A 57,671-nucleotide genomic window follows, 5' to 3' on the forward strand; every position below is an offset into this window, starting at 1 on the left:
TATAATAACGACGATCCTACTGGCGGAAGGGATAAAGGACGTTTTTACTCTTTGTTAAAAGCCATTCCATATTATGATCTTATTGCGGTAATGCGTGAAATTAACATTGCTGAATACAAAGCGTTAGGGGCAAAAAAGGTAATGCAGGTAATGATGTCTTATGACGAAGTTTTGCATAAACCATTTTCAAATATTGATGATATACCGCCTCAATTCAAATCAGACGTGGCTTTTATTGGTACATGGATGAGATTTGAGAAACGTGATGAATTTATTTTAACGCTGATAAACAAAGGTATAAACGTAAGCATCTGGGGAGGCAGATGGCCAAAATCTAAATATTGGAATCAATTAAAACCTCATTACAAAGGCGGTGCATTAGGCGGAAAAGATTACATAGCAGCAATACAGGGAGCAAAAATATGTTTGGGTCTGCTTTCAAAAGGCAATCGTGATCTTTATACAAGGCGGTCACTTGAAATCCCTTTTATCGGCGGTTTGTTTTGCGCCGAGCGAACAAGTACACATATGGATATGTATGCCGAAGGTGAAGAAGCGGTATTTTGGAGCAGTGCAGAAGAATGTGCCGAAGTTTGTCTCAATTTATTAAATAATGATAATCTAAGAGAGCAAATAAGGAAGGGTGGCCGGGAAAAAGTTTTGAAGCTTAAGGGTGGGAATGAAGATATATGCAAAAAAATCATTGATAATATATGAGGCACCATAGATTTATACTGACCATTAATTAAACAATATATGATAACTAAACCCATATTTAATCAGGAAGGCCGGATATTTGGACTTGATATAATACGTTTTTTGGCAATTGTTTTTGTTTTAATTGATCATGGCCAGCAACTGTTACCCACTTATTCTTCTACCTCTACCCTTCGAAATTATAGTGGTGTTATTGGAGTAGAGCTGTTTTTTACTTTAAGTGGGTTTTTAATTGGTAGTATTTTGTTGAAGATTGTTTTAAACTCTTCTTTATATAATAAAGCAACAATAATAAATTTCTGGAAAAGAAGATGGCTTAGAACGTTACCTGCATATTGGTTTTACTTTTTTGTATATACCCTGGTAGCATTTGCATCCGGCTTTGTAGAATTCGAGAGGAGTAATTTAAAAACTGTAATCATATCATTTTTATTTCTTCAGAATCTTGTAGGCAATTTTTCAGCCTATTTTGGGGTTGGCTGGAGCCTGGCGATAGAAGAATGGTTTTATTTTTTAACCCCCCTGTTATTATTTATCTGTATATCGTTTTTTAAAACTAACCGGCGAAAGGCGTTTATTTATAATATCATACTGACAATTGTTTTTGCGATTATAATAAAAATTGTAGTGTTTTATCTTATTGATTCGGGATGGTTAACTCATTTGGCAACAAAGGTTAAAATTTCAAATTTTCAAAATAGAATTTATCATGGTGTAAGGAAAATAGTGTTATTGAGATTGGATGCTGCAGCTTACGGTGTTCTGTTTGCTTATTTGTATCACTTTCATAAAGAAACTATTGCCAAGTACAAAACGGTACTGTTGGCTGTTGCAATTGTGTTTTTAATAACTTCTTTATATTTATTTAAGTTCATTTTACTGGAGAATTTCAATGGTTACTCTTTTGTTTTAACTTTTCCGTTATTGGGAATAGCTTTTTCTTGTTTGCTTCCTTATTTTATGGAGATTAAAAAATCCAGCTTTTACTCGCCGGTTGCAAGTTTTATTCAAAATGTAAGCATTATATCATATTCAATTTATTTGAGCCACACAGTGTTTTTGAATTTATTAATTCACTATACCGTAAATTTAAATATCGGGTATAAAATTGCTGCTATAGCGGTTATGCTGGCACTTACTTATTTCGCTTCTTGTTGGTCATATAATTATATTGAAAGAGCAGGTATGAAAATGCGAGATAATAATAATCTCAGCAGGTTTAAGAATTTTATATTTAATAAGGCTGACAAAAAGATTTAAATGAATTTAGTTTTTTTTACGCATCCTTCATTTCTCGGTTCGCAAAGTATGCCCCGCTTTGCAAAAATGTTGTCGGAAGGGATGGCGCAAAAGGGACATAATGTGCAGGTGTGGTCGCCGAAAGCCAGAGTTAGAAAAACTCCCGGTAATTCTGCGCTCAAAAAATGGTTTGGTTATATAGATCAATATATAATATTTCCACTTGAAGTAAACCGCCGATTGAAATCGTGCAGTCCGGATACACTTTTTGTATTTACCGATCACGCTCTTGGCCCATGGGTGCCGCTGGTTGCCCAAAAAAAGCATGTTATTCATTGCCATGATTTCTTAGCTCAACGATCTGCACTGGGACAAATTCCGCAAAACCCCACAAGTAAATCGGGCCGTATTTATCAATCTTATATAAATAAAGGATATTTAGCAGGGAAAAATTTTATTTCGGTATCGAAGAAGACCCAGGAAGATCTGGCAGAATTTTTACCGTTTAAACCCGCTCTGTCAAAGGTTGTTTACAACGGGCTGAACCAGTCGTTTTTAAAATTTGATAAAGCGCAATCTATAAATAAACTTAAAAGTGAATTAGCTATTGATTTACAAAGAGGTTACATTTTGCATGTAGGCGGTAATCAATGGTATAAAAACAGGGTTGGGGTAATTGATATATATAATGCTTATCGTAAAAACTATGAGAGCGCCCTTCCGTTACTGATGATTGGAAGCCCTCCGGTTAGTGAAATAGTTGCAGCTTTTAATAAGTCTGCTTTTAAAAACGATATACACTTGTTAACAGGAAAAGACGATGAGTTTGTAAGATCGGCTTATGCCGCCGCATCGGTATTTATTTTTCCATCACTTGCAGAAGGCTTTGGATGGCCAATTGCCGAAGCTATGGCTTCGGGCTGCCCGGTTGTAACTACCAACCAGGCCCCGATGACTGAAGTAGCTGGCGACGCTGCCTTTTTAGTGCCGGCAATGCCATATGATGAGGCTGACAGGCAAAGCTGGGCAGAAGCTGCATCAGCTGTGTTAAATAATGTGATTTCTATGGATGAGGATGAACGTGCAAAAGTTATCAGCAAAGGATTGTTGAATGTTAAACGATTTGACACGCAGGAAGCTATAAACGAAATTGAGAGTATATACCTGGAAATATTAAACAATGAAAAACTTTAAAGTACTCAGAGTTGTGTCCAGCATGAACCCCAGCTTGGGCGGCCCTTCCCAGGGAATCAGAAATTCGATTCCTGAATTAAAAAAATTAGGTGTTGAAAACGAAGTAGTAGCATTAAATAACCCCGACGAGCCTTTTTTGACAAAAGATGACTTTGTTATTCATGCACTTGGCGAACATAAAGGACCGTGGTGGTATAACGCAAACTTATTACCCTGGCTAAAACAAAATTTGTGCAATTATGACGCTGTTATAGTTCACGGCTTGTGGTTATATCATGGATATGCGGTTAATAAAGCGTTAAAATTTCTGAAAAAAAATAATATTGGCCCGGTACCCCGTGTTTTTGTAATGCCTCACGGTATGCTTGACCCATACTTTCAGAAAGCTGCCGGCCGAAAATTAAAGGCCATTAGAAACTGGCTTTATTGGAAATTTATTGAGGGCGATTTGATTAATAATGTAGCTGGTGTACTATTTACCACCCAGGATGAATTGTCTTTGGCAAAACAGAGTTTTACACCCTATAAACCACAAAAGGAAATTAATGTTGGGTATGGCATAGTTTCTCCCCCTGCTTACTCTTTATTGATGAAAGAGGCTTTTTCAGAAAAATGCAGTCAAATCAATAAAAATGAACCATTTTTGCTTTTTTTGAGCCGCATTCATGAAAAAAAAGGAGTGGATCTATTAATAGATGCATATGCCTCTATTCTTAGCGATGAAAACGCAGTATTGCCAAACCTTGTTATTGCCGGCCCTGGTTTGGACACTTCTTATGGCTTGCAGATGCAGGAAATAGTAAACAATAATTCAAAATTGAAAAAATTGATACACTTTCCAGGCATGCTTTCAGGAGAGGCAAAGTGGGGCGCTTTTTATACATGCGATGCATTTATTTTACCAAGCCACCAGGAAAACTTTGGAATATCGGTGGCCGAGGCATTGGCCTGCAGCAAGCCAGTACTAATTTCAAATCAGATAAATATATGGCGTGAGATTGAATCGGCAGGCGGAGGTATTGTGTTGGAGGATACGCTTAACGGAACTATTAATTTACTAAAGCAATGGCAAAATCTAAATAATTCAGATAGAAAAGCTATGGCTGATAATGCAAAAAAGGCATTTGAATTATACTTTAGTATAGCACCTCATGCCATCAATGTAAAAAATGCTCTAGCTTAATTTTAATCAAATTAACTAAAATACTGATTACATGTATTATGAAGCAATAAACATATCGTTGTTTCTTATTTAATAACTAAAATTACAACTACCAGATGCTTTCCAGTCACGACCCCAAAAATTCGGATGCATATTTAAGACCGTCATTTCCACTTCTGGATTATTTACGCCGGTACTGCTGGAACATAGTATGGAAGCTGTTTTGCAGTTGGACACCTAATCCGTTACATAAATGGCGCATTTTTATTTTGCGTTTGTTTGGCGCTAAAATTGGCAAAAGTAATTTTATATATCCCAACTGCAAGATATGGGCGCCATGGCTTTTAACTACAGAGGATGTGGTTACTATTGGCCCCTATGCCGAAGTTTATAACCCCGGCGGTGTAAGAATTGGCCATCATGCTATTATATCTCAATACGCGTATTTATGTGGTGCTACCCATGATTATAATTCTGCAGATTTTACTTATATTAAAAAGGAAATTGTTTTAGAACCCTGGGTATGGATTTGTGCAAAAGCAGTTGTTTTGCCAGGGGTAAATTGTGCAGAAGGTAGTGTACTGGGAGCAGCTTCGGTTACTTCAAAAAATCTGGAAGCCTGGACGTTGTATGCAGGAAACCCGGCGGTATCAGTGAAGAAAAGGACTAATTTTCTATAGGAAACGACAGGCTATCAATGAAAACAGAAGAATTAAAAAATAAATATGATGTGTGTGTAATAGGCAGCGGTCCGGCCGGTATTATTACTGCATTGGAGTACGCAAAGCTTAATCCATCAAAAGATGTTTTGCTTGTGGAGTATGGGTTTAAAGAGCAACCAGCAGAAAACCAACTGGATAACTCTATTAAAAACATAAACCCTATAAACCATCATGATCCTTATGAATGTACAAATAAAGGCCTGGGTGGGTCAACTGCTACATGGGGAGGAAGATGTGTTACGTATGATGAGGTAGATTTTGTTGACAGACCTGTGGTAAACGGGGGCTGTACCTGGGATGTTAGCTTGTTTAATGAAGTAAATGAATATTTGCCGCAAACTACAGCTTACTTTGAATGTGGCGAACCTGTTTTTGATCTAAATAAAATACCCGAATTTAAAGATCAGCGAATAGCCGAAGGTTTTGTTGAAGGTCACATAACAGATTCGGTAGTTGAACGATGGAGCATGCCCACACGCTTTGGCGACCGATATGCTAAAGAAATTTTGGAATGTCCGAACCTGTTTTTGATTGATGCGTCAGAAGCGAGAACCTTTTCTGCGCCTGAAGCCGATGGAACTGTTTCAACGCTGGAAATCAGAAACGTTAAAGATAAATCGATAAGAAAAGTTAACGCGTCGGTTTTTGTTTTGGCAGCCGGCACGCAGGAAACAACCCGCATCCTGCTCCGTAACCAACAGCTATTTAGCCTGTTACCGCAGCCTCCTGTGGCTTTAGGTAAATATTACCAGGGCCATTTATCCGGTAAAATTGCAACTGTACGCTTTAAAGGTGATCCTAAAAAAACCGATTACGGCTTTTTGAATGATAAGGATGGTATATATTTAAGACGGCGTTTTCAGTTTTCAACAAAATTTCTGGTTGAAAATAATTTATTGAATACCGCCATATGGCTTGATAACCCACTTTATTTCGATCCTAAACATAAAAGCGGGGCAATGTCATTTATGTACCTGGCAATGATAACACCGGTATTAGGTAAAAAACTGGCCCCCCCTGCCATAGCACACTCTATTACTAAAGGTGAAGTTAAAGGAGTTGGAAAACATATTTGGAATGTTGTTAAAGATTTGCCAGGTTCATTGCTAACACCCGCATCTATATTTTACAAAAGGTATTGTTTAAAACGCAAACTGCCTGGTGTGTTTTTGTTTAGTCCTCAAAATCGTTACGCGCTTCATTTTCATTCAGAACAGGTGCCGGATATTAACAATTATATGGAACTGGGCCCCGATGGAGAAGAACTGATCATTAATTATTCACTTACCGATGCAGATATACAGTCGGTAATTGATTTACATAAAGAGCTGGATAAGTGGTTGCGTGATCATAACTGCGGCGAACTGGAGTACTGGTTTAAGCCCGAAGAATTTATTGATGCTATAAGGCAAATGTCAAAGGATGGTATCCATCAATCCGGCACTACCAGAATAGCCGATTCTGCTGAGGCAGGTGTTGTTGATACCGATTTAAAGCTTTGGGGTACAAAAAATGTATTCGTTTGCAGCAGCTCGGTGTTTCCTACTTCCGGCCAGGCAAATCCTACTTTTTATTTAGGAGCATTTGCGGTGCGACTGGCAAACCATTTAACTAAGATTATATGAAAAAAACAGAACTTGTAAAAGGTATATCATCATCGGTCTTAGGATTTGGATGCGCCCCTATATTAGGCTCGGTTGATGCAAAAACTGCACTGCGTGCCCTTGATTGTGCTATAGACTGCGGTATAAATCACTTTGATTTGGCACGGTCTTACGGTTACGGGGATGCCGAAGGCTTTATAGGTAAGGTTATTAAAAACCGAAGAGATGATATGGTGATAGCAAGCAAATTTGGTATAAAGGCAAATTGGAAAGCTGCCATATTAAAACCGGTTAAACCGCTGTTACGAGGTTTGATAAATAATATTAAAAAGCAAAATGCCTCGAAGCCGCAGCCTGTTGTATCCAATAATATAGTAGTTGCAGATCGTTTTCATAACCGTATTCCTTTGAATGGGAATGAAATGCGTAAAAGTCTTGAAAAAAGTTTGCGTGAGTTAAATACAGATTATTTGGATTACTTTTTTATTCATGAACCGCTTGAAACTATTCATGAAATTGAAGATTTGCTTACTACCGCAGACAAATTGAAAGCAGAAGGAAAAATAAGGGCATTGGGTTTGGCATATATGCGCAGCCAGGAGCATTTACACACAGCCTATATCAATAAATTTGATCTGCTTCAGTTTGATAACTCGCCAGGAGCACCAGGATATGAGGATACACTCATAAAAAGAGGAGATAAGCCTAATATTCTGTTTTCTCCCCTGCGTGGAGGTACAACATCAATGAAGCCCGATGAAAAGTTAAAAAAGCTTTTTGATGATTTTCAAAACAGTGTTATTCTTTGTTCAATGTTTAATGAAAAGCATATTAAAGCCAATGCTGCTTTATTGAGTTAATGTTGCGGTAAATAATCGCGACTTATAATTATTAGCGTGGGGCTGGCTCTATACAATTAAAATAATCTTCATTTACATACTATAATGAAATTCTTTAAAATCTGAATACACTATGATATCAGTTCTAATACTTACAAAAAACGAAGAACAGGATTTACCTGATTGCTTGAAGTCGGTATCGTGGTGTGATGATATTCATGTTTTTGATTCCTTCAGTGATGACAGAACAGCCGAAATCGCAACAGCGGCAGGAGCAACAATTACAAAAAGAAAATTTGATAATTGGTCGGCTCACCAAAATTGGGGGTTATCCAATATTCCTTTTAAATACCCCTGGGTTTTGTATATTGATGCTGATGAGCGAGTGTCTGAAAGTTTATATGAAAGTTTAAAAAACTTCAATTTTGACGATGATAAAGCCGTTGCATATGAAATCCAGCGACGTGATTTTTCATGGGACGGCACCTGGCTTAAACATGCCCAGATCTCACCCTATTATTTGAGGTTTTTTAAACCCAATAAAATGAGGTATGAGCGTTTGGTAAACCCTATCTCCATACCCGATGGCCCTATAGGAAAAATAACCGGCTACCTGGATCATTACCCGTTTAGCAAGGGAATTAAATATTGGATATCACGCCATTTAAGCTATGCCGATATGGAAGCAGCAACGAGATTAGAAGATATGGGGAAAGGTTCAAAATTTTCACTTTCCAAAGCGTTATTCAGTAAGGATTTTACCGAACGCCGTTACAATCAAAAAGGAATATTTTATAAAATACCTGGCAGACCAATCGTAAAATGGCTGTATATGGTAGTTTGGCGGAGGGCATTTTTAGATGGTAAGGCTGGGGTTACATATGCAACACTTCAGGCTATCTATGAGTACTTTATTGTGCTGAGAACTAAGGAATTATTAAAAAAGTGACCCTACATAATGTTTATAATTTATAACACCCCTAATCTTTTCAATTAACTATGAATCAAACGATTGCAAAAGATAAAAAAAGACATATAATAGAATTGGATGGCATGCGCGGGCTTGCGGTTTTAATTGTTATGATGTTTCATTTTAACGTAATGAGCCTGGTACCCGTCAATATTATTGATGGTTTTTTTAGTCGGTTATTAAATGCTGGATGGATAGGTGTAGATATGTTTTTTGCACTATCCGGGTTTTTGATTACCGGTATTTTGATAGAAAGTAAAAAAAGAGGGAATTATTTTGTTTCATTTTACTATAAGAGAACTTTAAGAATATTTCCATTATACTATTTATACCTGATAGTTTTATTTGTTTTATTTTACCCGCTTATTATTAATAAGATTAGTGCCTTTGAGATGAATAAAGTGAGGTATTCTCAAAGTATACAGATTTGGTTTTGGCTATATCTTTCAAATATAAAACAAGCTGTAAGTGGTAAATTTTCATCGGCAGGTTCGGCGCATTTGTGGTCATTGGCAATAGAGGAACAGTTTTATTTAGTTTGGCCGCTGATAGTTTATATAACATCTTTAAAGTGGTTAAGAAACATAAGTATTGGAATTATCATATCTTCTTTGCTCTTAAGAATTTATTTGCACTCCATAGGCTGGGGAGCTTTATCAATTTATGAATTTACCTTTACCCGAATTGACACTCTGGCATTTGGATCGTTAGTGGCCGTATGCGTTAAAAATTACAGCCACATACCTTACCAAAAAATAACTTACCTGTTTTACTTTTTACTGGCTTGTGCAATTCTTACACTTGGTTTTTTTGGTTCTGATTATCATGAAAGTCCGGCAATCTATGTTTTTTCATTCACATTGCTTGGCGCCACATTTGCTACTTTGATATTGCTCCTGCAAGCACACGTAAAGTTTAATTTCGGTATCAGGAAGGTTTTTTTAACAAGGTGGCTGGTTTTTTTAGGGAAATATAGCTATGCCTTGTATATTTTCCACCCGTTTGTACGCTTTATTTTATCAAAAGCATTTGGCAAACCGGTTATGTATTTCAACAGCCAAATTCCCTGGCAGTTGTTTTTTATGATCACCGGGATATTACTGTCTATATTAATTTCTCAACTGAGTTGGCATCTGTTTGAAAAGCATTTTTTGCGTTTAAAAGACAAAATAAAATAAACTGGATAATTTACGATCCCATGTTAGAATAGATTTAAGCAGGCGATATTATATCAGCATTTATTGGTACATGGTATCAATGAAAAAAAGTAATATCAAATAATTGAAATAATTTCTAATTATTGCTTTATATTTTATTATAATTTTAAAAAATACTATTTAGTATTGATGAAATTGAAATTTTAATTATATTTGATAAACTTCAGAAGTTCGCTTCATCCCCTATATTGTGGAAAATGTTTTAATCGAATTAAGTTTTAAACTATATGCATAAATATTTATGAAACCTGGCTCGATAAGATTTATTCTGGCATTCACTGTAATTCTTTTTCACATCACGAAACTTGTTTTTTTAGGCCATTTTGCTGTTTGCTGTTTTTTTATTTTAAGCGGATATTGGATTACGTTCATGTATCAAAAAAAATATGTGAAATTTAAAAACCCGCTTTTTGTTTTTTATATAAGCAGAATATGGCGGTTATTCCCCGTTTTTTTATTGTTTAATCTTTTGGGAGGCGTATTTACATATTTTTATAACCCCGGTATTTTTCAAGCACTCTCAACTTTTAGTGCGCTAAAAATAACCGGATATATTTTCTCCAACATATTTCTTTTAGGCTTCAACCACATCACCCCCGTTTTTTTAATACCTGCCTGGTCATTAGATATTGAATTTCAGTTTTATTTGATTTATCCGGCTTTGCTTAGCTGGTTATGTAAGCTCAATTACAAAGCGTTTATAGGGGTAATTTTATTGGCGGTTTTAATTAATTTAGTTTTCGCTAAAGGTTTTATTTCAAAAACGTTACTTTATTATATAGCATTTTTCCTAATTGGTATTTTAATTTATTTGAAGAATTTAACTTTTAATAAAAATATAGAAAGCGGGGCGCTTATTTTATTTGTTTTAATTTTGGCCACCAATTATTTAATACCCGGTTTAAGGAAAATTACGGTAGGCAATAATGCAACTGATTATAACATGTATTTAAATGAAACTTTACCATTATTAATTATTCCTGCTATTAGTAATTCCGTTAGAATTAAAAGTTCGAAATTTGACAGGCTTTTAGGGGATATTTCATACGTTATGTATTTATGTCACTGGGTTTTAATTATCCCCTACAATTTTTATATTAAGGGGATTTCATTTTCTCAAAGAGTGCCATATTCACTTGTATATTTGGTTTTAACATTGCTGCTGAGTTATATAATATATAAATATTACGATAAGCCTATTGACAGTTATAGAAGGGGTTGGGTTGACTCAAATGAAAAATTATATAAGTAATGACTGTCAATTTATTTATACAATTTCATGCCACTGCCCGTCATATTTATCGGCTGATTTTACATGGAAACCCCTTAATAACCGTGATTAACTTAAAAATTGTATGGTAACCCAAAATATTTCGAGGTCAACTTTTATTCACATACTGCGCTGGTCTTCGGCTTTTTTGGTGATATTTAATCACTTGAGGTCTATTCTATTTAAAGATTATGGTTTTATAAAAAATAGTAATCTCTTTACTAAGTTTTTTTATTTTATTACAGGTTTGGGGCATACTTCTGTAATAGTTTTTTTTGTTTTAAGTGGGTATCTTATAGCAGGTTCTATTATTAAACAGGTTAAAAACGATACATTTGATCTGAAAAAATATACATTAAATAGAATTAGTCGTTTATATGCGGTTTTATTTGTGGCCCTGCTGCTTACGGTTATTCTTGACCATACAGGTATCTATTTCGATCACATCGGTCTTTACCAAAACAAAATAAGAACAGCCACCCTCGGTTTTTCAATAAAGGACCGCGTATCTATTCAATACTTTATGTCATCTCTATTTATGCTACAAGGTATAGTACTGCCTCCGTTAGGTAGTAATAGCCCCCTATGGAGTTTGTCTTGTGAATTTTGGTATTATATACTATTCCCTTGTATAGGGTTGTCATTTTTATTCGTAAAAAATAAAAGCAAGTTTATTTTTATTCCTGTTTTGATTTTTTTGGCAGTAGTTGTTATGTTACCTTTTTCAATCGTGTTATACTTTATAATATGGCTTGTAGGTTTAATCCCATTTTACCTAACTTTAAATAAAGCCTATTATAAATTCTTTTTAGGTTTTGCTTTTATTATATGGCTGTCTTTAAAAAAAATCATTCATTTAGATAATTTTTACTATGATTTAATTCTGGCGCTTATAGTGGCCTTTTGGCTGTCCTCATTTCCTAATTTTAATCAGGCTTCTACTAACTTCAGACTTAAACTGAATGAAAAATTATCGTCCTTTTCATACAGTATGTACTTGGTTCATTTCCCTATTATAATGTTAGTTTTAACTTTAATTAAAAATTCATTTAATACCGGTATTTGGATGGATCCAACTGTAAATGGTTATTTAATATTTTTCGGAGTTTTTTTGATAGTTATTGCTTGCTCATATCTTATAGCAACCTTTACTGAATTTAAAACAGCTGAATTTAGAGAATGGTTAAAAAAGCTTTTTTCGATTAGAAGAATTTTTCGGAAAAGAAGCCATCATGTAACACCTTAAGTTTCTTTAAATGAGAGGTTAAAAATTGTTCAAATTGAATTTGCAATCTATTTAAATCTGCGGTTTCTTACGCTTAATATTCATGAATCCTGAAAAACACCAGTCATCTAAAAGTATACTTCTTATAAGTCATAATTTTTCGCCAGAGCCAACAGGTATTGGAAAATATAATGGCGAAATGATTGACTGGCTTACCAAAAACGGTTATGACTGTACAGTGCTAACTACTTATCCGTATTACCCTTATTGGAAAGTTCAGGCCCCTTATAAAAACAGGTGGTATAAAAAAGAAGTAACCATTAATCCCGAAACCAATACATCGTTAACTGTATACAGATGCCCGTCATATGTACCGGCTGATCCTACCGGAAAGAAGAGGATGATCCAGGACCTTTCATTTTGGTCATCTATGTTCTGGATGCTTCCTAAACTCATTAGTGGCAAAAAAAAGTTTGATCTTATTATTACAGTTGCACCCCCGTTTCATTTAGCCTATTTGGGTTTAATGATCAGAAAATTAAAAGGAGGTAAACTGTTATACCATATTCAGGATTTGCAGATAGAAGCAGCACAGGATTTAAACATGCTATCCAGCCAGAAACTTTTTGACCGTATTTACAAGATCGAAAAAAGTATAATGCAAAAGGCGGATTATGTGAGTAGTATTTCTGATGGCATGATCGCTAAAATTAAGTCAAAAATTGATAAAGAAATATATTTTTTCCCAAACTGGGTTGATACTGCTTACTTTTTTCCGCTTAGTAATCGTTCCGAACTTAAAAGTAAATGGGGGTATCATAAAAGCGACTTTATCTTTTTATACTCTGGTGCAATAGGCGAGAAGCAAGGGTTGGAAAGTATAATTGACGCTGCAGAAAGTATGATGAAAAAAGGAAATATTAAATTCATCATTTGTGGTTCAGGACCATATAAAGAAAAACTTATTCAAATAGCTGAAACGAAAGCCTTAAATAATATTAATTTTTTGCCCGTACAGGATAAAGAATTGTTTAACGAGTTTTTGAATATGGCCGATGTGCATTTAATACTTCAAAAAGCCAATGCAAGCGACCTTGTGATGCCTTCTAAGTTGACCACAATCTTAGCAGTAGGAGGTATTAGCCTTGTTACCGCACCGGAAGGAACGTCGCTTCACCAGGTTATTAAACAATATGACCTTGGTTATGTGATTGAACCAGAAAACAAAGAAATATTGAATGAAGCCATTAATGCAATTATTGTTGATGAAAATTTAGATCAAATACGCGATAATGCCCGGAAATATGCTTTGAAGAACCTTAATATTAATAATGTTATGGGTGATTTTGTTAATAACTTTCTAAATTGATAAATTATCGTTAGTTTTATTGCGATTAGTGAAATTTTAAAATAAAACCACTACCCCTATATGAAAAAAATTGCCTTAATAACAGGTATCACCGGACAGGATGGCGCTTATTTAACTGAATTGCTACTATCTAAAGGTTATGAGGTTCACGGTATAAAACGCCGTAGTTCCCTGTTTAACACAGATAGGATTGATCATCTTTATCAGGATCCGCATGAAAATGAAATCAAATTAACCCTTCATTATGGAGATTTAAGTGATTCAACCAACCTCATCCGCATCATACAACAAGTTCAGCCCGATGAAATTTACAATTTGGGTGCAATGTCACACGTTAAAGTAAGTTTTGATACCCCGGAGTATACCGCCAACGCCGATGGTATTGGTACCCTGCGTTTATTAGAAGCTATCCGCATTTTAGGTTTAGAGAAAAAGACTAAAATTTACCAGGCCTCAACGTCTGAATTATATGGTTTGGTGCAAGCAGTGCCACAATCAGAAACTACGCCATTTTACCCGCGCTCTCCATACGCAGTAGCTAAAATGTACGCTTACTGGATTACAGTAAACTATCGCGAAGCTTACGGCATTTATGCATGTAATGGTATTTTGTTTAATCACGAAAGCCCTTTACGCGGCGAAACCTTCGTAACCCGTAAAATTACCCGCGCTACCGCTAAAATAGCTATGGGCCTACAGGATAAACTATTTCTTGGAAACCTTGATGCACAACGCGACTGGGGGCATGCCAAAGATTATGTTGAGGCAATGTACCTGATATTGCAGCAGGAAAAACCAGAGGACTACGTAATTGCTACCGGTGTAACAACCCGCGTACGCGAATTTGTAAGAATGTCATTCGCCGAAGTTGGTATCACCATTGAATTTAAAGGCGAAGGTGTTGACGAAAAAGGATATGTAGTAAGCTGCAGCGATCCTGAGTTTCAGATTGAAGTTGGTAAAGAAGTGGTATCTGTTGATGATAAATACTTCCGCCCAACTGAGGTTGAATTACTGATTGGCGACCCAACAAAATCAAATACAAAATTAGGCTGGAAACCAAAATACGATCTGCAAGGATTAGTTAAAGAAATGGTGGCTGCCGATGTTGATTTATTTAAAAGAGAAAAACTATTAAAAGATTCAGGCTACGTTATTAAAAACCAGTTTGAATAATATCAATGGAAAAAAACGCTAAAATATATATAGCCGGCCATAGAGGTATGGTTGGTTCGGCCATATACAGAAAGCTGCAAAAAGAGGGCTTTACAAATTTTGTAACCCGTACATCATCAGAACTTGATCTGCGCGATCAGCAACAGGTAACAGAATTTTTTGCAACAGAGAAACCCGATTACGTGTTTTTAGCAGCGGCCAAAGTAGGCGGTATTGTTGCCAATAATACTTATCGCGCCGATTTTTTGTACGATAATTTGCAAATCCAGAACAACATCATCCATAACTCTTACTTAAATGATGTTAAAAAGCTGATGTTCCTGGGGTCAAGCTGTATCTATCCAAAACTGGCGCCGCAACCATTGAAGGAGGATTACTTGTTAACAGGCCTGCTTGAAGAAACAAATGAGCCTTATGCAATTGCCAAAATTGCCGGTATAAAAATGTGCGATGCTTACCGTGATCAGTACGGTTGTAACTACATTTCGGCAATGCCCACCAATTTATATGGCTTAAACGATAACTACCACCCTCAAAATTCACATGTGTTGCCAGCCCTTATCCGCAAGTTTCATGAGGCTAAAGAAAGTAATGCAGCTGATGTTACCATTTGGGGAACCGGAAGCCCGTTGCGCGAGTTTTTATTTGCCGATGACCTTGCCGAAGCTTGTTTTTATTTAATGCAAAACTTTAATGAGCGTGGCCTCGTAAACATCGGCACCGGCGAAGATCTGTCAATAAAAGACCTTGCCCTATTAATTAAAGATATTGTAGGTTTCGAAGGCGAGCTGAAATTTGATACTTCAAAACCTGATGGTACCCCGCGCAAATTAATGGATGTAAGCAAACTGCACAGTAGCGGCTGGAAACATCATACTTCGCTAAAAGAAGGTATTGCCCTGGCATATAACGATTTTCTAAGCAAAGGTGCTTTGGTTACAGAGCGGTAACATTTTCAGGTTATTAAAAATAAACAATTAGCTTTACAATAGCTATTATCACGAATAAGCCAATAGCATTATTATCATTTTATATATGAACAATATTACCAAGATTTGCTGTATAGGTGCCGGTTATGTAGGCGGACCTACCATGGCTGTAATTGCCAAAAAATGTCCGCATATTAAAGTTACGGTAGTTGATCTTAACGAACAGCGTATAGCCGCCTGGAATGATCCGGATGTGAGCAACATACCAGTTTATGAACCAGGCCTTAGCGAAGTTGTTGCCGAGGCAAGAGGGCGTAACCTGTTTTTCTCTACCGATGTTGAATCGGCTATTGATGAAGCCGAAATGATATTTATATCTGTAAATACCCCAACCAAAACCTATGGTGCGGGTAAAGGACAAGCAGCCGATTTAAAGTGGATTGAGCTTTGCGCCAGGCAAATTGCCAGGGTAGCAAAGGATAACAAGATAATTGTTGAAAAATCTACCTTACCGGTACGTACCGCAAGTGCAATTAAGGATATCCTGCAACACACAGGCAATGGTTCTCAATTCCAGATCCTTTCCAATCCGGAGTTTTTGGCCGAAGGTACCGCTATGGAAGATCTGGATGCACCAGATCGCGTTTTAATAGGCGGCGATAGCACTGCCGAAGGACAAAATGCGGTTCAGGCCCTGGTTGACGTTTATGCCAACTGGATCCCGAGAGAACGTATTTTAACTACCAACGTTTGGTCGTCTGAGTTATCAAAACTTACAGCAAATGCTTTCCTTGCGCAAAGAGTATCGTCAATAAATTCATTAACCGAACTTTGCGAAAAAACAGAAGCTAACATCAGCGAAGTTGCAAAGGCAATAGGTACAGATAGCCGTATAGGCCCTAAGTTTTTGAAAGCCTCAGTAGGCTTTGGAGGTTCATGTTTTCAGAAAGATATCTTAAACCTTGTTTATATAGCTAAAAGTTATGGCCTTGATGAGGTTGCTGATTACTGGGAGCAGGTTATCATCATGAATGATCACCAGAAAAGGCGTTTTGCCAACAGGATTATCAAAAACCTGTACAACACGGTTAATGGTAAAAAAATAACATTCCTGGGCTGGGCGTTTAAAAAAGACACCAACGATACAAGGGAAGCAGCATCTATTTACGTTGCCGATCATTTGCTGCATGAGCAGGCTGATATTGCCGTGTTTGATCCTAAGGTTCAGGCACCACAGGTATATGCCGATCTTGATTATCTGCGCACACGCGAGCCTGCCGAAAATAAAAGCGGTGTTACCGTAGTTACCGATCCTTACGAGGCTTGTAAAGGCGCCCATGCCATTGCAATTTTAACCGAGTGGGATGAATTTAAAGGCTACGACTGGCAAAAAATTTATGACAGTATGCTAAAACCAGCTAAGGTATTTGATGGCCGTAACCTGCTTGATGCTGCAAAACTGCAGGAAATAGGTTTCCAGGTTTGGTCTATCGGATCAAGCATCTAATTATCTGGTAACAGAAAATTATAAAACAGAAGGCTGGTAATGGAAATTTCCGGCCTTCTGCAATATTGTACTTTATGTTTTCCATCATTATTTAAAAGGTATTAACTTATCTATTATATAGTGAAAGGCGTTTTTTAATGGCATTGCACACAATAAATTAAGTTTTACAATAAACCAATCTACCTTGGCAAAAACTTTAGATAAGCGCGATTTTGACGCCGTTGTTGTTGGTTCGGGTCCCAATGGATTGGCGGCGGCAGTTGCCATGCAGCAACAGGGGCTTTCGGTATTAATACTGGAGGGTAAAGATACTATTGGCGGCGGCCTGCGTTCGGCGGAGTTAACGCTGCCTGGTTTTGTGCATGATATTTGTTCGGCCATACATCCGCTGGCATTAAGCTCGCCCTATTTTAAAACATTACCACTGCATCAGTTTGGTCTTGAATATATTAATCCGCCGGTATCAGCTGCGCACCCGCTTGATGGCGGCACAGCTGCAGCATTGTATCACTCTATAAATGAAACTGCGAGTGCACTCGGTGCGGATGAAAAAGCCTATTTAAAACTCATGGAACCCATTGTAGCCGCGTGGCCAACAATGGCGGCTGATGTTTTGGGGCCATTGCATTTTCCTAAACACCCTATTGATATGGCCATGTTTGGGTTGAATGCCATGCAGCCGGTTTTACAACTGGCCAAAAGGTTTAAAACGCCTAAAGGCAGGGCTTTATTAGGTGGCATGGCAGCGCACGCCATACAGCCACTGTCAAACATGGCTACATCGGCAATTGCACTGGTTTTAATGTCGGCAGGGCATTTAGCCGGCTGGCCAATCCCCAAAGGCGGATCGGGTTCAATTTCCAGGGCTTTGGCTGCGTATTTTGAATCATTAGGTGGTAAAATCCAAACAGGCTTTTACGTAACCGATCTTAAGCAGTTACCGTCCTGCCACACTATATTGTTTGATATTACGCCAAAGCAGCTGCTTAAAATAGCAGGTCATAAATTTTCATCGATATACAAATGGCAGCTGGAGCGTTATCGTTACGGTATGGGCGTGTTTAAGGTAGATTGGGCACTTGATGGCGAAGTACCGTTCACTGCTGCCGAATGCCGGCAGGCCGGTACCATACACATTGGTAATACCATCGAAGAAACAGCCGAATCTGAAAGGCAAACCTCTATGGGTAATCATGTACCTAATCCTTATGTGCTGCTTGCACAGCAAAGTTCGTTCGATCCATCCAGGGCTCCCGAGGGTAAGCAAACCTTGTGGGGATACTGCCATGTGCCAAACGGATCAACCAGGGATATGACCGCTGCCATTGAAAACCAGGTAGAGCGTTTTGCCCCCGGATTTAAAGATCGTATACTGGCCCGCAGCGTAATGAATACCGTACAGATAGAAGAGTACAATGCCAACTACATAGGCGGCGATATTAACGGTGGGATAATTGATATCGGGCAGCTTTTTACCCGTCCGGCATTGCGGTTATCTCCATATAAAACTTCGGCGAAGAGCATGTACATCTGTTCATCGTCTACCCCGCCGGGTGGTGGGGTGCATGGCATGTGTGGCTATCACGCCGCACGCAAAGCATTGAGCGATATCTTTGATATTCATCTGGATACCGACCCTGCACTTAATAAACTTAACACGGCGAAAGTTTAATGGCCTTGTTTTGATAAAGTAACACAAGTATTGTTTAGGTGTGATAAACTGCTCAGCAAATCAGCTTAAAATACGGGTGAAACATGAACTTATTAACGATAATCTGGTATCTTTGCGCCATTGACCGGCGCTGATTTTCCGGTATAATTTTTTATAGATATGACCATTACTCAAACCCCCATTAAGGGGCTTATAGTTTTAACACCACGAGTTTTTAATGACGACAGGGGTTACTTTTTTGAATCGTTTAACGAAACTACTTTTAATGAGGCAGCGGGTTACCCGGTACATTTTGTGCAGGATAATCAATCATTCTCTACAAAAGGAGTACTGCGGGGCCTTCATCTGCAAAAAGGCGAACATTCGCAGGCAAAGCTGGTGCGGGTAACACAAGGTGAAGTGCTGGATATAGCGGTTGATCTGCGTGCAGGTTCGGCAACTTATGGTGAGTACTACGGCGAAGTTTTATCGGAAGATAACAATAAGCAGCTGTTTATTCCGCGCGGTTTTGGGCACGGTTTTATTGTATTGAGCGATACTGCCGTTTTTCAGTACAAGTGTGATAACTACTATAATAAACAAGCCGAAGGCGGTATCCACTACGCCGATCCGGATTTGAATATCGACTGGCAATTGAGCGCGGATAGCTTTAATGTATCTGATAAGGATGTAGAACTTCCATTTTTAAGGGACGTTAACGATCTGGGCTTTTAATAAATCATATATGCAAAACATTGTAGTGTTTGGTGCAGCAGGTCAGTTAGGGCAATGCTTAAAAAAGGTAGCTGCCGATAGGGCTATTGAAAACATCTTCTATCTATCATCAGTAGAAGGGAATATATTGGATGCCGATGTGATTAACACGGCCTTCCAAAAATATAAACCGACCTTTGTTATTAATTGCGCTGCCTATACCGCGGTAGATAAAGCCGAGGACGAGGTAGAACAGGCCCGTGCTATCAACAAAACCGGAGTTGCAAACCTTGCTGCGGCTTGTAAAAGTTATAATGCTACATTAATCCACATTTCTACCGATTTTGTTTTTAATGGTGATATCCCGCATCCGCTAAGTGAGGGGGATGCCACCGCGCCGATAGGTGTTTATGGGTTAACCAAACTGGAGGGCGAAGAGGCTATTGCTGCGGTATTGGACAAGCATTACATCATCCGTACCAGCTGGCTTTACTCAGAATATGGCAATAACTTTGTGAAAACCATGCTCAAACTGGGCGCCGACCGCGACCTGTTAAAAATCATTGCCGATCAGGTTGGTACCCCAACCTACGCCATTGACCTGGCCGCGTGTGTGCTGGATATCATATCTTCGGCCAAGGAAAACTATGGCATTTATCATTACAGTAATGAGGGGGTAGCATCGTGGTTTGATTTTGCCAAAGCCGTGTTTGATATCTCAAATACAAATGTAAAAGTATTACCCATTGGCACGGCCGAATACCCTACCAAAGCAAAGCGCCCGGCTTATTCGGTAATGAATAAAGCAAAGATCAAATCAACTTTTGATATAGAAATACCATATTGGCGCGATAGCCTTGTTGTTTGCTTGAATGTTCTTTTAAGTAATAAATAGTAAGATTGAAGGGAGTGCTGTTTTCAGTGCTGTATAATCCCTGGATTACTGACGTTTATGCTTGTGATTGATATTTATTTATACGCTTGTAAGGCGATCTTTAAACATAATTTATAATACATTGAAAGGAATTATTCTTGCCGGGGGATCTGGAACCAGGTTACATCCCCTAACGTTGGCCGTAAGCAAACAGCTAATGCCTGTATATGATAAGCCGATGATCTATTATCCGCTGTCGGTTTTAATGCTTGCAGGTATCAAAGAAGTTTTAATTATTTCAACTCCGCATGATCTGCCTAATTTTGAAAAATTATTAGGTGATGGCTCTCGTCTCGGTTGCCGGTTTGAATATGCGGTGCAGGAAGAACCTAATGGTCTTGCACAGGCGTTTGTAATAGGCGCAGATTTTATAGGTACCGATAAAGTTGCATTAATATTAGGTGATAATATTTTCTACGGCGACGGCCTTTCTAATTTATTGCTTTCCTGTAATGATCCTGTGGGCGGATTAGTGTTTGCCTACCATGTATCAGATCCAGAGCGTTATGGTGTAGTTGAATTTGATGAAGATAATAATGCTATTTCAATTGAAGAGAAACCGGCAGAACCTAAATCAAGTTATGCAGTTCCGGGTTTATATTTTTATGACAACAGTGTTGTTGAAATTTCAAAAAACATCAAACCATCGCCCCGCGGCGAGTATGAAATAACCGACGTAAATAAGGTTTACCTGGAACAAGGGAAACTAAAGGTGGGTATATTAAGCCGTGGAACAGCCTGGTTAGATACCGGTACTTTTGCATCATTAATGCAGGCCGGCCAGTTTGTACAGGTAATTGAAGAGCGCCAGGGCATGAAGATTGGTTGCATTGAAGAAATTGCCTATCGCCGTGGATTTATTGACGCCAAGCAGTTAGAGAATATTGCCATGCCTTTGGTAAAAAGCGGTTACGGAGAATATTTGTTGAAACTGATTAAGCCGAAAAAGTAATTTTGGGTCACCGCTTAGCTCAAGTTAAATATAAAATCAGTTAACGGATTAAATTGGGCGTCTCCCAATTAATTGTGGCTGAAATGATAACGTTGGTCATCAAACGGAGAGATATCCAATATATTAGTAATTTATACCCCCTATGAAAAAAATCATCATTACCGGTGGTGCCGGTTTTATTGGCTCACATGTAGTACGTCGTTTTGTTACTTCCTATCCTCAATATGAAATTGTTAACCTTGATAATTTAACCTATGCAGGTAACCTCGAAAACTTAAGGGATATTGAAAACGAACCCAATTACAGATTTGTAAAAGGTGATATTGTTGATGCTGAATTTATTGACGGATTGTTTGATAGCGAAATGCCCGACGCTGTTATCCATTTGGCGGCAGAATCACATGTTGACCGTTCAATAAGCAATCCGCTTGAGTTTGTAATGACCAATATAATTGGCACAGTTAACCTGCTTAATGCAGCAAAAAAGTATTGGAAGGGCAATTACGACCAAACCCGTTTTTACCATGTATCTACCGATGAGGTATACGGCAGCTTGGGCGAAGAGGGAATGTTTACCGAAGAAACCGCTTATGACCCGCATTCGCCGTACTCGGCATCAAAAGCCAGTTCAGATCATTTTGTGCGTGCTTACCAGGATACTTATGGCTTAAACGCCGTAATATCAAACTGCTCAAACAACTACGGCTCGTATCACTTTCCAGAAAAACTGATACCGCTGGCCATTAATAATATTAAACAAAACAAGCCTGTACCAGTATACGGTAAAGGCGAAAACATACGCGACTGGCTTTGGGTGGAAGACCATGCAAGGGCTATCGACGTAATATTCCACAATGCCAAAGCCGGCCAAACCTATAATATTGGCGGCCATAACGAATGGAAAAACATTGACCTTATTAATTTGCTATGCACCATACTCGACAAGAAGCTGGGCAGGGATGCAGGCGAGTCGGCTAAGCTGATAACGTATGTTACAGACCGGGCCGGACACGATTTGCGTTATGCCATTGATGCTACAAAGCTTAAAAATGAACTTGGTTGGGTGCCGAGCATAACTTTTGAAGAAGGACTCGAAAAAACGGTAGATTGGTACCTGGATAACCACGAGTGGCTTGAAAATGTCACATCGGGTAATTACAAACAATATTACGAAGGCCAATACACCGATAGGTAGTTAGTTGGGCTTTCGGACTTTATTAAAAGTCTATAATACCTGTTAAATTATTCACCGGCAATTCACTACATATGAGTTTATTAATATGTTGCGAATTGCCGGTTTTTATGTAGCCGCTTTTGCTACAAACTAAGCTAATATTGTGCCTGCTGCTACGGTTTCGTTAGTGGCTTCGTCAACCAATATTAATGAGCCTGTGATGCGGTTTTTGCGGTACTCGTCAAAAACAACGGGCTGGGTGGTACGCAGGCGAATGCGTGCCATCTCATTCATTTTAATATCACCTGCGTTTTCCTGTTTTTCCAGGGTGTTGATATCAAGCTTGTAATAAACCTCTTTTATGATGGCCATTACTTCGCGGGTGGTGTTTTTTAAATGGTATTTAGCACCGGGGCGCGGGCCACGATTGGCCATCCAGCAAATCATTACATCAATATCCTGGCTTACCTGCGGTTCGCTGTCGTCCTTAACAATCATATCGCCCCTGCTTACATCCACATCATCATCCAGCGTAATAGATACCGACATAGGCGCGAAAGCTTCTGCTACCGGACCTTCAAACGTATCGATAGATTTTATGGTAGATGTTAAACCCGATGGCAAAACGGTGATCTTATCGCCCGGTTTAAATATCCCGCCTGCAATACGGCCTGCATATCCCCTGTAATCGTGGTATTCGGCCGCGTGCGGGCGTATTACCGTTTGTACGGGGAAACGTGCGTCGGCGTGGTTTTCGTCGCTGGCAATGTGTATGGTTTCAAGCGTGTGCAATAAGCTTTCGCCTTTGTACCACGGCATGTTTACAGAATCGTTAACCACGTTGTCGCCTTCCAGCGCGCTGATGGGTACAAAACGAATATCGGTAACATCAATTTTGGCTGCAAAAGCCTCATATTGTTCAACCACTTTGTTAAAAGCCTCTTCAGAGTAATCAACAAGGTCCATTTTGTTAATGCACACGATGATATGCGGGATTCTTAACAGTGATGCAATGTAAGAGTGCCTGCAGGTTTGTTCAACCACGCCTTTGCGGGCGTCAACCAATACAAGGGCAAGGTTGGCGGTTGATGCGCCGGTAACCATATTGCGGGTATATTGAATATGGCCCGGGGTATCGGCAATAATAAATTTACGTTTTGGCGTGGCAAAATAACGGTAGGCAACATCAATAGTAATGCCCTGTTCCCTTTCAGACCGCAAACCATCGGTAAGCAGCGACAGATCGATATGCTGTAATCCCTTGCGCTCGCTTGATTGCTTTACGGCTTCCATCTGATCCTCAAAAATAGATTTTGAATCGTATAGTAATCTGCCTATGAGTGTGCTTTTTCCGTCATCTACGCTGCCGGCTGTTGTAAAACGTAATAATTCCATTGTTTATGTGAATTGTATCAAGTAGTTAGTATCACGTATCAAGACAGGTTTCCAAAGCGACATTGATTTTCAAAATCTTGATACCTGATACTAACTACTTGATACTAAAATTAAAAATAACCTTGTTTTTTCCTGTCTTCCATTGAGGTATCCGACCGTTTATCATCGCTTCGGTTACCACGCTCAGTACTGCGGGTGGCAGATACTTCGGCAACAATTTTTTCCAGGGTATCTGCATCAGACTCAATACCACCGGTAATGGTAATATCGCCCAGCGTACGGAAACGCATCAGTTTATTTTCAACGGTTTCCCCCTCACGCAGCGACAAAAACTCTGAGGCCGGCAACCAGGTACCATCACGGTAAACGGCGTTGCGGTTATGCGCAAAATAAAGTGATGGGATAGCAATATTTTCATGCAGGATATAATTCCAGATATCCATTTCGGTCCAGTTGCTTATCGGGAATACCCTGAAATGTTCGCCCATGCGTTTGCGGCCGTTAAAAATATTCCACAATTCGGGACGCTGGTTCTTAGGGTCCCACTGGCCAAACTCATCGCGGTGCGAAAAGAAACGTTCTTTTGAGCGTGCTTTTTCCTCATCCCTGCGGGCGCCGCCAATGGCTGCATCAATTTTATTGTGCTCAATGGCATCTAAAAGCGATACAATCTGCAATTCATTACGGCTGGCATTAATACCACTTTCCTCAACCGCGCGGCCTTTGTCAATAGCATCCTGTACCGAGCCTACAATAAGTTGTACGCCTAAATCTTCTACCAGTTTATCCCTAAACTCCATAGTTTCGGGAAAGTTATGGCCGGTGTCAATATGAATAAGCGGCATTGGTATTTTGGCGGGCCAGAAGGCTTTTTTGGCCAAATGGGTTACAACAATGGAGTCTTTACCGCCCGAAAACAGTATAGCAGGACGATCAAATTGGGCAACCACTTCCCTTATAACGTAAATGGCCTCCGATTCTAATTCCTGCAGATGAGTAAGATAATATTTGTGCATGCTAACTTTAAAAACCTGCTAAGTCCACCTAAATAGTAGGATATAGCAATCAAACTGCAATATTAGCAATTTTATGCCAAATCTGGTAGTTTTTATGTTGATGGCAGATGCGCCAGTTCTACAGTGCAAATATGCATTTAGGGCATAGCAAATTTTTATAAGGGCTGCCGCCGGTATTATAATAGTTTATAGCGGACGAGTGCGTAAAAATAATTACTTTTAAAAATCACTACACACAACATCAACATATGAAAGGCATCATTTTAGCAGGCGGATCAGGAACCAGACTATATCCGATAACAAGGGCAATAAGTAAACAGCTGATGCCAATTTACGATAAGCCGATGATTTATTATCCGCTATCTGTTTTAATGCAGGCCGATATAAAAGAGATCTTGATCATCACCACGGAGGAAGATAACCCCGGTTTTAAGCGCTTACTTGGCGATGGTGCCGAACTGGGCTGCAAATTTGAATATGCCATACAGGAAAAACCCAACGGACTTGCCCAGGCTTTTGTAATTGGCGAAAAGTTTATTGGCGATGATAAAGTTGCACTGATACTTGGCGACAATATATTTTACGGTACCGGCTTTGGTGAACTCATCCGCAGTTTTAATGATGTGGATGGCGCCGCTATATTCGCTTATCATGTTGCCGATCCTGAGCGTTACGGGGTAGTAGAGTTTGATGCTGATTTTAAAGCATTATCAATTGAGGAGAAGCCGGTTGCACCCAAATCAAAATTTGCGGTACCGGGATTGTATTTTTATGATAACAGCGTAATTCAGATAGCTAAAGACCTCGAACCATCGCCAAGGGGCGAATATGAAATTACCGACGTAAATAAATTTTACCTGGAGCAGGGTAATCTGCATGTAGGGGTAATGGACAAGGGAACTGCCTGGCTTGATACCGGTACTTTCGACTCACTGAGTGATGCTACCGAATACGTACGCGTAATAGAAAAACGCCAGTCGACCAAGATAGGTTGTATTGAAGAAGTGGCCTATCGCCGCGGTTTTATTAATGACGACCAGCTAAAAGTACTTGTGCAAAAATATTTAAAGAGCGGGTATGGTGCTTATTTGCAGAGTTTGCTGGGGTAAGCCGTAAATAATTATTGTCATTATTTAAAAAGTTTGTCATTTCGATTGAGCAAGCGCAGGGATGAGCACTGTGCGAAAGAGAAATCTTCTGTGGGAATGCAAAGCTTCAATAGCTTCCCGCAGAAGATTTCTCCTCGTACCTCGTTCGGAATTACAAACTCTAATCTTTATGAGGTGACTCTCTTTTTAGAATTACTCTATCTTTCTTCCACAACCTTCACCATCTGCCCAATCAAATCTATATCCCTCGCATCAAACCAAATAAATGATTGATCTTTCCGAAACCAGGTGAGTTGCCTTTTGGCGAAACGGCGGGTATTTTGTTTAATCATTTCAATGGCTTTCTCCAGGCTGGTGTTGCCATCCATATAATCAAAGATCTCGGTATAACCTACCGTATTCAAGGCATTTAAATGGCGGTAGGGGAGCATCGCCTTTACCTCGGCCAGCAGGCCTTGTTGCAGCATGATATCAACCCGTTGGTTAATGCGGTTATATAATGCTTCGCGCGGCATGTTTAACGCCAGCTTAATAATGTTGAAGGGGCGTTTATTTACCGTGGCCTGCCGGTAAAATGAAATTGGCTTACCCGAGCTTTCAAAAACTTCCAGTGCCCTGATGATGCGCTGCGGATTACCCAGATCAACCTCGTTATAATAAACAGGATCGGCCAGTTTTAATTTTTCCTGCAGGTATGCTATGCCTTTTTCTTCCAGTTCCAGATTCAGCTTTTCGCGGATAGCCGGATCGGCGGTGGGTAGCTCGTCAAAACCCTCACAAATAGCTTTGATGTACAAGCCTGAACCTCCCGCCAAAACTACCTTATCATGCGTTTTAAAAAGCTCATCAAGCAAGGCCAGTCCCTGCTTTTCAAAATCGCCTACAGAAAATGGTTCGGTTATGGAATGCGAATCGATAAAATAATGTTTTACCTGTGCCAGTTCATCGGCATTGGGTTTTGCGGTGCCGATACCCATTTCGCGAAAAAACTGCCTTGAATCGGCCGATACCACTACGGTATTGTAGTGTTTGGCCAGTTCAATAGCCGCCGCTGTTTTACCAACCGCCGTAGGGCCTGCAACAACTATGAGGGTTTTGGTTTGTAAGTTCATAGTTAATGGTTCATAGATCATAGCCGAAGCCTGATCCATTTAAAAATTCTGTAATGTTTCTTTAACTATGAACCATTAACCATGATCCATGAACTGCGAATTAATTAATAATCATCGCCACCGCGGTGTGGCTTGTCGTCATCTTCAAAGCCTTCGTCGTCGGCAAATTCATTGCCAAATTCATCATCTTCTTCCTCGTCGTGCTTTTCTTCGGCTATTTCTTCACCTGTTTCTGTCACTTCCGAAAAATCTTCAGCATCCTCCGGGCTAAAGGCCATTTCATTCAAAAAGTCGAAATCTTCATCGGCAGCTGCGGCTGTAGTTGCGGTTGGCATAAATACATTTCCGAATTGTTTTGGTGCCTCGCCAACTGATTTTATTACAGCAGGGTAGGTGGTACCCGGTGTATCTTCCAGGATGATCTTCATCAATTCCACATGAAAATCAAATGGGCGGTCGAAATTAAAGGTATAGTAAAATTTCTGGTGCGGATCGTCAATAAAACTCAGCAGTTTTACGTTGCTCATTAATGATACACCACGATCTTTCCTTTTTTGATTGGGCAGATACGTAATTTCCTCACCCTTCATCCACTGATCATTGCTGATGTAGAAAGAAGACGAAAATTCCGGATTGTAACCGGTAGACTGGTGTATTGCACGGTGTAGATCTTCGAAGGTTTGATTTGATTTTACATCAATCTCCCTTATCACATCATCATAATCTTCGAAAATAACCCTGAACCTGTATAGTGCCATTGTTTTAGTAAATTTTTAAAAGGACAAAAATAATGTTTTAATTTAATTTGTGGTTGCCACAACTTTTAAGCCAATTTCTAAACCTTTGGCAATTGTGAAGTTTATGGCAGCCTCGCGTGTGTTGGGAATTTCACCCTCCAGTATGGCTTCGCGGATCTGATTTTTGATAATTCCTACCTCGCGGCCTTCTTTTATGCCAAAAAGCTGCATAATATCGGTGCCTGTAACTGGCGGCTGCCAGTTTCTGATGCTATCGCGTTCTTCAACATCTTTTAATTTTTGTTGAACAAGCTCAAAATTGTTACGGTATTTTTTTACCTTATATTCGTTTTTGGTGGTAATGTCTGCTTTACACAACAGCATTAATCCTTCAATGTCATCGCCGGCTTCAAAAAGTAAACGCCTCACTGCCGAATCTGTAACTATTGATTGCGACAGCACAATGGGCCTTAAATGCAGCTGAACCAGTTTTTGCACCTGTTTCATTTTCTCGTTAAGCGGTAATTTCAGCTGCGCGAAAATTTTGGGCACCATGCGTGCGCCGCGGTCTTCATGGCCATGAAACGTCCAGCCGTGGCCGGGTTCAAAACGCTTGGTGGCAGGCTTGGCAATATCATGCAGTATGGCTGCCCAGCGCAGCCAAAGATCGGTAGTGGTTTCGCAGATGTTGTCAAGCACCTGCAGGGTATGGTAAAAATTATCTTTATGGCCTTTACCATCTATATAATCAACCCCGTAAAGGTTGGTCATCTGCGGAAATATCTTGTTCAGCAAACCTGTATCAAACAAATAATTGAAACCTATGGACGGCCTAACTGATAGGATGATCTTGTTAAGCTCATCGCTAACGCGCTCCTGGGATATGATACTGATCCTATCCACATTGTTTTTAATAGCCTCAACCGCCCCTTCATCAATCCTGAAATTTAGTTGCGATGCAAACCTGATGGCGCGCATCATCCGCAGCGGATCGTCAGAAAAAGTTTCGGCCGGACTAAGCGGCGTACGAATCAGCTTTTGGTTAAGATCATCTATGCCATTGAATGGGTCGAGCAAGTTGCCGTACGTATCCGGGTGCAGGGAAATAGCCATAGCATTAATGGTAAGGTCGCGGCGTTTCTGATCGTCTTCCAGCGTTCCGTTCTCCACAATAGGCTTGCGCGAATCAAGGCGGTATGATTCTTTTCGCGCCCCAACAAACTCAATTTCCAGGTCCTGGTATTTAAGCGATGCTGTACCAAAGTTTTTGTAAACCGCAACTTTCACTTTAAGCCGGGCACCCACGGCCTCGGCAAATTCAATACCGTTGCCAATAATAACTATATCAATATCTTTTGAGGGGCGCTCCAGGAAAATATCACGTACAAAGCCACCTATAGCATAAACCTGTACATTGTGTTCGCCCGCGAGGCGGGATATAACAGAAAATACGGAATGCCTAAGGTGTTGTTGCATGATATTGTTAAAAACGCTAATAAGGGTACAAAGGTAAGATTAATTAGAAACTCTGTTCTGAAAATTCAAAATCACGAGACGCAGTGTACCTCAGTGATGTTAACATAAATCTATAAAAAGTTTATTTTTATTTTGGAGCGACGAACTGCAGATCTGTTTTAGAGCATTAAGTATATTCAGGTAATTTAAAGGGACAGCATCATTTAACTTAACCAATTGATCATAAAATTCCTGTATTCTTTTACATTCCCATTTTCCATCATGCCATCCCGATGCTTTGAAATAATTATTGATAACACTATCCGGATCATATTCTCCAAACGGAATAAGTGAAAGTATCTCATCAAAATGAAATCCGAGTAGTTGAACTTTTAATATAATTTCGTCCGACGATGTTTCCTCCGTTAATACAACTTCCGCATAGCCTTCATAATCGCTGTACAAATCAATTGTTTGCATAATCTTTTAAACCTTAATTCTTGCTTATGGTGATAATTTTCAACTACGGATTCTTCGCCTGAACTGATAATGAGTGTGGCGTCCACGCCTGAATTTGCTTTGGTTATTCATGTAATTACTCTTGTCATTGCGAGGAACGAAGCAATCTCATAAGATAGGTCACGACTTTGCACAATTAGCATGATAGGATTGCCGCGCTACGTTCGCAATGACATATATTTTATTTTAAGAGTCTTTTCCTACCGCCTTATAAACTCAAACCGACCGTCTGGTGCCAGCTTCATTATGGTAGATGGATTTTTGATCTCTTTGCTGTGCTGGTCAATGTCAACCACATAGTCAACCCCATCTATGATCTCCTGGTCTATCTGCGAAAAATATTGTGGCGAGGGTTTGCCGCTGATGTTGGCCGAGGTTGATACCAATGGCTTGCGTAAACGCTGGATCAGTTGCTTACAAAATTCATTGCTGCTTACGCGGATCCCCACGCTGCCATCAGCCGCAATTAACGCCGGCGAAATATTTTTGGCACCGGGCATTATCAGCGTAAGCGGATTTTCGGCATATTCAATAAGGTCATAAGCCAAGGGGTTTACTTCCTGCACATAGCTTTCCAGCTTGTTTTCGGTATCCAGCAAAATGATCATGCTTTTGGCTTCGTCGCGCTGTTTAAGGCGGTAGATCTTCTGGATGGCTTCGGTATTGGTGGCATCGCAGCCTATTCCCCAAATGGTATCGGTAGGGTACAGGATTATACCGCCTTCCTGTAACACTTTAAAAGCGTTGGCAACTTCGTCTCTAAGCATGATTAATATATTGGCTTAACGTGTTTATAATTTGTAATTCATCCAGCATTTCCATGCATTTGGGTACGCCGTATAGCTTGCAAGTGTTACGTACGCAAGGTTCGCAGCTTAATTTACCATAACGCAGCACAGTTAAATTTTGTTTATTATATGGCGATGTATTATGCTCATTGCCCGCCCCAAATAAAGCTATAACGGGTGCCCCCACTGCATTTGCCAAATGAGCTGGCCCCGAATCGGTAGTTAACACGGCGGCGCTGCCGGCCATGAGGTTACACAAGCCGGGCAGATCTGTTTTGCCTGCCCAGTTTTCAAGCCTGTCAGCATTTTCGGAACCTGTAATAAGCTGACTTACAAATGCAGATTCCTTTGGCGATCCTATCAAACAAAATACGGTATCTGTAAAATTACTGGTCAGGCTGTTTAGTAAGGCTTTGCCCTTATCTAACGGCATCCTGCGAGATTCTGCTTCGGAATTAAAATTGATGAGTACCCGGTTGGTTTGTTTTTGCAACTGCGGACTGGCAATTAACGTAACCTGTTTTTGGGTTATTGTTTTCCCGGTAAACAGTTCCAGCAGGGCCACATATTCATCGGCGCGGTGTAAGTCTTCAGGTTTTTTGTAGGAATTAGTAAGCAGAAAAAAGCCGCCCTCTTTACCAAAGCCAATTCTTTTTTTTGCCGAGGTTGCCCTGCCCATAACCAATGATGACAGTGACTGCGGCAGGTTAAAAAACAGATCATATTGCTGGGAGCGGAGTTTTTTGCCAAAGCGATAAACGCCGGTTAGTCCGCTAAATTCCTGTTTGCTAAAAAGGTGTATCTGGGTGATGCCGGGGATTAGCGATGCTATGCCGCCCAACTCTTTTTTGATGATCACATCAATTTGTGCATCTGCATAAAGCTGCCTCACCGCGTTAACGAATGCTGTACTCATTACCACATCGCCAAGCCAGTTGGGCAGTCTTATTAAAATTTTCATTTTAGATATGAGATATTAGATGTGAGATATTAGATGTGAGATATGAGATAGGACAATTAAAAAATTCAGTCTCAAATCTCATATCTCACATCTTATATCTACTTACACATCTCAAATCTAACTAAACCGCCACATTGTTTTCCCTAAGCGCATCGTTAAGGGAAGTTTTTTTGTCGGTTGATTCTTTACGGGTACCGATGATAAGGGCACAAGGCACCTGGTAATCGCCAGCCGCGAATTTTTTGGTATATGAACCCGGGATAACTACCGAGCGTGCAGGTACACGACCTTTGTACTCAATAGGGGTTGAATGGGTAACATCAATAATTTTGGTTGATGCGGTTAGCACTACGTTTGCGCCCAATACGGCTTCGCTTTCAACGTGTACACCTTCAACCACGATAGCGCGGGAGCCTAAAAAGCAATTGTCTTCAATAATAACAGGGGCAGCCTGCAATGGCTCCAATACACCACCAATACCAACACCGCCGCTTAAATGTACATGCTTGCCAATTTGCGCGCATGAACCAACAGTAGCCCAGGTATCAACCATTGTACCTTCATCAACATAAGCGCCAATGTTTACGTACGATGGCATCATGATAACACCTTTTGCCAAATGCGCACCATAACGGGCAATACCATGAGGTACTACACGCACGCCGGTAGCTTTATAGTCGGTTTTAAGGCGCATTTTATCATGAAAAACAAAAGGACCAACCTTAATTTCTTCCATACTGCGAATAGGGAAATACAGTATAACCGCTTTCTTTATCCACTCGTTTACATGCCAGCGTGTGCCAATAGGCTCGGCAACACGAATTTCGCCTTTATCTAAACGTTCAATAACGGCTTCAATAGCATTGATATAATCACTATAGTTTAGCAGATTCCTGTCTTCCCAGGCATCTTCAATAAGTTTTTTCAGATCTTGCATTGGTAAAATTAAACTTTTGGCAAATTAAAGGATTTTTAGGGAGAATTGCTTGATTTAGGTGAATGTGTTAATGGGGTTATGTGTTTTGTTAAATATATTGCGATACAATAAGTGTAATGCAGTTTAAGTTAATGGTATTTGTTTAAAGGTTATAAGTTACTTAAAAGGAAATTTGCTATAATTGTAATACCATTAATTTACTATTGATCACAACCTAACCTCCCCTGTGCAATGACTCCCCTCATTTTCTTTTTAATTGCCTTGTTATCAGTTTCGGCTTTGCTGATTGTTGGAATCGCATTTTTTAGTATTCTCAAGTTTATCAAAAAACGCTATTATCCCAATTGGAAATTCCCCGACTATGTAAGCGTTGGCTACGCCGAGTACCTTTACCATAAATTTATAAAGAACGACCTGGAAGCCTGGCAAAAAAAACAGCGGTAACAAAAAAACGCTTAATTTTGTAGTTTAACCGCTTGCCCGGAAATTTTGGACTAAACTAATACCATGCCCGAAAAAGAAAAACTACGAATAGATAAGTACCTGTGGTCTATAAGGCTTTTTAAAACCCGCACGCTGGCTTCTGATGCCTGCAAAGCCGGGCGTGTAAAGCTGGATGGCAAAAATATAAAAGCATCATACGAAGTAAAAATAGGCGATACCTACCAGGTATCTAAAGGGCCCGACCGTAGGATGGTCCGTGTTACCGGGCTGCTGGAAAGTCGTGTGGATGCAAAAAAAGCGGTTGATTACTACCTTGATGTAACCCCGGTTGAGCAAACGCAGGCGTTTAAATCAATGTTCCAGGCCCCCATACTAAAACGCGACAGGGGAACCGGCCGCCCAACTAAAGCCGACAGGCGCGAAATAGATGATTTAAAGGATAACTTTTTTGAGGAGAAGGAAGAAGAGTAAGGAATTTGAAGAGTATTGAATTTGAAGATTTGATGATTTGAAAATTTGAAGATGGGAAAGCAGATGTTTTTAAATTAAAAGATTGTGTGGTTTCAAATCTCGATATTGAAAAGCAATCTTCAAATTTTCAAATTCCCAAATCTTCAAATCAGTTAGTAGTGCGTTTTATTCTCTTCAATTTCCCAGAGTTTAAAGGCGGGTAGGGCTTCATCGCGCAGCATCTGTATAAAAGGGAGTTTGCGCTTTTCCATTGGGCTTTCCAGCTCGTCGTAAATGGCATGGTCGTCAAAACCAATGGCGGCCGCATCGGCCTTGGTATTGGCATAGTAAACCTTGTCTATACGTGCCCAGTAAATAGCGCCCAGGCACATGGGGCAGGGTTCGCAACTGGTATAAATTTCGCAGCCCGACAGATCATACGTACCCAGCTCCTGGCAAGCCAAACGGATAACCGAAACTTCGGCGTGCGCGGTTGGATCATTAAGCGGTACCACACGATTGGCGCTGCGAGCCAGGATCATGCCATCCTTAACAATAACGGCACCAAACGGACCGCCCATCCCTTGTTTCACATTATATTCAGACAGCTCAATGGCTATCCGCATAAATTTTTCCTGCGCCGTATTTTCCATAGTCCCCTAAATTAAAAAACCTCAACCGAAGTTGAGGTTTTTTTCTGTTTGAATCAGAATTTTCAGAATTTTTAAATCAGCACAATTTCAATTTGAAATCTGCACATCTAAAATCTGCATATCTAACAAATTATTTCTTGTCTTTAGCGTAAGCGTCGTTTAGTCTTTTAACAACATCGCCGGTAACATCCAAAGTAGCATCGCCATATAATACAGTAGGGTTGGCTTTTGAATAAGTTAATACCAGTTTGTAGCCTTTTTCTTTAGCGTAAGCTTTAGTGAAATCGGCAATCTTGTCGTATAATTTTGCATTTTCGGCACCTTGCTCTTGCTGAAATTCGGCAGTAGCATTTTGCTGGTAACCTTGCAGTTCTTGCTGTTTACGCTGTAACTGCTGCTCTTGTGTCTGGCGCTGATCGGCAGGCATAGTGGCTGCATTTTTTTGGTATTCGGCAACCTGGCGCTGAAAAGCCTGGCCTTTAGCCTGCAGATCTGCTTGTGAAGCCTTGCCTTTTTCTTCAAGTTTTTTATTCATGTCTTTTGAATAATCGTACTTGCTTAATAACGAGTCGGAATTGATGTAAACAATAGTTTCTTTACTATCTACAGTTGCGGCAGTTGAAGCAGCTGGCTTGTCAGCAGTTTTATTTTGATTGCAGGCGGCTAAGCTTCCGGCAATTGCTATCCCTAATGTGAATTTTGTTAAAATTGAAGCCGTAGTTTTCATTTAATGATTGATTTTTGCGAGTTTATTTATTGGGCGTTTAAGTTGTGCAATTTATAATGTTTTTGTGTTTGCACAGCGCCGTTTGTTTTTTTAATTAAAAATTTTGACAAAGATAAACTTTCATGCCAAGTATCCTAATTAGATGTGCAGTCTTCAGATACAAGTATTAAATTTTGCTGTTTATCAAGTTTTTATAATTATTACTGTTTATTAAGAAACTATTTATTTTTTAATATAAAATTAAAGCGATGAAAAAAGTTTCTACTTGTTTGTTTTTATTGAGCATGTGCTTTTTGGCGTGTAAAAAAGATAAATCCCAAGGTAAGGGGGTAGATATGGGTACAACACATCAGGTAAGTTTCAATGTAAGCGGATTCACCCAAACTACAGGCCCGGTTACTAATAGTATAAAAAGTGTAAGAGCAGCTTCTGTAATTAGTACGATAACCCAGTTACGATACCTGATATATAAGGCTGATGGCACCTTAGTTCACCAGTTTATCCAGGCATCAACCAATACAGGGTTTGGGCAAATTTCAGATAACCTTGCCAATGGAACCTATACCGTGGTTATTGCCGCCGGGCAAGACGGGCTGGATATTTATAAGCCTGAGGCATTATCAACGGGGCAGTTAACTTATAATTTGGCTAATATGCAGTATCTTGATGTGTATGTGTATCAACGTCCACCGATCAATTGGGTGAGATGGGGAGATGTTTTTTATAAAAAGTTTAGCCTTACTGTGACCGGAGAAGACATAAACCAAAACATTGCAGTAGACCGAATTGTTTCAAAGTTGACCGTAAAAATGCCAGCCGACGGTATGGCTGAATATGAATATGTGAGAATTGGATTGAATGAGCCAATAGCTATTGGTTTTCAGCAACCAATTACCAATACTAATCTTGTTAACTACAATTTTGTGACCCCTGAGTTTGATAATGAATACATCCACTCTTATCCTCCTGGAAAAATCTTGACTATCAGTACTTATTGCTACATTTTGAGCAACGCGACTACAGTTGAAATTTCGTATATACCAGGAAATAATACGATAGCAAGAAAGGTGGTGACTGATGTAGTATTGCAGGCGAACCATGAAACTATACTAACCGGGAGCCTTTTTGGAAACTCTGAAACAAATAGTTTCATCGTGTCGACACCTGGTTGGGACCCGTTAAATATTAATGTGCCATTTTAAATACGCTTTTTAATAAGCTCAATTATTTAAATACTTAAATCCAAATCAATGAAAGCGTTAACTTTATTTTTCTCAATAGTTTGCCTGTTTCTTTTTTCATGTAAAAAAAGTCATCAAAATAATAATACTGCGAAACCTAAAATGTATCAACTTAGCTATAGTGTAAGCTCATTTTCGCAGCAAATAATACCGATAAAAAATGCCGCAGGGCAAAAAACTAATAGTCTGGCGGTAAATGCTTCTTTAAAGGACTCCTTAGATGTGCTTTATTTTTATTTGTATGACTCACAAAATAAGCTATATGATACCTTAACCCAGACATCATCCTACTCCTATCCCTTTGGAACCATCAGGGATAGTGTAGCAGCTGGCGCATATACTGTGGTTTTTATGGGTATAAAAGATGTAGAGGCTGTTAACGGGTATAAAGTTAACGGTCCTACGGTTAGTAGGACTACTGCTCTCTTGAGTTGGCCAGAAGTATTCAGTAAAAAAATTGCTATAAATGTTTCGGCCTCAACCCCCAATCAACATCTGGTGCTGGACAGGGTTGTGGGGCAAATACAAGTTAATATACAGGATGCGCTACCCAGTAACTATGCTTCGGTTAAGGCACAACTTCCTGGAGACAGCACCTATTATGCTATTTATAACCCAACCAATCCTACAGGCGTAGGTGATGCTATTTATAACAGAACTATCTCTGCGCAAGAGAGGGCTGCCTCACCACCTTTTCAGTTCAGTTTTTTTACCAGGCAGTTTTCGTCCCCATTTACATTAACCCTAAGCTTTTATGATGCGCAGGGTACGCTCTTGTTTACAAAGGCAATACCCAATGTTACCTGTAAACAAAATACCAGAACCATATTAACCGGAAAACTTGTTTCAAATACCAGCAGTAATTTTCAAATAACTTTTAATTCAGACTGGGGAAGTGTTAATAATATGCCGTTTTGACCGGATAAGATAAAAGGAGGTAATTACACTATATAACAACCTGAGCTGGGTATATTTGTCCGTTTTTTATCCACAATAATTCGTCAATACCGGCTAATTTTTGTACTTTTGAAGGTTGTTGTACTAAATAAATATGAGCGAAGAAAATCAGGACAAATCCAATTATTCAGCAGATAATATACAGGTATTAGAAGGTTTAGAGGCGGTACGTAAGCGGCCGTCCATGTACATTGGTGATACAGGCGTTAAAGGTTTGCACCATTTAGTATATGAGGTTGTCGATAACTCTATCGATGAAGCCCTTGCCGGCCACTGCGACACAATTAAGGTTTTTATATTAAAAGATAACTCGATAAGGGTTGAGGATAATGGTCGCGGTATCCCAACCGCAATGCACACCAAGGAAAAAAAATCGGCCCTGGAAGTTGTAATGACCGTACTGCACGCCGGTGGTAAATTTGATAAGGATACTTACAAGGTATCGGGCGGTTTACACGGTGTGGGTGTTAGTTGCGTTAACGCGTTATCTATTCACCTAACTGCACTGGTTTACCGCGAAGGTAAGGTGTGGACACAGGAATATTCTGAAGGTAAACCTTTGTTTGATGTAAAAACCATTGGCGAAACCGACAAAAGAGGTACCACTATTATCTTTAAACCGGATGCTACCATTTTTACCCTTACTACCGAGTATAAATACGATACGCTTGCCGGCCGTTTACGCGAGCTGTCGTTTTTAAATAAAGGCATTCGCCTTACATTAACTGACGAGCGTATCCCTAACGAGGATGGCAGCTTCCCATCAGAAGAGTTTTATTCAGAAGGTGGCTTGCGCGAGTTTGTTAAGTTTTTAGATGGCACACGTTCAACCATCATACCCGAGGCTATTTATCTTGATGGTATTAAAAACGGTATCCCGGTTGAGCTTGCGTTTCAATACAATGATACTTACTCCGAAAATGTATTCTCGTACGTAAATAATATCAATACCATTGAAGGTGGTACCCACGTAGCGGGTTTCCGCAGGGGCTTAACCCGTACCTTAAAGGCCTATGCCGATAAATCGGGTTTGTTAAAAAACATGAAGATTGAGATTACCGGTGATGACTTCCGCGAGGGGTTAACGGCTGTAATTTCGGTAAAAGTGCAGGAGCCGCAGTTTGAGGGGCAAACCAAAACCAAATTGGGTAACAACGAGGTAATGGGTGCTGTAGATATGGCGGTAGGCGAAATTTTGGGTAACTTCCTGGAAGAAAACCCGAAGGAAGCCAGGATTATAGTAAACAAGGTAATTCTTGCTGCTACGGCCCGTGCCGCTGCCCGCAAGGCCCGCGAACTGGTACAGCGCAAAAGCGTAATGACAGGATCTGGCTTGCCGGGTAAACTGTCTGACTGTGCCAATAACGATCCGGCGCTTTGCGAACTTTACCTTGTAGAGGGCGACTCGGCAGGTGGTACTGCCAAGCAAGGCCGCGACCGCGAATACCAGGCTATTTTGCCACTGCGTGGTAAAATCCTGAACGTGGAAAAGGCTATGGAGCACAAGATCTACGAGAACGAAGAAATAAAGAACATGTTTACCGGCCTTGGTGTAAGCCGTGGCACACCAGAGGACGATAAAGCGCTTAATCTTACCAGACTGCGTTACCACAAGATCATCATCATGACGGATGCGGACGTGGATGGATCGCACATTACAACGCTGATCCTTACTTTCTTTTTCCGTTATATGAGAGAGCTTGTTGAGGCTGGTTATGTATATATCGCTTCTCCGCCGTTGTACCAGGTTAAAAAAGGTAAAGAATCTGAATATTGCTGGAACGATGTACAGCGCGATGCTGCCATACAACGCCTTAAAGGACAAGGTAAAGAGGATAGCGTACACGTACAGCGTTACAAAGGTTTGGGTGAGATGAACGATATTCAGCTTTGGGATACCACCATGAACCCTGCAACCCGTACCTTAAAACGTGCCACAATTGAAAACGCCGCCGAGTGTGATCATACCTTTAGTATGCTAATGGGCGATGAAGTTGCACCACGCCGTGAGTTTATTGAGCGTAATGCAAAATACGCTAAGATAGATACGTAGGAAGCTGCCCCGGCAGGTGCTGCGCATTATAATACATACAGACCGTATCATTTCATGATGATACGGTCTTTTTTTTGGCCATTTTGTTCATTTGTAGTTTAACGGTTGAATATTAACCCATATTAAATATAATCTCTGCTTATTTGTATAAATCAATTATTAAACAAAACAATACCTTGTAACATAACCGTTTACGAAAAGCTATTGCGTAAATATTTATGAGTATTCATGCCAATAGCTCCCTCCAATTAAAACGGTTTTTACATGACACAATTTTTAAAAAAGGCCTTTATGGCTATTGCGCCCGGTAATTTTTTGCTAACCTCAACTATAGACGAGGTTAAATTTCAGGGCTATAACCGCACCGGTTTCGGCGGCCGCGGGGTGTATTTAAAAGGTATTGATTATGAACTGGAACTAAAATACCTCAAGTATTTTATAGGCGAAGGTTCGGTATTAATTGATGTGGGTGCCAACTCTGGCATCTATAGCATGATGGCCGCAAAAATTGTGGGCAGTAAGGGAACGGTACTATCGGTTGAACCCTTCCCGGCTATGAGTGCCATGCTGATAAAAAATGCCGAGCTTAATAATTTTAACAATGTGCGCGTTCGCACCTTTGGAGCAAGCGATAAAACGGAGGTTAAAACCTTTTGGCTCAATGGCAACAAACCTAACTCCTTTAGCTTTTCTATCCAGGATGGCGATGCCAAAAATCTATCGTTCCTTACCGTTAAGCTCGATGAGCTGTTTGAATGGGAACACCTGCAGCGCCTTGATTATATAAAGATAGATGCCGAGGGCGAAGAGGATAACGTATTGAAAGGTGCCGAGCAGATCATCGAGAAATTTCACCCCATTATACAGGTAGAGATGACCCAGCGCATGCCGCAATCTATCCCAAAAGACTACAAGATCTTCCATATCCCCACAAGCGATAATCATGTTTATATCCCCGGTAACAGCAACAAAATACAGGTAGCCATAGATCTGGGCTGGGAAATGATAAAATAGCACGAAAATTTTTAACTCTTAACTGATCGAATGAAGCCCGCTTTTAGGGGGCTTTTTACTTTTTTATTTATATACATAATTTTGTTATGTATATAAATAATTTATACATTTGATCTATGAGCACAAACCCACTGCTAAAAGGCACGCTGCAAACCATTATTCTGAAACTACTGGAAGATAATGCCGAAATGTACGGTTATGAAATTACCCAAAAGGTAAAGGAAGTAACAGCAGGCGAGATCATGCTTACCGAAGGTGCGCTTTACCCCGCCCTGCACAAGCTGGAAGCCGATGGTTTTCTGGAAACCTTTACCCAGGTGGTTGATAACCGCGTACGCAAATACTATCGTCTTACTGAGGAGGGCGGTAAAGAGGTAACAAGTAAATTAAGCGAGGCACAATCATTTATTGAGCAGTTACAAGCATTGTTAAACCTTAAACCGGCTGTAAAATGAAACTATCTAATGATGAGCTGATGTGGATAAATGAGCGTATGAAAATATACGACATTAAATTCCAGGAAATATATAACGAAATTTTAGACCACATCATTACCGCCATTGAAGAAAAGCGTACCAATGGCGATAAGCGGGATATCCTGGAAGTTTTTCAGAACGTAGTTGATGATCATTTTGGCGGCTATGTAGGAATTGAGAATCTTTCGCTTGAACAGGAAAAGATTTATCTTAAAAGCGTGAAGACAGCCTGGATGCGGAGTTTTAAATATTACCTTAACTGGCCAATGTTGGCTTTTACCGTGGCAGCAGTTCTGCTGAGCTTTCAATTACCCAATGTAAAGTTTGTGAGGGCATTTTTACTGGTGGGGATATTTTTGTTAGCCTTTTCGCCCATGGTGTATGCACAAATTGCCCTGGCCGGCAAATTTAGAACCATCAAGGGGAAAAAGTCAATTTTAAAAGGGCATTTACTTACCCGTACAATGATTCCCGCTACAGTGCTTAACTCCATGATCTATATGCCTCAGTTTTTCTTTATTTGGAACGATAATGAAAACTACTGGAGTAATTTTAAGCACATACCCGTAGCCTTTTTTGTACCCGTATTAATGTTGTTTGTATTGTTGAATTTAACCGCCATCCGTTATTGCAAAGAGGTGATCGCCGCAAAATCATTATTATAAAAACCTAAATCCTATTAAATGAAACCATCTGTAAGCCAGGATAAACAATTAAAAGATTACCTGCGTAAGGCGCTAAAATACCGCGAAACGTACGAGGAAGTGTATGATCACACTTTAAATGCATTAAATGAGATGGCTTTAAATGAACTGCCGTTTCAGGATAGTATTAACCGCATCATCGCAAATGATTTTGGAGGCCCCCGCGGTTTGGCAACTATGGAAAGGAGTCATGAAAAAAGCTTTTACAATGTCACTATAAAAAAGCAATGGCAGTATTTTAAGCAATGGTTTAAATTTCCCTTGCTTCCGGTTACTATAGGTTTGTGTATATTAATACACGTGCTATCTACAGCTATTCCGGCAGTAATTAGCCTGCTTTTACTGTTTGCAGGTGTTGTTTTTCCGGTACTTTTAACCAACATCAGGTATTTTAAAGCGGGATTAGTTTTAGGTAATACCATGAAATCCATACGTGATTATCCGTTCAGGCGGGTAGCATTTTTACCCTTAAATGTTGTATACCTGCAAATTGCATCTTCGGCATTAATTTATGTATTCCAGGATTTTTTACACCTTCATTTAAATAGTATAACCATAGTGCCCGGTTATCAGTTCATGAGTTTACAGGTAAGCCAGGTGGCTTGCAGCCTGATGTTTACGCTAATTATTCTGCATGAACTATGCCTTTATAAATTGTATAAGGAAGAACTTAAAACGCTTAAGCAAATAGCGTAAGTTTTACTTGGTGGGCTTTTTAAATTTTAATACCTGCTTGCCGTAATCAATCACGGCCTTGTATTTCATGAGGATATCGCCGCCCAAAACACCCAATACCTCGGGGTGGCCCATTTGGCGGTAGGCTATGTTAATGGTCGATAGATCTAAAACGGCCACTTCAAACATATCAATTTTAAGGCTGCCAATTTTCATCCCTTTTATAGTAGCCGTAAACGACTCCATGGTGTTAGTGCCCAGGCCTGTTGATAACCTGTCGCTGGCCAAAATAGACGTAGCCTCGCTGGCGGCCGCAAGCATGGTTTGGTCAAAAGCAGTTTTTGATGCGCCGGTATCCAGCACTACAATAAAAGCCTTTTTAAACAAGATCACCTCAACCAGCGGATGAAAGCCGTCGTCATGAAGGTCAATGATCTGGAGCGGGATAGATATAGCCATCCGATAATGATAGTAATTTTATTTAATGATCCGGGAAAAAGTGTAAAGTTTAATATAAAAAATGTGAAGCATATTGAACACATCAGCCAGCACATATATATCTATATTTATTTTATAGATGTTTAAATAATAAGCTTCTGTATTAATGCTCAAATTAACTTATATATCTGTTTACCTGTTATAAATAAATATGGAAAGAGGAGTTATTAAAGACATTGTAGCCTGGGATATTGTAAACTGGTCAAGCGCAATAAAGTACTGGGAAGATAATGCCCAGGTTACCAATAAAAATTATGAATGCCTGGAGTTAGGGTCAAGTAAAGGGGGAATGTCCCTGTGGCTTGCGTTAAATGGCAACAATGTGTTGTGTACAGATCTTAACGGACCGGAAGACGACGCCCATCGGATCCATGAGAAATACAGATGTACCCCCAGGATTACTTATGCCGCTATGGATGCTACCAATATTCCGTATGAAAACCATTTTGATGTGGTTATATTTAAATCGATAGTAGGCGGCATCAGCAGTGGTAATCAGCAGAACAAAGCAAAAACGCTTAATGAGATCCATAAGGCGCTTAAGCCGGGAGGAAAGTTGCTGTTTGCAGAAAATTTAGAAGCTACTTTTTTACACAAAATTTTGAGGCGGAATTTCGGAACCAAAGGCTGGAATTATTTAACCTTCAACGAAATAAAGGATGTGTTTTCATCTTATCATAAAGTGAATTACAAAACCACTGGTTTTTTTGGATGCATGGGCCGCAACGAATGGCAACGCAACTTTTTAGGAAATGTAGATAACATGCTTAGCTGGGTAATTCCCAACAGAAGCAAGTATATAGTAATGGGCGTAGCCGAAAAATAATTACCGAATTGGTGAGCTACGGATTTTCATAGTTTTAAACCAATAATTCAAAATTATTAAAACGGATACCCGATAGCCAGGTTAAATACGCTGCGGTGGAAGTTGAGGTTCCATTCTTTTTCACCCGGTTGCCTGTATGGTGCGCGGAAAGGTACACCCAGATCGGTACGCAGTACCAATACCGACAGATCGAAACGTAACCCGAAACCCGCATCCACGGCTATCTGGTTAATAAAATTTTTGTTGAACACACCGCCCGGCTGTAATGGATTTGAATTTAACGACCATATATTACCCGCATCAACAAACAAAGCACCGCGCACTATACTGAATAATTTAGGCCGGAACTCGGCATTGGCCTCAATTTTTATATCGCCCGATTCATCTGGAAGGAAGTCGCCATTGCTTAGGTTTTTGGTAGGGTTATATGATCCCGGCCCGATAGACCGCGCCTGGAAACCACGTAAACTGTTTGGTCCGCCTATGAAAAACTGCTGGCTGTAAGGTAGCTGGGTAGAGTTACCATAAGCATAACCAACACCCACAATAAACCGGGTAGCAAATGAACTGTTCAAGCCGAGTTTATGGTAGTAACGTACTTCGCTCTCTAATTTAACGTACTGATTAAAGGTGGCGCCAAAAAGCTTGCGCACCTTACCTTTTAATGTATCGGCACCGGTTAATATACCGTACAGGTTATTCGACAGGCCAATTTTACCATTGTAATAAAGCGTATTGGTGCGGTAGTCTTCGGTGGTATTGGTATAGGTGTAGCCGTAGCTTGGGCCAAAAGTAAGCTGTTTATCAATAACGTGTTTTAAGGTAGGGTTGCCGGTATTCTTTATACTATCCTGGTACAATTGCGATACCTCCCGCGGGTTCACAAAAGTAAAATTCAGGATGTTTAACTCATGTGACCGGTGTACCGATTCTTTCCACTGGTAACCGAACGAGGCATTGAACGAATTTAGCGTGTATAGCTTTTGCCGGTTAATGAGCGTATAGCCCAGCGTTAAATTGGTATGCGGGATATAAGCATTGTCGGATTTTGGGTAGAACGGACTGATGAACCGCGGCCACGATAAGGTAGTGGTAATACCCGCCTGGTATACATCAAAGCCGTTGTTATTGCCGCCAAACTGTACATCGGTGCTTCCAAACAGGGTAACACTCAGGGCTTCGCCGCCTTTAAAAGCGTTACGATTTTTCCAGTTAAGATTAACCTGCGTACCCGTGTAATTGGCCGATGTGGTACGCCCCAAAATTTCCAGCTGTAATGATTTCTTTTGATAAGGGGTTAAAAAGTAATAGACATCCAGCTTTGGCGAATCGGGGGTTACATCCTCAAAACGGTTCTTTACAAATTTGTAAGGGCCAAGGTTTACAAACCTGTTTAACGAATTGTTATGCGCGGTGCGGTTATACGCATCGTTAGGGTGCAGCTGAACGGTATTGGCAAAAGCATAACTGTTGATGGTTTTTCTTCTTTCAACCACATTATACCAGCGATATGGTTTAGCCTTATCCATCATCAACGAAGTATCAGTTAGCGAATAGCTTGGATACACATAAATATTACGAATGGTATAAATTTCCTGCGCGCGCTCGGCAATGTCGTTTTTTACTTTCACAAAAATGTCAACCTGATGACCTGCAATAGTGCTGTCCACCCGCATGATCAGATCCTCGGGTGCAAAGAAAAAGAAACCTTCTTCCTTTAATCGGGCATCAATCCGCAGGCGTTCGTTTTTAATTACATCGAGGTTGTACTTATCGCCAACCTTTAAAAAAGTTTTGGCAGCAGCACCGGCAACGGCGGTATCAATACTTTCGTTACCCTGCGGAAATATCACCTTCCGTATTTTATAACCCGGACCGGTTTGAGCGGTGTAAACAGCTTTTGCGCTTTTGCCCTTGCTTATGGTATCGCCGCTAACCTGCGCCTGAAAAAAGCTTTGGTTTTGCAGCCTGTTCTGTAAAATACTACTGTTTTTTCCCAGATCTACAGCGCTTACAAGTACGGGTGGTTCGCCTTTGCCATGCAGCCAGTGGGCAAGGCCCTTGGTTTTTTTGGTTTGTGTAATATTCCACAGGTATAGTTTAAACTTTAAGCCCAGGATAGAACTGTTGGGTAAAGGCCTCAGCAAAGTTTGCAGATCGGTACTCAGTGCTTTGGCGTCACTTTTTTTCAGGTCTTTATCTTCTACCTTTATTGTTGCGCCGGTATATAATTTTTGACCGGGCGCCAGGTATTTTGTATTACTGCAAGCGCTTAATACAACAGATAGTACCAGTATATATCCTAATTTTTTAATCATGAGCTTAGTTTGTAGTTGTAGGTGTCGATGCTGCTTTTTGCTGTTGTGCCTTTGCCGCGTCATCTGCCGCTTTTGCCTTCTCTTTTTGTTCCTGCCTGTATTTGCGGCGCATTTCTTTTTCCTCCGGTGTGCGCTTGCGGAATATCTCCCGGAAACGGTTATAATCAACCGTTAAGGTAAAGCCCACGCCGGTTTCAATGATCTGGCCTTGTATTACAATAAACTCATCCCTGCGGTAAGCGCGTAAGGCGTACCTGCCATCCTTACTTAGTTTGTATCCTACCGATACATCACCCGCAATATTCGCTGCTTTCTGGCCCTGCTGGTTACCCTCCAGGTTAAAGTTATTGCCCACGGTAACCGTTAGCCTGTCGTTCAGGAACCGTTTGGAGAGGCCTACGTTAAGGTCCGTTCGGTTGGTAGCCGTTCCTGACGAGTAATCCTCGCCCGATGTTACACCGAAATTAAGATCGACACCGGCTATAAGATTGCCAGCCAGTTTATTCAGCTGATCGGTTAACAAACCGCTTACACTGTTACGTATAGCGCCTTCTACGCCTGTGCTGCCGCCCTGGCTTTGTAATGGGTTATCGCCAATAAAGTGGCCAAGTACCAATACGCCAAGTACCTGTTTGTTTAGTTCATTAGGGTCCTGCCTTACCTGGTCTAAACGTGAGTTTACGGTGGTTATCACCTGGCTGCTCACAGTGTAGTTACTATCCGGCAATACAATATCAAAGCTGATATCCGGCGTAAGCAGCTGATTTTTTAAGTTAAGATTTACGTTGAACGGCAGTTTCTGTTTGTATTGTACCGAGTTTTCGGTTCCCGATAGCTGATTTTCAACCAGGTCGATAGGGGGCACGTTGGCTACGTAAATAGCGGTAAGGTCAATATTGGCGCTGGTAGGGTCACCGGTCCATACTATTGTACTGCCTTTTTTAAAGTTGAAGGTACGTTTTACCGTAGCATAAGCCAGGTTGTATGAGCCCGAGTTAACCACGTAAGTACCGGTAAGGTTTATTTTACCGCTTGGGTCTATCCCGCCGTTAAGGTTAGCTTCGCCTTTTAAATGTACCACATCACCGTTGCGCTCATCAACAACAATAGTAAAGGCGGCGTTTTTATCAACCTTTATATTGGCCGATACATCAAGCCCCTTCAAATCTGATTTTTTAAGCGAATCCAGCTGGCGCGCAAGTAATATAGAATCGAGCTTTGGCGCGCTTTGGTCAATAAATTCAACCACCCCTTTACGATCCTCAATACCCGGATCGGAAGTTGGCAGCACAAAGGTCATATCTGTTTTATCATTCACGGTTAAAGAAGCATCAACAACCGGTTTGGACATATTGCCGCGAATCTTAACGTGTGTATCTACATAAAGCTTACCGTAAAACAATTTATTATCGGCCTGGGTTGAGTTAACCGCCCTGAAATTGGTAGCGTTGATATCCATACCGAAAGCGTAATCGGTATAGGTTTTGGTATAAACGCTGCCGCTGATAATTGCCTTGTTTCCGGTAGAATCAACCAGTGTAAAATCATTAAACCTAATGCCCTCGTTATTAAATGTGATACTTTCCTGCGGCATACGGAAGTAGGAGTTAAGCATGGATACGTTAAAGCCAACCTTATTAAAGTTTACATCGCCCCGCACCGCCGGCGCCGTTGTGGTGCCCGAAATTTTAAGCTGACCGGTAATATTACCCGATGCGTTTCTGATACTGCCAAAACTAAAGCCTTCTATGCTCTTCATATTCAGGCTTACAATGTTCAGGTTCATGTCGAACTTGCTTTCGGGTTCGGTATAGTATAAACCGCTCAGGTCAACCTGGTTGCCTTTGCCGGTTATGCTTACATTTGCGGCGTAAGCATTCTCGGTTTGGTTATTTACTTTAAGGGCGATGTTACCAACGGTATCGCCTTTAAAATTAAAATCGTTAACGTTTATAGCGGCCGTAAACAGCGGCGACTTTTGGAAGTTGCTTACATGCGCGTCGCCATTAATGGTACCACCCACCTGCAGGGAATCCTGCTTGGCCATTTTTGTGAGCGTTTCAATATGGAAGTTGTTAAACTTAACCGTAATGGGCGAGTTAAACTCCTGCGAATCGCTGTTAACACTCAGGATCTGGTTGCTGTTGCTAATGGTAAAGTTATGGGCCAAAATTCCTTTAGGGCCGTATTGCAGGAAGTTATCGGCATTAACCGCCCAGGGCGTATAGTCAAGCAGCAGGCCATCCTGTACAAAGCTGAATTGGTATTGATTTGGCATAACGCTAAACACGCCGGCAACCCGGTAGCGTTCTTTTTTAGCGGCATCCCTTACCTGCAGGCTCACATTTAACTTATTGTTTTGTGCACTGCCCGAGATGCTGGTGTACAACAGATCAACAGACGAACCAACTTTTACCTCATCTACAGTAAAGCCGTAGTTAAGCGCGTTGTTGCCGGTATTAATATTAAGCGCCGCGCGATTAACCACGTTGGTGCCATAAACCACTTTCGGGATGGAGCCTTTAACTATCAGTTCGCCGGTTTCGCTGTTAAAGCTGCCGTTCAGCAATACAGGGTCGAGCGTTTTAAGATCTGGTGCAAACTGTGTAAGTAATGGCGTTTTAACCAGCTTAGCATCAAACGTAAATTGCTGCGGCGAGTATTTAGTTGCTGGTTTTGCATTGCGAGTTGCCAGTTTTGTATTTTTTTGACTTTTGACTTTTGACTTTTGACTTGCAATTTGTCCTCCCGCTATAGCCGTATTGAAATATTTGTTGATCACATCCTGCATGGCATCGCCAATTTGGGTAAGCTTATACTTGCCAGCCATGTGTGCATTCATGATTGGGGTTTTTAAGCGCAGCGTGCTGCTATCGGCATTGGCGGTGGAGATAAGACTTACCGTATCCAATTGAATACGTTGCCCCTTGTTTACCACCAGCAGATCAGTAGCCTGAATGTTGGCGTTCAAATAATCGGGATCGGCAGTTGGTACATCGGCTACTATTTTACCGTGAAAGCGCATATCATCCTTAACAAAATTTAAATTTTTAAGGTTGATGCTATCAACAGTTAAGGTTGCATTCACCGATGGATATTTTTTAGTCAGATTAGCCTTAGCATCCAGCCCGAAGTTGATGTTAGGGTCTTTCATGCGGGCAACGGCAGTATAGGCGCCATTGCTGGAGGTGCCCTTCATTACCAGGTTTTGGTACGTGTAACCTTTTACATAGGCTTTAGCTACGTTACCGTTAAAAGCAATACTTGCCTTTTTAGGGTCGATGCTTACACCTTTTAAATTGGCGCTCATGGTAATTTTACCCACCATTTGCGGCTGCTTGGTTAAAGCGCCCACATTAAGGTCGTTGGCTTTTATACTGGCAGTATAGGCGGCTTTAGCCTTGTTCTGCATGTTTTTCATGGTAGCTACAAGGTCAACAGCACCATAGCTTGAACGCAGATTCATCTTGGTGTTAAACGTATTCATGCCGCCTTTAAAATTACCCTTCAGGTTCATTTTTTCGGGGATGCTTACATTTGGCGGGATGCTGCCGGCTGGCGCAAGTTTGGCAATATCGGCGCGACTGGTATTAAAATCGATAATATTAACGTCGAAGTAGGCCTTATTAACATCAGGCAAACCCTTCATTTTAGCCGATGCCTTAATGTGGGTACTGCTTAAGCCCGTAACTTCCAGGTTAGGGATATCGAGGTTGTTCACCTGTCCGCTCACCTTGCCGTTTATTTTAAATACCGTATTTGGCGATGATTTAAATGGCTCTATAGTTGCCATGGTTGGCATCAGCAGCAATACATCTTTAAGGCCCAGTTTACTGCCGTCTAAATTGGCATTGATACCCAGCGAACCAATATTTTTGCTGATAGCCGCTATAGACGGGTACCTCACCTGTACCGATTTTTGCAGTGTAGTTTGCGGTGTTTCCAACAACAGATCGTTCATGTACGCGCTGGTTGGTCCGTAAAAGAAGGCGGTATGGAATTTATTGATCTTCAAACCACTTTTTTCGGTGAAGGAGAAAGAGTTGATCTTACCGGAAATAGTATCTGGCGAGTAGGAGATGTTCTCAGCTTCGGCATTAAGGCTGCGCAGATCCATGTGGCCAAAATCAAGCCCCTTTGCTATTGCCTTTTGCGCCTCGTTATCAAACTTCACATTATCGTTGCTAAAGCTCACCTTACCCAGGCTCAGCCGCCATTTTGATGATTGCGGCGATGCCACCAGCGTATCCAGTTTTTTAGCGGTTTTCTCTATCGCCTTAACAACCGTTTTTGGTTTGGCCAGGCTTATGCCCGCTTTGGTATCATTCAGTTCGATATTTTTGATGCCTATGTTTTGGTGTTTCAGGTCAATCTTGTCCATCTCTACCAACAGCTTATTCAGGTCTACGTTGGCCTTCATATCCGGGCTGCGGTAATCCACCTTTATTTTGGAGATATCAATTATGCCCAGTTTAAGGTCCATATTCAATGGTGCGGTGGCGGTATCAGGCGGCGGTGGTCCGCTTGGCGATTGTATGACAACGGCATTAACACCGGTAAGTGTGATCTTGGGTATGGTAAATTTCATTTTATCCATATCAAAATCCTTAATGCGGGTATCAAAATGGCCCAGCAAAAACTTTACGTCGTTGCCGCTTATGGCATCCTTGTATTTTATATTTATCCTGTCGAGATTTATTTTATCAACAGAAAACTTCATGGTAGATGTGGTATCCGTAGGCTTTACTTCTTTCTTCTGCTCGCCCGCAAAGGCTTTCATAATATAATCGAAGTTAAAGGCGCTGTCGGCTCCGCGGGTTACGTTAGCGGTAATCCCCTGCAGGTTGATCTCGTTAATCTCAACCTGGTTGTGCAGCAGCTTAAACAAGCTGATATCAACCTTTAATTTATCGCCGGCAATAAGCGTGTCTTTTTTCTGATCTTCAAAATACACATTCTCTAAAACCAGCAGCTTGGGCAGGCCCAAGCTAATGTGGCCAATTTGCACTTTGGTATGTATTTTTCCCTGTAAAAAAGTTACGGCTTTATCCTTAGCAAAATTTTGCACAGCGGGCACTTGTATTAAAATTACTACAAGAACAATCAGTAAAACGACACTTACCAGTATCCAGAGTATTGTTTTGAGAGTTATTCGTATAATTTTTTTCAATTGTATTAGTTTTTCAAAGGTAAAAGCAGATGCACTGAATATAAACAAATAATAAGCCATCCCCGGCTATATTTCTCCCTGAAAGGAAAATTTAAAAATTCTTAAAGCCCTCTCCTTTGGGGAGGGTTTGGGTGGGGCCGACAGCATTTTGTTTTTCAACACTCAATACGGCGAACTTGTTTTTTAATAACTTTGTATTTCTACAGATTTTGTTGAAACGGATTTAACTATGCCAGATTTTTCTCACCTACACGTACATACCCAGTTCTCCTTACTTGACGGTGCAGCCGATATATCAAAGCTATATAAAAAGGCCGCCGCCGATGGCATGAAGGCCCTGGCCATAACCGATCATGGTAATATGTTTGGTGTATTTAAGTTTGTGGCCGAAGCCGGTAAACACAACGTAAAACCCATTGTAGGCTGCGAATTTTATGTGGTAGAGGATAGACATAAAAAAGCATTTACCAAGGAGAAAAAGGACGTTAGGCGTCACCAGCTGATGCTGGCCAAAAACCCCGAAGGCTATAAAAATCTGGTTAAGCTATGCTCGTTGGGTTACATGGAAGGCCTGTACAGCAAATGGCCCCGTATTGATAAAGAACTGATACTAAAATACCATAAAGGAATTATTGCCACTACCTGCTGCATTGGTGCATCGGTACCGCAGGCTATTTTAAGGGATACCCCTGAAGCGGCCGAAACAGAATTTAAATGGTGGCTTGATCTTTTTGGCGAAGATTTTTATATAGAGCTGCAACGCCACGACATTCCCGACCAAAATACGGTGAACAAGGTATTGCTGGAGTACGCTAAAAAGTATAACGTAAAGATAATTTGCTCCAATGATTCGCACTATGTAGATCAGCAGGACTCAAATGCGCATGATATTTTGCTGTGCGTAAACACGGGCGATATGCAAAGCACGCCTATAGCTACCGATGAGGAAGGTGGCCGCGGTTATCGCTTTGGTTTCCCCAACGATCAGTTTTACTTTAAAACGCAGGCCGAAATGGGCAAGCTGTTTAATGACCTGCCCGAATCCTTGGATAATACCAACGAAATTGTTGACAAGGTAGAGGTGCTGAAGCTAAAGCGCGATATCCTGCTGCCCAACTTCGTTATTCCGCCCGAATTTAATATCCATACCACTGCCGATGCCGATACGCTTAACCAGTGGGAGTATTTAAAACATTTAACATTCACGGGCGCTAAAGAGCGTTATATTGATATATCGCCGGAGGTAGAGGAGCGCATTAACTTCGAGCTTTTCACCATCCGTACCATGGGGTTTGCCGGTTACTTTTTAATTGTGGCCGATTTTATAAAGCATGGGCGCGACATAGGGGTGTTTATCGGCCCGGGTCGTGGTTCGGCAGCGGGATCAGTGGTGGCCTATTGTACCGGGATCACCAATATCGACCCCATGAAGTACAACCTCCTGTTTGAGCGTTTCCTTAACCCCGATCGTAAATCGATGCCCGATATTGATACGGATTTTGATGATGCAGGCCGGCAGAAAGTTATTGACTATGTGGTTGAAAAATATGGTAAAAACCAGGTAGCGCAAATTATTACCTATGGCTCAATGGCTGCCCGTACCAGCATCCAGGATGTGGGCCGGGTGCTGGATATGCCGCTATCTGAAATGAACTTAATTAAAAAGTTGGTGCCCGATACTTTGGGCATCACTTTGCGGGAGGCCATTGAACAGGTACCGGAGCTAAAGGCGATACTTGACGGCAACGACCTTCGATCACAGGTTTTAAAAGAAGCCTCAAAGTTAGAGGGCTCGGTACGTAACACGGGTGTGCACGCTGCGGGTATCATTATTGCCCCTTATGACCTTACCGATATTGTTCCGGTCGCGGTAGCAAAAGACTCCGACCTGCTGGTTACCCAGTACGATGGACGTGTGATTGAAGATGCGGGCGTTATTAAGATGGACTTTTTGGGCCTTAAAACCCTTACCATTTTAAAGGATGCCCTGCGCATGATCAAGCAAAATCACGGCATCCATATAGATATTGATTATATCCCGCTTGATGATAAGGAAACTTATGAGCTTTACCAGCGCGGCGATACCAACGGTACCTTCCAGTTTGAAAGTGATGGTATGCAAATGTACCTGCGTGAGCTTAAGCCCGATAAGTTTGAGGATTTAATTGCCATGAACGCACTGTACCGGCCGGGCCCGATAGAGTATATCCCCAATTTCATCAGCCGTAAGCATGGCCGCGAACCTATTGTGTTTGATTTGGCCGATATGGAAGAGTACCTGGGCGAAACCTATGGTATTACCGTATACCAGGAGCAGGTGATGCTTTTATCGCAAAAGCTGGCTGGCTTTAGTAAAGGTGATGCCGACGTTTTGCGTAAGGCGATGGGTAAAAAGCAAATTGAGGTACTTAACAAAATGGAATCGCAGTTTATGGATGGGGCTATGGCCAAGGGGCACCCCAAAGATAAACTCACCAAAATATGGACGGACTGGAAGGCATTTGCGCAGTACGCGTTCAATAAATCGCACTCTACCTGTTACGCCTTTGTGGCCTACCAAACAGCTTATTTAAAGGCGCATTTCCCATCGGAGTACATGGCGGCGGTTTTAAATAACCAGAACAACATGGAAAAGATCACCTTTTTTATGGAGGAATGCCGCAGGATGGGGGTTGAGGTATTAGGACCGGATATTAATGAGTCTGACCTGTCATTTGCGGTTAATAGAAAAGGCCAGGTGCGCTTTGGTTTAACCGGCGTTAAAGGCGTTGGCGATAAAGCAGTGGAAAGTATTATTGAAGAACGGATTGCCAATGGTCCGTATTTATCGGTATATGATTTTGCCCGCCGGTCAAACACGCGCAGTGTAAACCGCAAGGCTTACGAAAACCTGGTGCAGGGTGGCGGCTTTGATGAGTTTGGCTATGCCAGAGCGCAGTTTTTTGCAAAAACAGATACCGGTACCTTAACAGGTGTTGAACGCCTGATAAAATATGCCAACGATTATCAGAATGTGCAAAGCAGTTCCCAATCGTCGTTATTTGGTGGTTCGGTGGCATCCTATGTACCTGAGCCCGCTATGCCCGAAACCGAGGAGTGGCCGCTAATTGAAAAGTTGAAATACGAAAAAACTGTTATCGGAATTTATTTAACCGGGCACCCGCTTGACAATTATAAGGTAGAGCTGGAAAGGTTTTGCAACAGCAGCATCAGCGATCTTAAACTGATGCAGAAAGCGCGCTCGGGCGAGGGGGGCGAAGATATTATGGGTGCTTTCAATGAGTTGCGTAAGCGCGGCGAAATACGGATAGGCGGCCTGGTATCCAGCGTGCAGCATAAAATGACTAAAACCGGTAAGCCCTTCGGTACCTTTGTTTTGGAGGATTATAATGAATCGTACGAGTTTGCCTTGTTTGGCGACGACTATGTGAAATTCCGTAACCTCATGATGGAGGGCTATTTCCTGCACCTGAAAGGCAATATTGAAGAGAAATTTCGCCAGAAGGATAACTGGGACCTGCGCATCCTGGTGATGGACCTGCTATCTGAAATGCGGGATAAGCATACCAAATCATTAACGGTGTGCATTGATATCAACATGCTTAACAGTCAGCTGTTAGATGGTATTCAGCACATCATCAACGAAAACAACCAGAAATACCCGGTAAAGAACTGTAAGCTGCGTTTCCAGATAAAGGACAGGGAAGAAGTTATGCTGGTTGAACTGGCCTCAAAAACCTTCAAGGTAAACCCCAGCGACGACCTCATGGCCGGCATCTTTAACCTGACTAATAGTCAGCCTGTTTTGAATTAGATATGACGTTTTGCTATGCATATTAAGCGATGTTATCGCGAGGTCTTGCCTTGTATAAAGTTATGTCATTGCGAGGTACGAAGCAATCTCACAGGATAGGTAGCACACTTGGCGTGGTGGAATAGCATGATGAGATTGCCGCGCTACGCTCGCAATGACAAAGTTTGTTTTGGGACGATTGTTACTGTCTCTCTCAATATCGTAAATAGCTATATCACTTCCTTCTCCACCTTTACTTCGTCCTGTACCAAAGTATAGCAGGTGTAATCGGGCTGTATAATTTCGCCGTTGGCGTTGGTGGTGGTCATGAAGTGGCTGCCCCAAACTTCAAGTGTGTAAAAGATGGATGATAGCTCTTTCCCCAGGTCGGTCAGGGAATATTCAACCCTTGGCGGTACCTCGGGATATATTTTGCGCGTTACTATTTTATCTTCTTCCAGCTCGCGTATTTGCTGCGAAAGCATCTTTTCGGTCATGCCGGCAATGTTGCGGTTTATCTCGCTGTAGCGCTTTGATCCGGTTAGTAACTGGTTCAGGATCTTTAACTTCCACTTGCCGCTTATCACACTCAGGGCCGCTTCCATAGCGCAGGTAAATTCCGGATGTCTTTGTTTTGTCATAATTAAAAAGTGAAACCGGGTTTAAATCAAAACGGCTCATAACCTACCAAAAAGTACGTTCCATACTAAATGGTGCATTCTTGTGGAACGATAAAAACCGATGTACATTTGATCTATCAAAACAAAGATAATGAAAAAGTTAGCAGGAAAAACAGCAGTAATAACAGGCGGTAACAGTGGTATAGGCCTGGCCACAGCACAGGAGTTCATTGCACAAGGTGCACAAGTGATCATCACCGGCAGAAACGAAAAATCGGTTAATGAAGCCGTTGCTTTACTTGGCGACAACGCCAAAGGCGTAATTGCCGATAGCGCCGACGTTAACCAGGTAAAACAACTGGGCGACAAAGTAAAAGCCATAACCGAAAACATCGACATCATTTTTGTAAACGCCGGTGTAGGGCAGTTTAACTCGGCCGATCAGATGACTGAAGAAATGTTTGATGATATCATGAACATTAACTTTAAAGGCGCTTACTTTAGTTTGCAAAGCCTGTTGCCATTGGTTAATGATGGCGGCTCGGTTATTTTAAACACATCTATCAACGCACACGTTGGTATGGGTGGCGCAAGCGTTTATGCAGCAAGTAAAGCGGCTTTGCTTTCCTTAGGCAAAAACCTATCGGCCGAGTTATTATCAAGACGGATCAGGGTAAACTCTGTAAGTCCCGGTCCGGTTGTAACGCCATTGCATACCAGCGATAAATTAGGTTTAACCGAAGAACAATTAGCAGGCATGGGTGCCGGATTGATACAACAGATCCCGGTTGGCCGTTTCGGTCGCTCAGAAGAGATTGCTAAAACAGTGGCTTTCCTGGCATCAGATGACTCCACCTTTATATTAGGTGCCGAAATAATTGCCGATGGCGGTATGGCTACTTTAAAGGGGGCATAAGTAATTAACACAATCAATTAATGACCGGGAGTGAGTAACTGCTGGTCATTTTTTTGTTTTATCCGGTATTTGGATCTGTAAACGAAATATATGATCGGAGTGGTTATAATAGTTATCATAAAACCAAGAGGCGCCACACCAATACAACCGGTAGCACATTTTATATCGGAGGGCAGCAACATCATGAAAACTATTACAGCAGTCACAGATAATACTAATCCTAAAAGAAAACAAAGAAATGCTAAAAGCGCTAACGACAAAGAGCAAGAATTATTTATCCGTTTTGCCGAAAAAATTGCCTGAACAACAGGTGCTGTAAACAGCATTAGTAATAGTACAAAAGGAATTAACATAGCCTTATAATTTATATTCATTAATATCAGGAATAATAAAAGGTAACCCTTTGTTAACAACCTACAGTCACGCAAATGTTAAGTGGAAAAGTTATATTAATATAATTGTCACATTGTCAGGCGGCATTTGTGGCAAGCAATTTGAATAGTATATATTTGTACAACAAAATTTAAAAAATAAAAATCATGGCTTTAGAAATAACTGATGCAAACTTTGACGAACTTGTCCTGAAATCAGACAAACCCGTACTTATTGACTTTTGGGCAGAATGGTGTGGTCCCTGTAGAATGGTAGGTCCGGTTGTTGAAGACATTGCAAAAGAATACGAAGGCAAAGCTGTTGTTGGTAAAGTTAATGTCGATAACAATCCCGGTATTTCAATGAAATTCGGTATCCGCAATATTCCTGCTTTATTGTTCTTTAAAAATGGCGAAATTGTAGATAAACAAATCGGCGCGGTTCCAAAATCAGTATTAGTTGATAAATTAGCTAAGCAATTAGCCTAATCGCTTCGGCACAAATTAAGTTTATCAATAGCTTAATCCACCATATTTAAATTAAAAAGCGTTGCAATTTTGCAACGCTTTTTTTATGCCCTATATTAGCCTTATGCCCAAGTTAAACGACGATCAGCAGGTTAGGCAACTGGCCAACCTCGAGCTGCTGGCCCGGCAGGTGGTTGAGGGTTTTATTACCGGCCTGCACCAAAGCCCGTTCCACGGCTTCTCGGTAGAGTTTGCCGAACACCGCCTGTATAACAATGGCGAATCGGTAAAAAATATCGACTGGAAATTGTTGGCCCGCACAGATAAGCTTTTTGTAAAACAGTTTGAGGAAGAAACCAACCTGCGCTGTTATTTATTGCTGGATACCTCATCGTCCATGAACTTCCCGGAGAAAGGGATGAGCAAACTGCAGTTTTCGGTTTATGCGATTGCCTCGTTAATGCACCTGTTTAAAAAACAGCGCGATGCTTTTGGCCTATGCTTGTTTTCGGATAAGATAGATTGGCTGAGTCCGGCAAAATCCACCACCACGCATTTATTTCATTTATATGCCGAGCTGGAGAAAATGTACGCCCAGCCAAAGGTGAATACGGTTACCAATATAACCCAGGTGCTGCACCACATAGCCCAGGAAATTCACCAGCGATCAATGGTGATCATCTTTAGCGATATGCTGGAGAAC

50 protein-coding genes (2 of these 50 cut by a window edge) are annotated in these 57,671 nt (G+C 40.8%); 35 read left to right on the top strand and 15 right to left on the bottom strand.

Features of this window, described 5'->3' with window-relative positions; translation table 11 throughout:
* The 20 genes from BLS59_RS04830 to rfbB all read left to right on the top strand — a co-directional run.
* On the top strand, positions 1–717 hold the 3' portion of the coding sequence (locus BLS59_RS04830; protein ID WP_091145412.1) for a CgeB family protein. The gene continues 315 nt to the left of window position 1, outside the view; only the last 717 of its 1,032 coding nucleotides appear in the window; its start codon lies beyond the left edge, outside the window; its stop codon occupies positions 715–717.
* A gap of 39 nt (positions 718–756) precedes the next feature.
* Entirely contained in the window at positions 757–1,977 is a 1,221-nt protein-coding gene (locus BLS59_RS04835) for an acyltransferase family protein (RefSeq protein WP_091145415.1), read from the top strand.
* A complete protein-coding gene (locus BLS59_RS04840) occupies positions 1,978–3,150 on the top strand; it encodes a glycosyltransferase family 4 protein (protein WP_091145419.1) in 1,173 nt (390 codons plus the stop codon).
* Positions 3,137–4,333, top strand: a complete 1,197-nt coding sequence (locus BLS59_RS04845; RefSeq protein WP_205411188.1) for a glycosyltransferase — start codon at positions 3,137–3,139, stop codon at positions 4,331–4,333. Before BLS59_RS04840 ends, BLS59_RS04845 begins: the two co-directional genes overlap by 14 nt.
* 95 nt (positions 4,334–4,428) lie before the next feature.
* The gene (locus BLS59_RS04850) at positions 4,429–4,992 is read left to right on the top strand and encodes an LbetaH domain-containing protein (RefSeq protein WP_091145422.1); all 564 of its coding nucleotides are present in this window, start codon (positions 4,429–4,431) and stop codon (positions 4,990–4,992) included.
* Between the two features lie 17 nt (positions 4,993–5,009).
* Entirely contained in the window at positions 5,010–6,659 is a 1,650-nt protein-coding gene (locus tag BLS59_RS04855; RefSeq protein ID WP_091145425.1) for a GMC oxidoreductase, read from the top strand.
* Positions 6,656–7,498 (top strand): aldo/keto reductase, encoded by an 843-nt coding sequence (locus tag BLS59_RS04860; RefSeq protein ID WP_091145428.1) that lies wholly within the window; start codon positions 6,656–6,658, stop codon positions 7,496–7,498. The genes BLS59_RS04855 and BLS59_RS04860 overlap by 4 nt, the downstream gene beginning before the upstream one ends.
* Before the next feature lie 112 nt (positions 7,499–7,610).
* Positions 7,611–8,426, top strand: a complete 816-nt coding sequence (locus BLS59_RS04865; RefSeq protein ID WP_091145432.1) for a glycosyltransferase family 2 protein — start codon at positions 7,611–7,613, stop codon at positions 8,424–8,426.
* 50 nt (positions 8,427–8,476) lie between these two features.
* Positions 8,477–9,625, top strand: coding sequence for an acyltransferase family protein (locus BLS59_RS04870; RefSeq protein WP_091145436.1), 1,149 nt, complete (start codon positions 8,477–8,479; stop codon positions 9,623–9,625).
* A gap of 280 nt (positions 9,626–9,905) precedes the next feature.
* On the top strand, positions 9,906–10,916 hold the full coding sequence (locus BLS59_RS04875) for an acyltransferase family protein (protein ID WP_091145440.1): 1,011 nt from the start codon (positions 9,906–9,908) through the stop codon (positions 10,914–10,916).
* Positions 10,917–11,019: 103 nt separating this feature from the next.
* Positions 11,020–12,180, top strand: a complete 1,161-nt coding sequence (locus BLS59_RS04880; protein WP_091145443.1) for an acyltransferase family protein — start codon at positions 11,020–11,022, stop codon at positions 12,178–12,180.
* Positions 12,181–12,262: 82 nt separating this feature from the next.
* Positions 12,263–13,528, top strand: a complete 1,266-nt coding sequence (locus BLS59_RS04885) for a WcaI family glycosyltransferase (protein WP_091145447.1) — start codon at positions 12,263–12,265, stop codon at positions 13,526–13,528.
* Between the two features lie 60 nt (positions 13,529–13,588).
* Positions 13,589–14,704: a GDP-mannose 4,6-dehydratase gene (gene gmd, locus BLS59_RS04890; protein WP_091145450.1), complete on the top strand. Its 1,116-nt coding sequence runs from the start codon at positions 13,589–13,591 to the stop codon at positions 14,702–14,704.
* Positions 14,705–14,709: 5 nt separating this feature from the next.
* On the top strand, positions 14,710–15,654 hold the full coding sequence (fcl, locus tag BLS59_RS04895; RefSeq protein WP_091145454.1) for a GDP-L-fucose synthase: 945 nt from the start codon (positions 14,710–14,712) through the stop codon (positions 15,652–15,654).
* 85 nt (positions 15,655–15,739) lie between these two features.
* On the top strand, positions 15,740–17,140 hold the full coding sequence (locus tag BLS59_RS04900; protein WP_091145458.1) for a UDP-glucose 6-dehydrogenase: 1,401 nt from the start codon (positions 15,740–15,742) through the stop codon (positions 17,138–17,140).
* A gap of 184 nt (positions 17,141–17,324) precedes the next feature.
* Positions 17,325–18,812, top strand: a complete 1,488-nt coding sequence (locus tag BLS59_RS04905) for a phytoene desaturase family protein (protein WP_091145462.1) — start codon at positions 17,325–17,327, stop codon at positions 18,810–18,812.
* A gap of 159 nt (positions 18,813–18,971) precedes the next feature.
* Positions 18,972–19,526, top strand: coding sequence for a dTDP-4-dehydrorhamnose 3,5-epimerase (gene rfbC, locus BLS59_RS04910; protein WP_091145466.1), 555 nt, complete (start codon positions 18,972–18,974; stop codon positions 19,524–19,526).
* A 10-nt stretch (positions 19,527–19,536) separates the two neighbouring features.
* On the top strand, positions 19,537–20,400 hold the full coding sequence (gene rfbD, locus BLS59_RS04915; RefSeq protein WP_091145470.1) for a dTDP-4-dehydrorhamnose reductase: 864 nt from the start codon (positions 19,537–19,539) through the stop codon (positions 20,398–20,400).
* A 121-nt stretch (positions 20,401–20,521) separates the two neighbouring features.
* Positions 20,522–21,391 (top strand): glucose-1-phosphate thymidylyltransferase RfbA, encoded by an 870-nt coding sequence (gene rfbA, locus BLS59_RS04920; RefSeq protein ID WP_091147318.1) that lies wholly within the window; start codon positions 20,522–20,524, stop codon positions 21,389–21,391.
* Positions 21,392–21,533: 142 nt separating this feature from the next.
* Complete coding sequence (gene rfbB / locus BLS59_RS04925) at positions 21,534–22,586, top strand: dTDP-glucose 4,6-dehydratase (protein WP_091145472.1); 1,053 nt, start codon at positions 21,534–21,536, stop codon at positions 22,584–22,586.
* A 129-nt stretch (positions 22,587–22,715) separates the two neighbouring features.
* On the opposite strand, the gene cysN is transcribed toward rfbB, so the two are convergent.
* Together cysN and cysD are read right to left on the bottom strand one after the other, a co-directional pair.
* Positions 22,716–23,960: a sulfate adenylyltransferase subunit CysN gene (gene cysN / locus BLS59_RS04930; protein ID WP_091145476.1), complete on the bottom strand. Its 1,245-nt coding sequence runs from the start codon at positions 23,958–23,960 to the stop codon at positions 22,716–22,718.
* 110 nt (positions 23,961–24,070) lie between these two features.
* Entirely contained in the window at positions 24,071–24,976 is a 906-nt protein-coding gene (gene cysD, locus BLS59_RS04935; protein ID WP_091145480.1) for a sulfate adenylyltransferase subunit CysD, read from the bottom strand.
* Positions 24,977–25,224: 248 nt separating this feature from the next.
* On the opposite strand from cysD, the gene rfbA (BLS59_RS04940) reads away from it, so the two are divergent.
* A complete protein-coding gene (gene rfbA, locus BLS59_RS04940) occupies positions 25,225–26,085 on the top strand; it encodes a glucose-1-phosphate thymidylyltransferase RfbA (RefSeq protein ID WP_091145487.1) in 861 nt (286 codons plus the stop codon).
* A gap of 197 nt (positions 26,086–26,282) precedes the next feature.
* Here the strand turns inward: rfbA (BLS59_RS04940) and miaA are convergent, their stop codons facing one another.
* From miaA to BLS59_RS04975, 7 genes are all read right to left on the bottom strand, one after another.
* Positions 26,283–27,197 carry a tRNA (adenosine(37)-N6)-dimethylallyltransferase MiaA gene (miaA, locus tag BLS59_RS04945; protein WP_091147322.1) on the bottom strand — a complete coding sequence of 305 codons (915 nt, stop codon included), beginning with the start codon at positions 27,195–27,197 and terminating at the stop codon, positions 26,283–26,285.
* A gap of 104 nt (positions 27,198–27,301) precedes the next feature.
* Positions 27,302–27,955 carry an IS1096 element passenger TnpR family protein gene (locus tag BLS59_RS04950; RefSeq protein ID WP_091145490.1) on the bottom strand — a complete coding sequence of 218 codons (654 nt, stop codon included), beginning with the start codon at positions 27,953–27,955 and terminating at the stop codon, positions 27,302–27,304.
* Positions 27,956–27,997: 42 nt separating this feature from the next.
* Positions 27,998–29,410, bottom strand: coding sequence for a CCA tRNA nucleotidyltransferase (locus BLS59_RS04955; RefSeq protein WP_091145494.1), 1,413 nt, complete (start codon positions 29,408–29,410; stop codon positions 27,998–28,000).
* A 99-nt stretch (positions 29,411–29,509) separates the two neighbouring features.
* The gene (locus BLS59_RS04960; protein WP_091145497.1) at positions 29,510–29,869 is read right to left on the bottom strand and encodes a hypothetical protein; all 360 of its coding nucleotides are present in this window, start codon (positions 29,867–29,869) and stop codon (positions 29,510–29,512) included.
* Positions 29,870–30,108: 239 nt separating this feature from the next.
* Positions 30,109–30,675, bottom strand: coding sequence for an L-threonylcarbamoyladenylate synthase (locus tag BLS59_RS04965; RefSeq protein ID WP_205411189.1), 567 nt, complete (start codon positions 30,673–30,675; stop codon positions 30,109–30,111).
* The gene (locus BLS59_RS04970) at positions 30,668–31,657 is read right to left on the bottom strand and encodes a glycosyltransferase family 9 protein (RefSeq protein WP_091145506.1); all 990 of its coding nucleotides are present in this window, start codon (positions 31,655–31,657) and stop codon (positions 30,668–30,670) included. Before BLS59_RS04970 ends, BLS59_RS04965 begins: the two co-directional genes overlap by 8 nt.
* 121 nt (positions 31,658–31,778) lie before the next feature.
* A complete protein-coding gene (locus BLS59_RS04975) occupies positions 31,779–32,594 on the bottom strand; it encodes a 2,3,4,5-tetrahydropyridine-2,6-dicarboxylate N-succinyltransferase (RefSeq protein ID WP_091145508.1) in 816 nt (271 codons plus the stop codon).
* Positions 32,595–32,825: 231 nt separating this feature from the next.
* On the opposite strand from BLS59_RS04975, the gene BLS59_RS04980 reads away from it, so the two are divergent.
* Complete coding sequence (locus BLS59_RS04980) at positions 32,826–33,038, top strand: hypothetical protein (RefSeq protein ID WP_091145511.1); 213 nt, start codon at positions 32,826–32,828, stop codon at positions 33,036–33,038.
* A gap of 63 nt (positions 33,039–33,101) precedes the next feature.
* Positions 33,102–33,509 carry an RNA-binding S4 domain-containing protein gene (locus tag BLS59_RS04985; RefSeq protein ID WP_091145515.1) on the top strand — a complete coding sequence of 136 codons (408 nt, stop codon included), beginning with the start codon at positions 33,102–33,104 and terminating at the stop codon, positions 33,507–33,509.
* A 152-nt stretch (positions 33,510–33,661) separates the two neighbouring features.
* Here BLS59_RS04985 and BLS59_RS04990 read toward each other — a convergent pair whose 3' ends face one another.
* On the bottom strand, positions 33,662–34,141 hold the full coding sequence (locus BLS59_RS04990; protein WP_091145517.1) for a nucleoside deaminase: 480 nt from the start codon (positions 34,139–34,141) through the stop codon (positions 33,662–33,664).
* 130 nt (positions 34,142–34,271) lie between these two features.
* On the bottom strand, positions 34,272–34,868 hold the full coding sequence (locus tag BLS59_RS04995; protein WP_091145521.1) for an OmpH/Skp family outer membrane protein: 597 nt from the start codon (positions 34,866–34,868) through the stop codon (positions 34,272–34,274).
* A 248-nt stretch (positions 34,869–35,116) separates the two neighbouring features.
* On the opposite strand from BLS59_RS04995, the gene BLS59_RS05000 reads away from it, so the two are divergent.
* From BLS59_RS05000 to BLS59_RS05030, 7 genes are all read left to right on the top strand, one after another.
* The gene (locus BLS59_RS05000; protein WP_143014045.1) at positions 35,117–36,070 is read left to right on the top strand and encodes a hypothetical protein; all 954 of its coding nucleotides are present in this window, start codon (positions 35,117–35,119) and stop codon (positions 36,068–36,070) included.
* A gap of 141 nt (positions 36,071–36,211) precedes the next feature.
* Entirely contained in the window at positions 36,212–37,027 is an 816-nt protein-coding gene (locus tag BLS59_RS05005; protein WP_143014046.1) for a hypothetical protein, read from the top strand.
* A gap of 133 nt (positions 37,028–37,160) precedes the next feature.
* Positions 37,161–39,119 (top strand): DNA topoisomerase (ATP-hydrolyzing) subunit B, encoded by a 1,959-nt coding sequence (gene gyrB / locus BLS59_RS05010; RefSeq protein ID WP_091145532.1) that lies wholly within the window; start codon positions 37,161–37,163, stop codon positions 39,117–39,119.
* A 264-nt stretch (positions 39,120–39,383) separates the two neighbouring features.
* Entirely contained in the window at positions 39,384–40,133 is a 750-nt protein-coding gene (locus BLS59_RS05015; RefSeq protein ID WP_091145535.1) for an FkbM family methyltransferase, read from the top strand.
* Positions 40,134–40,249: 116 nt separating this feature from the next.
* On the top strand, positions 40,250–40,588 hold the full coding sequence (locus tag BLS59_RS05020) for a PadR family transcriptional regulator (protein WP_091145538.1): 339 nt from the start codon (positions 40,250–40,252) through the stop codon (positions 40,586–40,588).
* Positions 40,585–41,274: a hypothetical protein gene (locus tag BLS59_RS05025; RefSeq protein WP_091145542.1), complete on the top strand. Its 690-nt coding sequence runs from the start codon at positions 40,585–40,587 to the stop codon at positions 41,272–41,274. The genes BLS59_RS05020 and BLS59_RS05025 overlap by 4 nt, the downstream gene beginning before the upstream one ends.
* A gap of 18 nt (positions 41,275–41,292) precedes the next feature.
* The gene (locus tag BLS59_RS05030; protein WP_091145547.1) at positions 41,293–42,009 is read left to right on the top strand and encodes a hypothetical protein; all 717 of its coding nucleotides are present in this window, start codon (positions 41,293–41,295) and stop codon (positions 42,007–42,009) included.
* A 3-nt stretch (positions 42,010–42,012) separates the two neighbouring features.
* Here BLS59_RS05030 and BLS59_RS05035 read toward each other — a convergent pair whose 3' ends face one another.
* Positions 42,013–42,447 carry an aspartyl protease family protein gene (locus BLS59_RS05035; protein ID WP_091145550.1) on the bottom strand — a complete coding sequence of 145 codons (435 nt, stop codon included), beginning with the start codon at positions 42,445–42,447 and terminating at the stop codon, positions 42,013–42,015.
* Between the two features lie 190 nt (positions 42,448–42,637).
* Here BLS59_RS05035 and BLS59_RS05040 point away from each other — a divergent pair, with 190 nt between their 5' ends.
* Positions 42,638–43,312, top strand: a complete 675-nt coding sequence (locus tag BLS59_RS05040; protein WP_091145552.1) for a class I SAM-dependent methyltransferase — start codon at positions 42,638–42,640, stop codon at positions 43,310–43,312.
* 56 nt (positions 43,313–43,368) lie between these two features.
* Here BLS59_RS05040 and tamL read toward each other — a convergent pair whose 3' ends face one another.
* Together tamL and BLS59_RS05050 are read right to left on the bottom strand one after the other, a co-directional pair.
* Entirely contained in the window at positions 43,369–45,630 is a 2,262-nt protein-coding gene (tamL, locus tag BLS59_RS05045) for a translocation and assembly module lipoprotein TamL (RefSeq protein WP_162842555.1), read from the bottom strand.
* 4 nt (positions 45,631–45,634) lie between these two features.
* Entirely contained in the window at positions 45,635–50,860 is a 5,226-nt protein-coding gene (locus tag BLS59_RS05050) for a translocation/assembly module TamB domain-containing protein (RefSeq protein WP_449406537.1), read from the bottom strand.
* Between the two features lie 169 nt (positions 50,861–51,029).
* On the opposite strand from BLS59_RS05050, the gene dnaE reads away from it, so the two are divergent.
* Positions 51,030–54,614, top strand: coding sequence for a DNA polymerase III subunit alpha (dnaE, locus tag BLS59_RS05055; RefSeq protein WP_091145558.1), 3,585 nt, complete (start codon positions 51,030–51,032; stop codon positions 54,612–54,614).
* 209 nt (positions 54,615–54,823) lie between these two features.
* On the opposite strand, the gene BLS59_RS05060 is transcribed toward dnaE, so the two are convergent.
* Positions 54,824–55,234, bottom strand: coding sequence for a winged helix-turn-helix transcriptional regulator (locus BLS59_RS05060; RefSeq protein WP_091145562.1), 411 nt, complete (start codon positions 55,232–55,234; stop codon positions 54,824–54,826).
* A gap of 130 nt (positions 55,235–55,364) precedes the next feature.
* On the opposite strand from BLS59_RS05060, the gene BLS59_RS05065 reads away from it, so the two are divergent.
* The 3 genes from BLS59_RS05065 to BLS59_RS05080 form a co-directional block, all read left to right on the top strand.
* Positions 55,365–56,129 carry an SDR family oxidoreductase gene (locus BLS59_RS05065; RefSeq protein ID WP_091145566.1) on the top strand — a complete coding sequence of 255 codons (765 nt, stop codon included), beginning with the start codon at positions 55,365–55,367 and terminating at the stop codon, positions 56,127–56,129.
* Between the two features lie 539 nt (positions 56,130–56,668).
* Positions 56,669–56,989, top strand: coding sequence for a thioredoxin (trxA, locus tag BLS59_RS05075; RefSeq protein ID WP_091145573.1), 321 nt, complete (start codon positions 56,669–56,671; stop codon positions 56,987–56,989).
* Between the two features lie 103 nt (positions 56,990–57,092).
* Positions 57,093–57,671: the 5' portion of a DUF58 domain-containing protein gene (locus BLS59_RS05080; protein ID WP_091147329.1), read on the top strand. Its footprint extends 342 nt past the window's final position; 579 of the gene's 921 nt are visible here — the first part of the coding sequence; the start codon lies at positions 57,093–57,095; its stop codon lies beyond the right edge, outside the window.

The sequence above is a fragment of the Mucilaginibacter pineti genome, assembly GCF_900101875.1.
In the GTDB taxonomy this organism is placed as follows: Bacteria; Bacteroidota; Bacteroidia; order Sphingobacteriales; family Sphingobacteriaceae; genus Mucilaginibacter; species Mucilaginibacter pineti.

What these genes read in the sequence shown, in the direction of transcription:
- BLS59_RS04990 (WP_091145517.1), bottom strand. Translation starts at nt 34,141, where the DNA reads ATGGAAAATACGGCGCAGGAAAAATTTATGCGGATAGCCATTGAGCTG.
- gyrB (WP_091145532.1), top strand. Translation starts at nt 37,161, where the DNA reads ATGAGCGAAGAAAATCAGGACAAATCCAATTATTCAGCAGATAATATA.
- BLS59_RS04885 (WP_091145447.1), top strand. Translation starts at nt 12,263, where the DNA reads ATGAATCCTGAAAAACACCAGTCATCTAAAAGTATACTTCTTATAAGT.
- dnaE (WP_091145558.1), top strand. Translation starts at nt 51,030, where the DNA reads ATGCCAGATTTTTCTCACCTACACGTACATACCCAGTTCTCCTTACTT.
- BLS59_RS05005 (WP_143014046.1), top strand. Translation starts at nt 36,212, where the DNA reads ATGTATCAACTTAGCTATAGTGTAAGCTCATTTTCGCAGCAAATAATA.
- BLS59_RS04860 (WP_091145428.1), top strand. Translation starts at nt 6,656, where the DNA reads ATGAAAAAAACAGAACTTGTAAAAGGTATATCATCATCGGTCTTAGGA.
- tamL (WP_162842555.1), bottom strand. Translation starts at nt 45,630, where the DNA reads ATGATTAAAAAATTAGGATATATACTGGTACTATCTGTTGTATTAAGC.
- BLS59_RS04970 (WP_091145506.1), bottom strand. Translation starts at nt 31,657, where the DNA reads ATGAAAATTTTAATAAGACTGCCCAACTGGCTTGGCGATGTGGTAATG.
- rfbA (WP_091145487.1), top strand. Translation starts at nt 25,225, where the DNA reads ATGAAAGGCATCATTTTAGCAGGCGGATCAGGAACCAGACTATATCCG.
- BLS59_RS04900 (WP_091145458.1), top strand. Translation starts at nt 15,740, where the DNA reads ATGAACAATATTACCAAGATTTGCTGTATAGGTGCCGGTTATGTAGGC.
- BLS59_RS04835 (WP_091145415.1), top strand. Translation starts at nt 757, where the DNA reads ATGATAACTAAACCCATATTTAATCAGGAAGGCCGGATATTTGGACTT.
- BLS59_RS04845 (WP_205411188.1), top strand. Translation starts at nt 3,137, where the DNA reads ATGAAAAACTTTAAAGTACTCAGAGTTGTGTCCAGCATGAACCCCAGC.
- BLS59_RS05050 (WP_449406537.1), bottom strand. Translation starts at nt 50,860, where the DNA reads ATGGCTTATTATTTGTTTATATTCAGTGCATCTGCTTTTACCTTTGAA.
- BLS59_RS05000 (WP_143014045.1), top strand. Translation starts at nt 35,117, where the DNA reads ATGAAAAAAGTTTCTACTTGTTTGTTTTTATTGAGCATGTGCTTTTTG.
- BLS59_RS04875 (WP_091145440.1), top strand. Translation starts at nt 9,906, where the DNA reads ATGAAACCTGGCTCGATAAGATTTATTCTGGCATTCACTGTAATTCTT.
- BLS59_RS04975 (WP_091145508.1), bottom strand. Translation starts at nt 32,594, where the DNA reads ATGCAAGATCTGAAAAAACTTATTGAAGATGCCTGGGAAGACAGGAAT.
- BLS59_RS05025 (WP_091145542.1), top strand. Translation starts at nt 40,585, where the DNA reads ATGAAACTATCTAATGATGAGCTGATGTGGATAAATGAGCGTATGAAA.
- BLS59_RS04955 (WP_091145494.1), bottom strand. Translation starts at nt 29,410, where the DNA reads ATGCAACAACACCTTAGGCATTCCGTATTTTCTGTTATATCCCGCCTC.
- BLS59_RS04880 (WP_091145443.1), top strand. Translation starts at nt 11,020, where the DNA reads ATGGTAACCCAAAATATTTCGAGGTCAACTTTTATTCACATACTGCGC.
- rfbD (WP_091145470.1), top strand. Translation starts at nt 19,537, where the DNA reads ATGCAAAACATTGTAGTGTTTGGTGCAGCAGGTCAGTTAGGGCAATGC.
- BLS59_RS04960 (WP_091145497.1), bottom strand. Translation starts at nt 29,869, where the DNA reads ATGCAAACAATTGATTTGTACAGCGATTATGAAGGCTATGCGGAAGTT.
- BLS59_RS05065 (WP_091145566.1), top strand. Translation starts at nt 55,365, where the DNA reads ATGAAAAAGTTAGCAGGAAAAACAGCAGTAATAACAGGCGGTAACAGT.
- BLS59_RS04865 (WP_091145432.1), top strand. Translation starts at nt 7,611, where the DNA reads ATGATATCAGTTCTAATACTTACAAAAAACGAAGAACAGGATTTACCT.
- BLS59_RS04850 (WP_091145422.1), top strand. Translation starts at nt 4,429, where the DNA reads ATGCTTTCCAGTCACGACCCCAAAAATTCGGATGCATATTTAAGACCG.
- BLS59_RS05060 (WP_091145562.1), bottom strand. Translation starts at nt 55,234, where the DNA reads ATGACAAAACAAAGACATCCGGAATTTACCTGCGCTATGGAAGCGGCC.
- cysN (WP_091145476.1), bottom strand. Translation starts at nt 23,960, where the DNA reads ATGGAATTATTACGTTTTACAACAGCCGGCAGCGTAGATGACGGAAAA.
- BLS59_RS05030 (WP_091145547.1), top strand. Translation starts at nt 41,293, where the DNA reads ATGAAACCATCTGTAAGCCAGGATAAACAATTAAAAGATTACCTGCGT.
- BLS59_RS05040 (WP_091145552.1), top strand. Translation starts at nt 42,638, where the DNA reads ATGGAAAGAGGAGTTATTAAAGACATTGTAGCCTGGGATATTGTAAAC.
- BLS59_RS04965 (WP_205411189.1), bottom strand. Translation starts at nt 30,675, where the DNA reads ATGCTTAGAGACGAAGTTGCCAACGCTTTTAAAGTGTTACAGGAAGGC.
- BLS59_RS04950 (WP_091145490.1), bottom strand. Translation starts at nt 27,955, where the DNA reads ATGGCACTATACAGGTTCAGGGTTATTTTCGAAGATTATGATGATGTG.
- BLS59_RS04995 (WP_091145521.1), bottom strand. Translation starts at nt 34,868, where the DNA reads ATGAAAACTACGGCTTCAATTTTAACAAAATTCACATTAGGGATAGCA.
- BLS59_RS04870 (WP_091145436.1), top strand. Translation starts at nt 8,477, where the DNA reads ATGAATCAAACGATTGCAAAAGATAAAAAAAGACATATAATAGAATTG.
- BLS59_RS05015 (WP_091145535.1), top strand. Translation starts at nt 39,384, where the DNA reads ATGACACAATTTTTAAAAAAGGCCTTTATGGCTATTGCGCCCGGTAAT.
- gmd (WP_091145450.1), top strand. Translation starts at nt 13,589, where the DNA reads ATGAAAAAAATTGCCTTAATAACAGGTATCACCGGACAGGATGGCGCT.
- rfbC (WP_091145466.1), top strand. Translation starts at nt 18,972, where the DNA reads ATGACCATTACTCAAACCCCCATTAAGGGGCTTATAGTTTTAACACCA.
- BLS59_RS05035 (WP_091145550.1), bottom strand. Translation starts at nt 42,447, where the DNA reads ATGGCTATATCTATCCCGCTCCAGATCATTGACCTTCATGACGACGGC.
- BLS59_RS04985 (WP_091145515.1), top strand. Translation starts at nt 33,102, where the DNA reads ATGCCCGAAAAAGAAAAACTACGAATAGATAAGTACCTGTGGTCTATA.
- BLS59_RS04840 (WP_091145419.1), top strand. Translation starts at nt 1,978, where the DNA reads ATGAATTTAGTTTTTTTTACGCATCCTTCATTTCTCGGTTCGCAAAGT.
- BLS59_RS04855 (WP_091145425.1), top strand. Translation starts at nt 5,010, where the DNA reads ATGAAAACAGAAGAATTAAAAAATAAATATGATGTGTGTGTAATAGGC.
- rfbB (WP_091145472.1), top strand. Translation starts at nt 21,534, where the DNA reads ATGAAAAAAATCATCATTACCGGTGGTGCCGGTTTTATTGGCTCACAT.
- trxA (WP_091145573.1), top strand. Translation starts at nt 56,669, where the DNA reads ATGGCTTTAGAAATAACTGATGCAAACTTTGACGAACTTGTCCTGAAA.
- BLS59_RS04980 (WP_091145511.1), top strand. Translation starts at nt 32,826, where the DNA reads ATGACTCCCCTCATTTTCTTTTTAATTGCCTTGTTATCAGTTTCGGCT.
- BLS59_RS05020 (WP_091145538.1), top strand. Translation starts at nt 40,250, where the DNA reads ATGAGCACAAACCCACTGCTAAAAGGCACGCTGCAAACCATTATTCTG.
- miaA (WP_091147322.1), bottom strand. Translation starts at nt 27,197, where the DNA reads ATGAACTTACAAACCAAAACCCTCATAGTTGTTGCAGGCCCTACGGCG.
- cysD (WP_091145480.1), bottom strand. Translation starts at nt 24,976, where the DNA reads ATGCACAAATATTATCTTACTCATCTGCAGGAATTAGAATCGGAGGCC.
- fcl (WP_091145454.1), top strand. Translation starts at nt 14,710, where the DNA reads ATGGAAAAAAACGCTAAAATATATATAGCCGGCCATAGAGGTATGGTT.